The 57,671-nt window shown below is 54.6% G+C and carries 48 protein-coding genes, 1 tRNA gene and 1 pseudogene (1 of these 50 running past the window's edge); 23 read left to right on the top strand and 27 right to left on the bottom strand.

Features of this window, described 5'->3' with window-relative positions:
- Positions 1-220 carry the 3' end of a glutamate synthase-related protein gene (locus BOA8489_RS08765; RefSeq protein WP_093973651.1) on the top strand. 1,391 nt of this gene lie to the left of the window's left edge, so the window shows 220 of its 1,611 coding nt (coding positions 1,392-1,611); its start codon lies beyond the left edge, outside the window; it ends in the stop codon at positions 218-220.
- A 10-nt stretch (positions 221-230) separates the two neighbouring features.
- Here BOA8489_RS08765 and BOA8489_RS08760 read toward each other — a convergent pair whose 3' ends face one another.
- Positions 231-857 carry a TetR/AcrR family transcriptional regulator gene (locus BOA8489_RS08760; protein ID WP_093973650.1) on the bottom strand — a complete coding sequence of 209 codons (627 nt, stop codon included), beginning with the start codon at positions 855-857 and terminating at the stop codon, positions 231-233.
- Positions 858-957: 100 nt separating this feature from the next.
- Here BOA8489_RS08760 and BOA8489_RS08755 point away from each other — a divergent pair, with 100 nt between their 5' ends.
- Genes BOA8489_RS08755 through BOA8489_RS08745 form a run of 3 tightly spaced genes read left to right on the top strand, consistent with a single transcriptional unit; the run spans position 958 to position 5,931 of the window.
- Entirely contained in the window at positions 958-2,097 is a 1,140-nt protein-coding gene (locus BOA8489_RS08755) for an efflux RND transporter periplasmic adaptor subunit (RefSeq protein ID WP_245813745.1), read from the top strand.
- A 4-nt stretch (positions 2,098-2,101) separates the two neighbouring features.
- Complete coding sequence (locus tag BOA8489_RS08750) at positions 2,102-5,209, top strand: efflux RND transporter permease subunit (RefSeq protein ID WP_093973649.1); 3,108 nt, start codon at positions 2,102-2,104, stop codon at positions 5,207-5,209.
- A gap of 35 nt (positions 5,210-5,244) precedes the next feature.
- Complete coding sequence (locus tag BOA8489_RS08745) at positions 5,245-5,931, top strand: fumarylacetoacetate hydrolase family protein (protein ID WP_093973648.1); 687 nt, start codon at positions 5,245-5,247, stop codon at positions 5,929-5,931.
- Positions 5,932-5,952: 21 nt separating this feature from the next.
- On the opposite strand, the gene BOA8489_RS08740 is transcribed toward BOA8489_RS08745, so the two are convergent.
- Positions 5,953-6,987: an NAD-dependent epimerase/dehydratase family protein gene (locus tag BOA8489_RS08740; protein ID WP_093973799.1), complete on the bottom strand. Its 1,035-nt coding sequence runs from the start codon at positions 6,985-6,987 to the stop codon at positions 5,953-5,955.
- A gap of 172 nt (positions 6,988-7,159) precedes the next feature.
- On the bottom strand, positions 7,160-9,382 hold the full coding sequence (locus BOA8489_RS08735) for an NADP-dependent isocitrate dehydrogenase (protein WP_093973647.1): 2,223 nt from the start codon (positions 9,380-9,382) through the stop codon (positions 7,160-7,162).
- 497 nt (positions 9,383-9,879) lie between these two features.
- On the opposite strand from BOA8489_RS08735, the gene BOA8489_RS08730 reads away from it, so the two are divergent.
- From BOA8489_RS08730 to BOA8489_RS08715, 4 genes are all read left to right on the top strand, one after another.
- Positions 9,880-10,266 (top strand): diacylglycerol kinase, encoded by a 387-nt coding sequence (locus BOA8489_RS08730; RefSeq protein ID WP_093973646.1) that lies wholly within the window; start codon positions 9,880-9,882, stop codon positions 10,264-10,266.
- 232 nt (positions 10,267-10,498) lie between these two features.
- Entirely contained in the window at positions 10,499-11,257 is a 759-nt protein-coding gene (locus BOA8489_RS08725; RefSeq protein ID WP_093973645.1) for a sulfite exporter TauE/SafE family protein, read from the top strand.
- The gene (locus BOA8489_RS08720; protein ID WP_176440245.1) at positions 11,254-12,450 is read left to right on the top strand and encodes a mandelate racemase/muconate lactonizing enzyme family protein; all 1,197 of its coding nucleotides are present in this window, start codon (positions 11,254-11,256) and stop codon (positions 12,448-12,450) included. The genes BOA8489_RS08725 and BOA8489_RS08720 overlap by 4 nt, the downstream gene beginning before the upstream one ends.
- Positions 12,437-13,210 carry a nucleotidyltransferase family protein gene (locus BOA8489_RS08715; RefSeq protein ID WP_093973643.1) on the top strand — a complete coding sequence of 258 codons (774 nt, stop codon included), beginning with the start codon at positions 12,437-12,439 and terminating at the stop codon, positions 13,208-13,210. Before BOA8489_RS08720 ends, BOA8489_RS08715 begins: the two co-directional genes overlap by 14 nt.
- A gap of 20 nt (positions 13,211-13,230) precedes the next feature.
- Here BOA8489_RS08715 and BOA8489_RS08710 read toward each other — a convergent pair whose 3' ends face one another.
- The gene (locus BOA8489_RS08710) at positions 13,231-14,187 is read right to left on the bottom strand and encodes an alpha/beta hydrolase (protein ID WP_176440244.1); all 957 of its coding nucleotides are present in this window, start codon (positions 14,185-14,187) and stop codon (positions 13,231-13,233) included.
- A 640-nt stretch (positions 14,188-14,827) separates the two neighbouring features.
- Between BOA8489_RS08710 and BOA8489_RS08705 the strand changes: the two genes are divergently transcribed.
- The 4 genes from BOA8489_RS08705 (at position 14,828) to BOA8489_RS08680 (ending at position 19,587) form a co-directional block, all read left to right on the top strand.
- A complete protein-coding gene (locus tag BOA8489_RS08705) occupies positions 14,828-15,508 on the top strand; it encodes a PspA/IM30 family protein (RefSeq protein ID WP_176440243.1) in 681 nt (226 codons plus the stop codon).
- Positions 15,509-15,573: 65 nt separating this feature from the next.
- Positions 15,574-15,855, top strand: a complete 282-nt coding sequence (locus tag BOA8489_RS08700) for a YiaA/YiaB family inner membrane protein (RefSeq protein WP_093973640.1) — start codon at positions 15,574-15,576, stop codon at positions 15,853-15,855.
- Between the two features lie 265 nt (positions 15,856-16,120).
- A complete protein-coding gene (locus tag BOA8489_RS08690) occupies positions 16,121-16,720 on the top strand; it encodes a DUF2585 family protein (protein ID WP_176440242.1) in 600 nt (199 codons plus the stop codon).
- A gap of 1,160 nt (positions 16,721-17,880) precedes the next feature.
- The gene (locus BOA8489_RS08680; RefSeq protein ID WP_093973636.1) at positions 17,881-19,587 is read left to right on the top strand and encodes a DEAD/DEAH box helicase family protein; all 1,707 of its coding nucleotides are present in this window, start codon (positions 17,881-17,883) and stop codon (positions 19,585-19,587) included.
- Positions 19,588-20,137: 550 nt separating this feature from the next.
- Here BOA8489_RS08680 and BOA8489_RS08675 read toward each other — a convergent pair.
- Positions 20,138-20,869 (bottom strand): winged helix-turn-helix transcriptional regulator, encoded by a 732-nt coding sequence (locus tag BOA8489_RS08675; protein WP_093973635.1) that lies wholly within the window; start codon positions 20,867-20,869, stop codon positions 20,138-20,140.
- Positions 20,870-21,052: 183 nt separating this feature from the next.
- Between BOA8489_RS08675 and BOA8489_RS08670 the strand changes: the two genes are divergently transcribed.
- From BOA8489_RS08670 to BOA8489_RS08660, 3 genes are all read left to right on the top strand, one after another.
- Positions 21,053-21,853 carry a class I SAM-dependent methyltransferase gene (locus tag BOA8489_RS08670; RefSeq protein WP_093973634.1) on the top strand — a complete coding sequence of 267 codons (801 nt, stop codon included), beginning with the start codon at positions 21,053-21,055 and terminating at the stop codon, positions 21,851-21,853.
- 496 nt (positions 21,854-22,349) lie between these two features.
- Positions 22,350-22,904: a recombinase family protein gene (locus BOA8489_RS08665; RefSeq protein ID WP_093973633.1), complete on the top strand. Its 555-nt coding sequence runs from the start codon at positions 22,350-22,352 to the stop codon at positions 22,902-22,904.
- A gap of 372 nt (positions 22,905-23,276) precedes the next feature.
- On the top strand, positions 23,277-23,708 hold the full coding sequence (locus BOA8489_RS08660) for a helix-turn-helix domain-containing protein (RefSeq protein WP_093973632.1): 432 nt from the start codon (positions 23,277-23,279) through the stop codon (positions 23,706-23,708).
- Positions 23,709-23,993: 285 nt separating this feature from the next.
- Here BOA8489_RS08660 and BOA8489_RS08655 read toward each other — a convergent pair whose 3' ends face one another.
- The 4 genes from BOA8489_RS08655 to BOA8489_RS08640 all read right to left on the bottom strand — a co-directional run bounded on the left by BOA8489_RS08655 (position 23,994) and on the right by BOA8489_RS08640 (position 27,478).
- Entirely contained in the window at positions 23,994-24,575 is a 582-nt protein-coding gene (locus BOA8489_RS08655; RefSeq protein ID WP_093973631.1) for a rhodanese-like domain-containing protein, read from the bottom strand.
- A 443-nt stretch (positions 24,576-25,018) separates the two neighbouring features.
- Positions 25,019-26,269: a DUF6538 domain-containing protein gene (locus BOA8489_RS08650; protein WP_093973630.1), complete on the bottom strand. Its 1,251-nt coding sequence runs from the start codon at positions 26,267-26,269 to the stop codon at positions 25,019-25,021.
- A gap of 78 nt (positions 26,270-26,347) precedes the next feature.
- Positions 26,348-26,421: transfer RNA gene (locus tag BOA8489_RS08645), tRNA-Cys, on the bottom strand.
- Between the two features lie 76 nt (positions 26,422-26,497).
- On the bottom strand, positions 26,498-27,478 hold the full coding sequence (locus BOA8489_RS08640; RefSeq protein WP_245813743.1) for a site-specific integrase: 981 nt from the start codon (positions 27,476-27,478) through the stop codon (positions 26,498-26,500).
- 377 nt (positions 27,479-27,855) lie between these two features.
- On the opposite strand from BOA8489_RS08640, the gene BOA8489_RS08635 reads away from it, so the two are divergent.
- The gene (locus BOA8489_RS08635) at positions 27,856-28,092 is read left to right on the top strand and encodes a helix-turn-helix transcriptional regulator (RefSeq protein ID WP_093973628.1); all 237 of its coding nucleotides are present in this window, start codon (positions 27,856-27,858) and stop codon (positions 28,090-28,092) included.
- A gap of 267 nt (positions 28,093-28,359) precedes the next feature.
- Here BOA8489_RS08635 and BOA8489_RS08630 read toward each other — a convergent pair whose 3' ends face one another.
- Positions 28,360-28,680 carry a type II toxin-antitoxin system RelE/ParE family toxin gene (locus BOA8489_RS08630; protein WP_093973627.1) on the bottom strand — a complete coding sequence of 107 codons (321 nt, stop codon included), beginning with the start codon at positions 28,678-28,680 and terminating at the stop codon, positions 28,360-28,362.
- Positions 28,667-28,912, bottom strand: coding sequence for a type II toxin-antitoxin system ParD family antitoxin (locus BOA8489_RS08625; RefSeq protein ID WP_093973798.1), 246 nt, complete (start codon positions 28,910-28,912; stop codon positions 28,667-28,669). Before BOA8489_RS08625 ends, BOA8489_RS08630 begins: the two co-directional genes overlap by 14 nt.
- Before the next feature lie 436 nt (positions 28,913-29,348).
- Here BOA8489_RS08625 and BOA8489_RS08620 point away from each other — a divergent pair, with 436 nt between their 5' ends.
- Both BOA8489_RS08620 and BOA8489_RS20935 read left to right on the top strand, forming a co-directional pair.
- A complete protein-coding gene (locus BOA8489_RS08620; protein WP_093973626.1) occupies positions 29,349-29,747 on the top strand; it encodes a hypothetical protein in 399 nt (132 codons plus the stop codon).
- 2 nt (positions 29,748-29,749) lie between these two features.
- A pseudogene (locus BOA8489_RS20935) lies at positions 29,750-29,860 on the top strand (hypothetical protein); the annotation flags it as partial.
- A gap of 138 nt (positions 29,861-29,998) precedes the next feature.
- Here BOA8489_RS20935 and BOA8489_RS20400 read toward each other — a convergent pair.
- Positions 29,999-30,397, bottom strand: coding sequence for a VanZ family protein (locus tag BOA8489_RS20400; protein ID WP_176440241.1), 399 nt, complete (start codon positions 30,395-30,397; stop codon positions 29,999-30,001).
- Between the two features lie 31 nt (positions 30,398-30,428).
- A complete protein-coding gene (locus BOA8489_RS21075) occupies positions 30,429-30,677 on the bottom strand; it encodes a helix-turn-helix domain-containing protein (protein WP_093973625.1) in 249 nt (82 codons plus the stop codon).
- 34 nt (positions 30,678-30,711) lie between these two features.
- Between BOA8489_RS21075 and BOA8489_RS08605 the strand changes: the two genes are divergently transcribed.
- Entirely contained in the window at positions 30,712-31,623 is a 912-nt protein-coding gene (locus tag BOA8489_RS08605; protein WP_093973624.1) for a tyrosine-type recombinase/integrase, read from the top strand.
- Positions 31,624-31,741: 118 nt separating this feature from the next.
- Here BOA8489_RS08605 and BOA8489_RS08600 read toward each other — a convergent pair whose 3' ends face one another.
- The 12 genes from BOA8489_RS08600 to BOA8489_RS08530 all read right to left on the bottom strand — a co-directional run bounded on the left by BOA8489_RS08600 (position 31,742) and on the right by BOA8489_RS08530 (position 47,222).
- Positions 31,742-33,112, bottom strand: coding sequence for a phosphohexomutase domain-containing protein (locus BOA8489_RS08600; protein ID WP_093973623.1), 1,371 nt, complete (start codon positions 33,110-33,112; stop codon positions 31,742-31,744).
- Complete coding sequence (locus BOA8489_RS08595) at positions 33,109-34,554, bottom strand: mannose-1-phosphate guanylyltransferase/mannose-6-phosphate isomerase (protein ID WP_093973622.1); 1,446 nt, start codon at positions 34,552-34,554, stop codon at positions 33,109-33,111. Before BOA8489_RS08595 ends, BOA8489_RS08600 begins: the two co-directional genes overlap by 4 nt.
- Positions 34,555-34,566: 12 nt before the next feature.
- Positions 34,567-35,523 carry a GDP-L-fucose synthase gene (gene fcl / locus BOA8489_RS08590; RefSeq protein WP_093973621.1) on the bottom strand — a complete coding sequence of 319 codons (957 nt, stop codon included), beginning with the start codon at positions 35,521-35,523 and terminating at the stop codon, positions 34,567-34,569.
- Positions 35,524-35,528: 5 nt separating this feature from the next.
- The gene (gene gmd / locus BOA8489_RS08585; RefSeq protein ID WP_093973620.1) at positions 35,529-36,653 is read right to left on the bottom strand and encodes a GDP-mannose 4,6-dehydratase; all 1,125 of its coding nucleotides are present in this window, start codon (positions 36,651-36,653) and stop codon (positions 35,529-35,531) included.
- Between the two features lie 1,129 nt (positions 36,654-37,782).
- On the bottom strand, positions 37,783-38,664 hold the full coding sequence (locus tag BOA8489_RS08570; RefSeq protein ID WP_093973617.1) for a glycosyltransferase: 882 nt from the start codon (positions 38,662-38,664) through the stop codon (positions 37,783-37,785).
- Positions 38,616-39,077 carry an LbetaH domain-containing protein gene (locus BOA8489_RS21070; protein ID WP_370807164.1) on the bottom strand — a complete coding sequence of 154 codons (462 nt, stop codon included), beginning with the start codon at positions 39,075-39,077 and terminating at the stop codon, positions 38,616-38,618. Before BOA8489_RS21070 ends, BOA8489_RS08570 begins: the two co-directional genes overlap by 49 nt.
- Before the next feature lie 124 nt (positions 39,078-39,201).
- Positions 39,202-40,113 (bottom strand): hypothetical protein, encoded by a 912-nt coding sequence (locus BOA8489_RS08560; RefSeq protein ID WP_093973615.1) that lies wholly within the window; start codon positions 40,111-40,113, stop codon positions 39,202-39,204.
- A gap of 116 nt (positions 40,114-40,229) precedes the next feature.
- A complete protein-coding gene (locus tag BOA8489_RS08555; protein ID WP_093973614.1) occupies positions 40,230-40,856 on the bottom strand; it encodes a hypothetical protein in 627 nt (208 codons plus the stop codon).
- An 817-nt stretch (positions 40,857-41,673) separates the two neighbouring features.
- Entirely contained in the window at positions 41,674-43,239 is a 1,566-nt protein-coding gene (locus tag BOA8489_RS08545; protein WP_093973612.1) for a hypothetical protein, read from the bottom strand.
- Positions 43,240-43,508: 269 nt separating this feature from the next.
- Complete coding sequence (locus BOA8489_RS08540; RefSeq protein ID WP_093973611.1) at positions 43,509-45,692, bottom strand: polysaccharide biosynthesis tyrosine autokinase; 2,184 nt, start codon at positions 45,690-45,692, stop codon at positions 43,509-43,511.
- Complete coding sequence (locus BOA8489_RS08535) at positions 45,689-46,135, bottom strand: arsenate reductase/protein-tyrosine-phosphatase family protein (protein ID WP_093973610.1); 447 nt, start codon at positions 46,133-46,135, stop codon at positions 45,689-45,691. The genes BOA8489_RS08540 and BOA8489_RS08535 overlap by 4 nt, the downstream gene beginning before the upstream one ends.
- A gap of 7 nt (positions 46,136-46,142) precedes the next feature.
- Complete coding sequence (locus BOA8489_RS08530; protein ID WP_093973609.1) at positions 46,143-47,222, bottom strand: polysaccharide biosynthesis/export family protein; 1,080 nt, start codon at positions 47,220-47,222, stop codon at positions 46,143-46,145.
- A 431-nt stretch (positions 47,223-47,653) separates the two neighbouring features.
- Here BOA8489_RS08530 and BOA8489_RS08525 point away from each other — a divergent pair, with 431 nt between their 5' ends.
- The 3 genes from BOA8489_RS08525 (at position 47,654) to BOA8489_RS08515 (ending at position 50,175) form a co-directional block, all read left to right on the top strand.
- Complete coding sequence (locus tag BOA8489_RS08525; RefSeq protein ID WP_176440240.1) at positions 47,654-48,772, top strand: MraY family glycosyltransferase; 1,119 nt, start codon at positions 47,654-47,656, stop codon at positions 48,770-48,772.
- Between the two features lie 34 nt (positions 48,773-48,806).
- On the top strand, positions 48,807-49,331 hold the full coding sequence (nusG, locus tag BOA8489_RS20930) for a transcription termination/antitermination protein NusG (protein ID WP_093973607.1): 525 nt from the start codon (positions 48,807-48,809) through the stop codon (positions 49,329-49,331).
- A gap of 544 nt (positions 49,332-49,875) precedes the next feature.
- Positions 49,876-50,175, top strand: coding sequence for a hypothetical protein (locus BOA8489_RS08515; protein WP_093973606.1), 300 nt, complete (start codon positions 49,876-49,878; stop codon positions 50,173-50,175).
- 845 nt (positions 50,176-51,020) lie between these two features.
- On the opposite strand, the gene BOA8489_RS08510 is transcribed toward BOA8489_RS08515, so the two are convergent.
- Both BOA8489_RS08510 and BOA8489_RS20925 read right to left on the bottom strand, forming a co-directional pair.
- Complete coding sequence (locus BOA8489_RS08510) at positions 51,021-51,419, bottom strand: MAPEG family protein (protein WP_093973605.1); 399 nt, start codon at positions 51,417-51,419, stop codon at positions 51,021-51,023.
- A 488-nt stretch (positions 51,420-51,907) separates the two neighbouring features.
- The gene (locus tag BOA8489_RS20925) at positions 51,908-54,760 is read right to left on the bottom strand and encodes an Ig-like domain-containing protein (RefSeq protein WP_176440239.1); all 2,853 of its coding nucleotides are present in this window, start codon (positions 54,758-54,760) and stop codon (positions 51,908-51,910) included.
- A gap of 703 nt (positions 54,761-55,463) precedes the next feature.
- Here BOA8489_RS20925 and BOA8489_RS08500 point away from each other — a divergent pair.
- The coding region (locus BOA8489_RS08500) for a DUF5801 repeats-in-toxin domain-containing protein (protein WP_217897936.1) at positions 55,464-57,671 on the top strand (2,208 nt) is incomplete at its 3' end.

Below are 57,671 nucleotides of genomic sequence, written 5' to 3'. Positions count from 1 at the left end.
CGGGATCGCAACGCAAAAGCCGCATCTTGTGAACCGGCTGGTGGCGGAAAAATCAGCGCGGCAGTTGGCGAATTTCTTTGAGGCAAGTGTCGAGTTGATGCAGGTAATGGCGCGCGCCTGCGGACACGATCATCTGTCGAAATTCAACGCCGATGATCTGACGACTTGGAAAAAGGACATGGCCGAGATCTCCGGCGTGCGCTTTGGAGGCGTCGGTTAACGTGGGCGCGTCAGGGTGTTGGGACGTCGTCGGACAGCACACGCCGCGCAATTTCCGTCAGCGTGCTTTCGAAGTCGATAGACAGGTCGACTTTGCTGAGTTTTCCGTCGATCCTGAGAAACGACAGACCGTGGACGAAGCTCCATAACAGGAAGGCGCGCTGGATGTCCTGATCGTTGATCTCGTCACTTCCGCGGCACCATGCGACTTCCTGCTGAACCAGTTTGAAAGTGCCCTGACCGACTTCTTTCAGGGCTTCGTCTTCGTCATTCTCATTCGCAAAACCGAACATGAGGCGGAAAACGCCGGGTTCTTCCTGAGCAAACCGAACGTAAACACGGCCCAGTGCGACAATGCGATCAAGCGTACCTGGCGCATGGGGACTGACCTCTTCGACCATCTGGGCGCGCTGGCGGTGCATACCCAGGATGCAGACTTCCTGCAGCATTTCTTCTTTATTTTTGAAGTGCTTATAGGGCGCAGCAGTGGACACCCCGGCAATACGGCAGGCCTCTGACACCGAGAACTGTTCGGGGCCTTTTTCTTCGACCAGGACACGCGCCGCTTCAATAAGCTGTGTGCGCAAATCACCGTGGTGATAGCTATCGCGTTTGCCAGTTTTTGGGTCGGTTTTCATGATCCAATGTCTTTCAGAGTGCGTAAGACTTGTCAAAGTAAGAGTTTCTAACTTATGTAAGAGCCTCTAACTTGCCAAGTCCGATTCGAAAGGTTTCGTCATGTCAGGATCGCAAAAGGCCGGATTTACGGCGCGAATGGCCCGGTGGGCGCTGTCGAGCACGCTGACCCTTATTGTCCTTGCGGGCGCTGTGGTTGCGGTGATGTCTGGCGCGACGGCTCTGGCCAACCGGTCGGCGGATGTGCCCGAACCCGAAGCGGCGGCGATGACGCGGGTCGCGGTGGAGATGTTGAAACGGCAGGACAGCTACCGAGTTGCGCGCAAGTTCGTGGGGCAGGTCGAAGCGCGCACCACCGTGGGGTTGTCGTTTGAGTTGAGCGGCCGCCTTGTGTCGCTTAAGGTCGATGAGGGCGAGGAAGTTGCCGCGGGGCAAGTGTTGGCGTCGCTTGATACGGCGCTTTTGAAGGCGGAAGAGACCCGGCAAAAGGCTGCACGAGCGGCGACGCTGACCCAACTAGATCTGGCTGAAACACGGCTAGTACGGGCCGAGGCTTTGCGCTCGGAAGGCTTTGCCAGTGTCGAGACGCTGGATCAGGCCTTGGCGACCCGAAATGAGTTGCAAAGCCGGTTGGCCGAAATTGATGCAAGCCTCCAGTCGGTGGCGATCAACCTTGAAAAATCCGTGATGCGTGCACCCTTTCAGGGTCGCGTTGGTGCGCAATTTGTGGATGAGGGCACAGCCTTGACCGCTGGACAGACTGTGGCAAGCCTGATCGAGACGGGTGTGGTCGAGGTACGTGTGGGGCTGCCATTGGGACTTGATCGCGCCAGCCTCGATGGGGTCGAAGTCGATGTGGGAGGCGTTGCTTACCCGGCGACGCTAATCCAGTTTCGCCCTGATATCGACCCGCTGACACGCACGCAGACTGCGCTATTCGCGATCGAGACCGAAACGCCTCCGGTGTTCGGGCAGACCGCCACCTTGCGCGTCGTAACTGACGTCGATGCGTCGGGCGTCTGGATTGGACTGGATGCGTTGCAGGAAGGTGCGGGTGGCGTCTGGACCATGCTTGTTGTCGAAGACAGCGTCGTAAAACCTGCGACCGTCGAAGTGCTGCACGCCGAAGAAAGCCGGGTTTTCGTGCGCGGCTCGTTTAAGGACGGGGCGTTGATGATCCGTTCGGGCGCGCATCGTGTGGTGCCGGGGCAGGTCGTCGACACCATCAGCGCGGAAGGCTAACCACATGGAAACGCTAACGTTTCGTCAGCCAAGGTTGGTCGCACTGATCCTTTTGGTGCTGATTTCGGCGGGCTTGTCATCGTTTTTGTCGCTGGGACGGCAAGAAGATCCGACGATCACCAACATTTTCGCGGTTGTCACCACGTCGTTCCCGGGCGCTGATCCGGCGCGGGTCGAGGCTCTGGTGACCAGCGAGATCGAGGACGAACTGCGAGAGATTTCCGAGGTGAACATCATCACCTCGGTGTCGCGTACCGGCGTTTCGGTGGTGTCGGTCGAGTTGTTGGAAACGCTGGACGAGGCCACGATCGAACAGGTCTGGTCCGAGGCACGCGATGCGGTGGAGGACGCGCGGCGGGATTTCCCGGCGGGAGTTCAGCCTCCCGAGTTCAACGCGGAAGGGATAAGCGCCTATTCGGCCGTGATCTCGGTGACGGCAGACCACGACGACGTGCCGATCACACTGGCACACGCCCATGCCGAGGCTCTGGCGGATCGGTTGCGGTCTATTCCGTCGACACGCGCAGTGGATTTGTTCGGCGAACCGGAAGAGGAAGTTCTGGTCACGGTAGATCAGGTGAAAGCGGCGGCCTTGGGGCTGACGCCGGCTGAGATTTCTGCGCGGATTGCGGCGGCTGATGGCAAGGTTCAGGCAGGGCATTTGTTAGGCGGGCAATCGGATCTGACGATCAATATCTCGGGCGAGATTGATGCGTTGGACCGCTTGTCGCGTATCGTTTTGCGCGAAAGCGACACGGGCGCTGTGGTGACGGTGACGGACATTGCCGAGGTGACGCGGGGCGCGCGCGAACCGGCGGCCGAACTGGCTATAGCGAACGGGCGGCCTGCGGTTCTGATCGGCGTTCTGGCGCAGGACGGCGTGCAGATCGATCGCTGGATGGAGTTCGTGCGAAGCGAATTGTCCGAAGGACAGGCGGCGGTGCCTCAGGGCATTTCCGAGACGTTGCTGTTTGATCAGAGCACTTACACGGCGGACCGGCTGGCCGAAGTTGGCACAAACATGGCCATCGGTGTCAGCCTTGTGGTGGCGGTTTTGTTTATCACGCTGGGAGTGCGGGCGGCGGCGATTGTGGCGCTGGTCTTGCCGGTGGTGTCGCTTGCGACCCTGGCGACGATGAACTTCATCGGGTTGCCGATCCATCAGATGTCGGTAACCGGTCTGATTGTGGCTCTGGGCCTGTTGGTGGACGCGGCCATCGTGATGGTCGACGAGGTGCGGCAGCGCTTGGCGCGCGGCATGGACCGGCAGACGGCTGCTGGCGAGGCGACGCGGCGATTGGCGGCGCCTTTGCTGGCCTCGACCGTGACGACAGCGTTGAGTTTCACGCCGATGATCCTGTTGCCGGGACCGGCGGGTGACTTTGTCGGTGCGATTGCGATTGCGGTGGTGTTGATGTTGGTCTGGTCGCTGTTGATCGCCTTGACCGTGACGCCGGCTTTGGCCGGCTGGTTTCTGAAAGCGGATACATCGTCCGGTTTGTCGATCCCGCCTTTGGGACGCTTGTTTCACGCCTCGATCTATTGGTCGGTGCGCCATCCGATCAAATCCGTAGCTTTGTCGCTTATTCTGCCGGTGATGGGTTTCGCGGCCTTTCCAACGTTGACGGCGCAGTTTTTCCCGGGCGTTGAGCGGGACCAGTTTCACCTGGAAATTGACATGCCACCCGGCACCGCGATTTCGCAGACGGCAGAGGTCGCGGGTTCGGTCGATGAGATGTTGCGCGATGAGCCGGGGATTGACCGGGCGTATTGGTCTTTGGGAAAATCGGGGCCTGCGTTTTACTACAATATCACCGGTGGGCGCAGTCAGGAGCCGGGATATGCCCAGGCGATGGTGACGACGGAGACGAACGCAGATGCCGCGCGGCTGGTGCCGGAATTGCAGGATCGTCTGGACACGCTTTACCCAGAGGCACGGATCATTGTGCGCAATCTGGTTCAGGGCCCACCTGTTGCCGCGCCTGTAGAAGTACGCATTGTCGGGCCGGATCTGGGCACGTTACGTGCGCTCGGCGACGAGGCGCGCGCGTTGATGGCGGATCTGCCGCTGGTCACGCAGGTGCGTTCGGGTGTGACGGGGGGTGCGCCGCAGGTGCGCTTTGACATTGATGAAACCAATGCGCGGCTTTTGGGGTTTGATGTGACCTCGATTGCCAGTCAGTTGCAGGCGAGTCTTGTGGGGATGAGCGGCGGAAGTCTGGTGGAAGGCACGGATCAGTTGCCGGTGCGGGTGCGGTTCGATGAGACATTCCGCGCGGACCTTGGGGCGATTGCACAGATGCCGGTGGTGTTGCCGGGTGCGGCGGCGATCTCGGCCACCGGCGCGTTGCCGATTGTGCCACTTTCGGCGCTGGCGACTCCGGTTCTGGAACCTGCGCCCAGTGTCATCACGCGCCGCAATGGCGAACGGATGAACACGGTGCAGGCGTTTATCGTGCCGGATGTGCTGCCGGAAGAAGCGCTGCAGTCGATCTTTGCGGGGCTTGAGGAGCGTGGATTTGAGGTGCCTGCGGGCTATCGGCTGGAACTGGGCGGAGACAGCGATGCGCGCTCGAACACGGTCGGCAATTTGCTCGCCTCGGTAGGTCTGATTGTGACGTTGACGATTGCGACGATTGCGCTGACATTCAACTCGTTCCGGTTGTCGGCAGTGGCTTTGGTGGTCTGCGTGCTATCGGCGGGGCTGTCGATGCTGTCGCTGGCGATCATGCAATTTCCCTTTGGAATCAACTCGATCATCGGGGTCATTGGCTCGATCGGGGTGTCGATCAACGCGGCGATCATCATTTTGACCGGGCTTCAGGGGAATGCCGAAGCCAACGCTGGCGACCGGGCGGCGATGGCAGATGTGGTGACGGGATCGAGCCGTCACATCATCTCGACGACCATCACGACCTTCGGAGGTTTCCTGCCGCTGATCTTCGCAGGCGGGGGCTTCTGGCCGCCGTTTGCCGTAGCCATCGCGGGGGGCGTTCTGCTGTCGGCGGTGGTGTCGTTCTACTTCACGCCCGCGATGTTCGCGTTGATACAACGGCGGGTGAAAGTCGCAGATGTGTGTTCGAGCGATGTCGCGCCCATTGCGGCGGAGTAGGCGGTGGGCTAGTCCGGTGTGACTGGAGGTTTGCCATGACGAGATACGCCATTTCCGGGCCCGCGCGCGTGGGGCTGCCCGTTGTCGGGACGAGCGAGTTGTTCCCGGTCCGGCGCGTATACTGCATCGGGCGTAACTATGCGGCACATGCGATCGAAATGGGGCACGATCCCGACCGCGAACCGCCTTTCTTCTTCCAGAAGAACCCCGAAAACCTCGATCCCTCGGGGGAGTTTCCCTATCCGGCCAAGACGTCTGATGTGCATCACGAAGCGGAAATGCTGGTCGCTTTGGCGTCAGGCGGGCGCGATATTGCGGTGGCTGATGCGCTGGATCACGTGTTTGGTTATGGCTTGTCGCTGGATATGACGCGGCGCGATTTGCAGGGCGCCCAAAAGAAGATGGGGCGCCCTTGGGAGATCGGGAAAGCGTTTGAGCGCTCGGCACCTTGCGGCCCGCTGCACCGGGTTTCGGACGTGGGGCATCCGAATTCGGGTCGTATTTCTCTGAGTGTTAACAGTCAGTTGTGTCAGGAAGGTGATCTTAATCAGATGATCTGGAAAGTGCCGGAAATGATCGCTTATTTGTCGGAGTATTTCGATCTGGGCGCAGGGGATGTGATCCTGTCCGGCACACCGTCGGGCGTTGGGCCGGTGCAGCGTGGCGATGTGATGGAGATGACCATCGAGGGCCTTGGCGAACTTCAGGTGCGGGTCGTGTGATCTCGGCAAGGGCGGGGCGTGTTAACTACGTTTCACGTCATAATAGTCCAGATACCACTCGATAAAACGATCGATGCCTTCGGACACGGGCGTGTCTGGGCGATAGCCGGTCAGCCTTTCCAGCAGGTCGGAATTGGCCCACGTGCCGGGGACGTCGCCCATTTGCATGTCCATGAAGTTCTTCTCGATTTCCATGCTTAGGGACCGTTCGATCTCTGAAATGAAGTCCATCAGGGGCACATTTTGGCCGTTGCCGATATTGACGACGCGGTGCGGGCCGACGGGGCTCAGGGTGTCGCCTTCGATGGGTGTCGTGCGCGCGTCAACCGGTTCCGGAGCAGCGTCGATAAGCAGGCGCACGGCCTTCACAAGGTCGCTGACGTAGGTGAAATCGCGCGACATGTTGCCGTGGTTGTAGACGTCGATTGGACGGCCTTCGAGGGCGGCTTTGGCGAATTTGAACAGGGCCAGATCGGGGCGGCCGTAAGGGCCGTAGACGGTGAAGAACCGGAACATCGTGATAGGCAGACCCCAGAGGTGGGCATAGGCGTGCGCCATGTTTTCATTGGACTTTTTGGTTGCGGCGTAGAGGGTGAGCGGCGTATCCGTCATGTGAGTTTCGACGAAAGGCATGTCGGTGTTTGCTCCGTAAACCGACGATGTGGACGCCATGAGAAGGTGCTGCGGCGCTGCCTCTTTCGCGCACTCCAACAGATTGAACGTGCCGAGAATATTGGTTTCAACGTAGGAGCGTGGATTTTCGAGGCTGTAGCGGACACCGGCTTGCGCCGCGAGGTGAATGACGATGTCAGGGCGTGCGTCCTCAAAGGTTTCTCTCAGGGCGTCCAAGTCTTCCAGCCGGGCTTCGGTGGCACGAAACGCTGGGTTTTGAAGCAGGTTCTGATGGCGGCGACGTTTCAGATTTACGTCATAGTAATCGGTCATGCCATCGAAGCCGATCACTTCGAAACCCGCGTCCAGAAGCTCTTTGCAAAGGTGGTATCCGATGAAACCGGCACTGCCCGTCACCAATGCCCGTCGTGTTTCATGGCTCATTTTCATCGGTCCCTTTTTCACCCGTCGAACACATCCGGCCGCGGCGAGCGTTAACTTTTGCTGGCGCGACTAAGACACCGAAACGCGCTTCAAAACAAGCAAATGACCAGAGATTTCAACCAAAAGGGCCACCCCTGATGGGATGGCCCGGGTCTTTGGACGACTTGTCGGCTCAGCCGATGATCGCATTCAGCGTCGGCGAGGGCCGCATTACGGCGGTCGTTTTGGCCGCATCCGTGTGGAAATACCCGCCAAGATCGGCAGGCGCGCCCTGAACGGCGGCCAGTTCTGCGGTGATCTTGTCTTCGTTTTCCGCCAGCGTCTTGGCAATCGGGGCAAAGTGTGCGGCCAGATCGGCGTCATCGGACTGCGCCGCCAGTGCCTTGGCCCAATACAGCGCGAAATAGAAATGGCTGTCGCGGTTGTCGGTCTGGCCGACCTTGCGGCCGGGCGATTTGTTATTGTCAAGAATGCCTTGCGTGGCGGCATCGACGGCTTCACCTATGATGCGCGCGCGGGCGTTGTCTTTTGTTTCGCCGAGAAACTTCAGGCTTTCGCCAAGCGCGCAGAATTCCCCAAGCGAGTCCCAGCGCAGGTGGTTTTCTTCCACCAACTGCTGAACGTGCTTTGGAGCCGAGCCGCCTGCACCCGTTTCAAACAGCCCGCCACCATTCATAAGTTTCACGATCGAAAGCATCTTGGCAGATGTGCCAAGCTCCAGGATCGGGAAGAGGTCGGTCAAGTAGTCACGCAGCACGTTGCCCGTGATGGCGATAGAGTTTTCGCCCTTGCGGATCGTCTCAAGCGCCAGACGCGTGGCTTCCCGTGGGGCGAGGATCTGGAACTTGTCGGCGACGCCTGCAGCCTCGAGCATCGGCGTCACATAGGCGATCAATTCGGCGTCATGGGCGCGGTTGGCGTCCAGCCAGAACACGGCCTGACAGCCCTCGGCCTTCTGGCGCGAGATTGCGAGGTTCACCCAGTCACGGATCGGCGCTTCTTTGGTCGAAGCAGCCCGCCAGATGTCGCCGGCTTCGACGTTGTGGGTGTGGATGACGTCGCCGTTTGCGGCGGTCAACGTAACGGTACCGGCGGCGGGAATTTCAAACGTGGTCGGGTGCGAGCCATATTCCTCGGCTTTTTGTGCCATCAAACCAATGTTTTGCACGGTGCCAGAGGTCGACGGGTCAAGCGCGCCGGTTTCCTTGAAGTAGTTTACGGTTTCTTCGTAAACAGGCGCATAGGAGTTGTCCGGCACGACGCAATTCGTGTCGCCTTCGTTTCCGTCCGGCCCCCAGCCCTTACCACCGGCGCGGATCACAGCGGGAAGCGAGGCGTCGATGATGACGTCGGACGGGACGTGCAGGTTGGTGATGCCCTTGTCGGAATTCACCATATACATCGGCGGGCGCGTGGCCATAACGGCGGCAATGTCGGCTTCGATTTCGGCGCTGTTGTGCATCTCGGCGATGCGATCGAGAACGGCACCGAGGCCCGAGTTAGGGTTCACACCTGCGGCGTCGAGGGCGGGGCCGTGCTTTTCAAAGACGGGCGCAAGAAAGGCGCGCACCGCGTGGCCAAAGATGATCGGGTCCGAGACTTTCATCATCGTCGCTTTGAGGTGCAGCGAGAACAGCGTCCCGTCAGCCTTTGTCTCTTCGATCTGTTCGGCGAGGAATTTGCCGAGTGCTTTGACGGACATGAAGGTCGTGTCGACAACCGTGCCTTTCGGCAGTTGGAAGTCGCCTTTCAGAACGGTCGCCGCGCCAGTGGCATGGGTGAATTCAATTTTCGCGGCTCCGGCCTGGGAATCGGTGATTGTCGAGGATTTCTCGTTTGAAAAGAAGTCGTTACCCTTCATGGACGAGACTTTGGTCTTGCTGTCTTTCGACCAGGCCCCCATCCGGTGTGGGTTCGCCTTGGCGTAGTTCTTGACCGCAACAGCGGCGCGGCGGTCCGAGTTGCCTTCGCGCAAGACAGGGTTAACCGCCGAGCCTTTGATTGCATCGAAGCGTGCACGCACGGCTTTTTCGGCGTCGGTCTGAGGGTCTTCGGGATAGTCGGGCAGGGCGTATCCCTGCGACTGAAGCTCTTTCACGGCGGCAACAAGTTGCGGCACCGATGCCGAGATGTTCGGCAATTTGATGACGTTCGCATCGGGAGACTTCACCAGTTCACCAAGTTCCGCCAAGTCATCGGGCTGTCTTTGCGCCTCGCTCAGACCTTCTGGAAACGCCGCGATGATGCGACCGGCAAGCGAGATATCCTTGGTGCCAAAGCTGACGTCTGCAGCCCCCGCAAAGGCGCGAATAATTGGCAAAAGCGACGCCGACGCCAGTTCTGGCGCTTCGTCGACTTTGGTATAAATGATGTCGGAACCTGTTTGCTCGGTCATGGGTAACCTCCCCGCAAGATGTGATTGGGCGTTGCATAATAGGATTTTCCCCCGCCGTCGACCATTTTCAGCATACCGTGGTATACTGTGCGACGAATTGCCCGGAACGGATTTGGCCAGTCGAGGCAAATTGGCTGCAGGAGCGGCTGTTTGCGGTTTGATTTGGGAAACTTGGAGCCAAGTACCGGGACCTTCCAGATGAAAAATAATATAATAAAAACAAATAGATATAAGGGTCCGTAATGTCCGCCGTAATGTCCAAACCAATGCTCGGCTGGGCATCCATACTGTATTGTTGGCCAAGATTACCTGCTCATTGATTTATTCTACGAAACAAAGCTGGATGCCTACCGCGTGGTCGATCTCGTTTGTGTTGTGCGCGATCTGACCGCAGCGTTCGACACTGGGTGAAACTCGAAAATACATAGTTATTGGTATGTTGCGGTGTTACGACCTTACTACGGGCCAAGCCAAATAATTAGATAGGCAACAACACTATGAAAAAAGAGACGCCGTCGGGCATCAACCGATTGATTGCGGCCTATCGAAATTCAGTAGCCGGCTTTCAGGATATTTGGCAGCGGGAGGAAGCCTTTAGACAAGAAGTCATAGTCTTGGGTTTGTCATTTCCATTGGCCTTTTGGATAGGGAATTCGCTTGCTCATATGGGCCTACTTATTGGCTCAATTCTACTGCTGATAATTGTAGAAATCCTAAACTCTGCCATTGAAGCCACGATTGACCGGATCGGGACTGAAAGACACGAACTGTCAAGAATAGCAAAGGATCTTGGTTCTTTGGCGGTGATGATAACCAATCTGTTCCCTTTGACCATATGGGGAGCGAGCATTTTGTCTTGGCTTGGCTTGATCACGCTATCCTAGATCTTCCGGAAGAAACCTTTTGGTTTGGATGCCGGGTCAATCGGTTGAAGCAAATTGGCCTGGCGATTGACTATTTCGCCGCGATGTTTCGAAGGGCTCGGCCAGCCGCTTCTACGATTGGCTTTGGTGCATATCTGTTGCGCAAGGGTTTGACTTCCAAGCGGGACTTGCGCCCTTGTGGTGGCGTTTACAATTGGCCACGAACAGCGGCCAAAGATATGAGATTGGGTCCATGAAGGACCTGAGCGAAATACCTCTCCTTGTGCAGCTTGCGCTCGGAATTGCGACCGGCGGACTGACTGGCCTTACGGGTGCTTCCGGGATGTCCGTACTGATTTCAGTTTTGCTTGCATTGAAAACTCCTGCCCAACAGATCGTTGCCACGACATTCGCAATCGCAGGGGTAAACGCCACATTCGCCATTCTTCCATTCCTGCGAAAGAACAGGCCGGCTAAACATGATATTCTGGCGATAGCAGCCCCCGCGAGCCTTGGCGGGGTTGCGAGCTTTCTTTTTCTCGCAAGAAACCTTGGCGGAGACACTCTTGGATTAGCGCTTACAGGGTTCATGTTCCTGGCGGGTCTCTATTTGGTTACAAGTGTCGGGAAGCAGGACCATCAACTGGTGCGAACGCCTGCATATTTGTTGAGCACCCTGGCATTTTTGGCTGGCGGCATGATCGGTGTGTTTGGCGGTGGAGGGGCGATATTCATCACGATCGGCCTGGTCGTACTGTTTGGCTATTCTTACCATCAGGCGCTGATGCTATCTTTGTTGGTAACGGTCGTCACATGTGTTCCGCTGATCGGGCTCAGCTATGTTGAAGGCAACCTCTTCATTTGGCCGGTTCTTGTCATTCTCGCGAGTTCCGTGCCTTGCGCACTCGTCGCAGCGACATGGGCAAACAGAGTGCCGGAAAGGACCATCAAAAGGCTACTTGGTGTCTATCTGGTTTGCATCTCGCTGTTCTTATTCGGTGGCAGGCTATGATCGTCCAACGTATTGAAATTAACCTGATCCGGCTCCCCTTTCGTGTTTCCTATGGTCACAAGCGAAAGACGCATAGTGAAGTCTATTCGGTCATTTGTCGGATTGAGGATGGGGAAGGCCATTCAGGTTTGGGAGAGGCCGTTCCTCGAAATTACGTTACCGGGGAAACTGCTCAGAGTGCACTACGGGATGCAGAAAGACTTGGAAAGAAACTCCTGGGCAGGCACTTTTCATCCTTTCGGGACATTCAAGACTGTATGAACGGTCTCGCGGCCGAGTGGTCAGAGCCGTTTCCATCGTGCGCCTTTGCAACTTTGGACTTGGCGCTTCACGATTGCCTGGCGGTTTCAAATCAACAGGATATGGGTGCGTATTTTGGGGTGCAGAGCACACCTGTCAGTTATACGGCCTCGATCGGGCTGAGCAGCAAAGCCAAGCTGCTTGCCCTTCTGTCCGTCTATCGACTGAGCGGCATACGCGCATTCAAGCTCAAGGTCGGTGACGAGCATGATGCAAGTCGGTTGCGCACAATAAAGAGTTTCATGGGCAACGACGTGTCGGTCTATGCGGACGCGAATGGCGCGTGGAGCGCGGATCAAGCGCCCAGCAAGATCGAAGCTCTTGCCGCGCTTGGTGTTTGGGGGATTGAGGAACCGTTGCATATCCCTATGCCGACGGACGAAGCGGTTGATGAACAACAAGTAGATCGGGATGGGAGCATGCTGCGCGCCCACTTCGAGCGATATGCCAAGCTGAGAAACGAGATTTCCATACCGCTCATCCTTGATGAATCTCTCATCTCTCCCAAAAGCTACAAGCGGATTATCGAGACTGGCGCTGCTGACATTCTTAATATCCGGCTGTCCAAGTTAGGTGGTTATAGTTTGGCGTCCACTATGGTGGAGAACAAACCCGATGCGCTGAAGTTTGGCATTGGAGCGATGGTGGGCGAGTCTCCCATTCTGGCAGCTGCGGGGTACTTTTTCGGCTGCGCCAATCCTGACCGACTTTACATCCAGGGCTATTCCCACCGCTTGTTGCATGGTTCGTCCTTCACCGAAGGCGGTCCTGCTATGAAACGTGGCAGTGTCTCGGCCAGCGAGAAAACGCCAGGGCTAGGCGTAACTGTCGATCAATCCGCTTTAGAACGCCTGACCATCAACAAGAGAATACTGAAGTATGAAAAAGAATAACCTGATAATCCTAGCTGGCGGAGAAAGGGGGCCGCTTACGGACGCTTTTGGCTGTGAAAACAAGGCGTTGCTCCCCATTCACGGCAAGCCCATGCTGGAATGGGTTGTCGAAGCGTTTCGGGCATCGGACTGTATAGATAAAATCGTCGTGGTTGGGTCCAGTGAACTCGACGCGCTGCCTTGCATGCAATTTGTTGATCGGCGGATCGAAAGCTCAAGCAATCTTGGGCGCAACATATTGCGCGGCATCGCCTATATTCGCTGGAAGTTCTATCGTCACAATTCTGATCATGCAGGCTATGTGGTTTCATTCTGTGACGCCGTCTTTCTAACGCCGGATGCAATCAAAGACGCAATTTCCAACATTCAAAGTGGAAACCATGATGTGGTTCTTCATTACGTTGAAAGAGAAACCTACGAAAAGCATGCGATCTCGGCCAAACGCACCTACATACCCATTGACGGTAAGCACTATACTGGGACGACCATCTATTACGTCAAAAAATTCAGCAATCTTCTGAGTGGTTTACATCTCTTTGGAGATCTCAGAAAAAATCGCAAGGACCCGCAAGGTTTGCTGCGCGCTATGGGCATCGAGGACTGTTCTTTTGACCAAGTCGAGGAGCAGTTGTCAGAGCGCATAGGCAGAAATGTTGGGGTCTATGTTTCGGAGTTTCCCGGGATGGGAATGGACGTGGACAAGAAATCTGATTTTGAGCTGGCGGAAGCCATGTTGCCACTTCCGGAAGATAAGAGATGATTTCCAATAAATGACTACAACTAGTTCTCCAGTCCGGCTTCCCAGTCCAAGATAAGCGCAATGGTAGAGTCTGTCTGCGCTGGGCTTCTGATATCCCCTGTAATCATGTGCGAGCGTGGGTCATCTTCGGTCGTCATCTTTCGAGCCTCCCAGCGAGAAGGCCCACCCCAGTTCTCAAGAAAGGACTTGGTATAGGAGACATCAACTACCTGGTCGTCCGGCGAATAGAGAACCAGTAAGGGCAGGTTGGTTTTGGTCGGGTCCAGTGACTTCGTCGCGCGAAGCAACGTGGCGACATTGAATAGGGCAGAGATTGGATACGGATTTGTCCAATACTTCGCATGGTCTTCAGAGGTTGGTGTGCTGGCATACTCCGGTCCGGTCAGTAACGGAGCCCATATCGGGGCAAAGCCAAGGTCAAGAATTCGGGCATTCGTCGGTTTCATTCGAAAATTCGGCGAGATCAGAACAACCCCGCTGATATCTTTCGAAAGTGTGGAGTCTAATGCCGAGATCGTGGCAAGGGTTCCACCTGTTGAGGTCCCGATCACCAACACTTTTTCACCTATCCGGCGCCCAATCGCGAGCGCCTCCGCCGTATCTCGGACCCAGCTTTCTGGTGTGGCTGCACCCAGGGCAGGCCCGTCGAGACCGTGCCCACTCAGTCGGGAGTAATACAGATTTGCGCCAAGTTCTCGCGCGACCACATCATGAACGGGGCTGATATCGACAGAGGTTCCGGAAAAACCATGCAGGTAAACGACAGCCAAAGGCGTTTTGACCCCCTTGGGTCCAGCCCAAACAATTTGTTTTTCTGTGCCCTGTATTATGCCTGGAAAAGCTCGCTCTTGTTCCTCAAGCCAGGCATCAAGATTGTCACCGATAGTCTCGTCATTGAATTGCGGGGTTAGGTAAACTTGAGGGACAGGTCCCAACAACAAAACCGCCGCGGCCCCAATCAAGGTAAAGAGAGTCACGGCTCCGGACCACTTCAATATTCGTTTCACGAACCACCACTCCTAAAATTCCTGAACTCTGAACATATGTACGATCTGAACGATTAGCGAGAATTAAGCGGAGCAATTGCTTTTAGACGTGCTTTGGTCTGTTTCGCGGAGACTGTGCTCGTCGTCATGACCGTTTCGTTGCGGCTCACTTTTGTGCGGTGCAAGAAGGGTCGTTTTTCAGCAGTTCTGACCGACAAAGAGCCCAGATAGGCGTTTGAACCTACAGGGCTGACAATCCGAATCATTCCAAGCCCTGAGAGCAAAATAGAGTTATTCTGAGGTCAAAATGGTCGGGGCACGGTAGGAATTCGGCGTCCTTTCCATCGCAATCGGAAAATAGATTAGACTCGAGGCGTGCCGTCTCGAAAGGTATTCTGTGGCAGAAGAAAGATTGGGTCGTCTTTGAATATTTCCATTTAAAACAAGTATTTGATTTGGATTTCATGCATTTCGACTCCCGAATTCGGTTAAGTCAGCAGGCTCATTCGACAGGTTAAGTCTTCGCTAATCCGAAGAATAATGAACAATGTTCATAAAATAGCTTGAACAGCGTTCATAACTCTCTTAGGTGTATTGCATGAACAACGTTCACAAATGGAAAGGCGCTACAATGTTTAAACAATTTATGACCTTGGCTCGTGGCCACGTCACTGACAGCTCAACGTCGGTGCTTGATGCGAACGCCATGACGCTCCTGCGACAGCAAATGCGCGACGCAGCAAAAGGCGTCGCCAAATCCCGTAAATCTGTTGCGGTCGTTATGGCTTATGCCGAGCGCGAGAAGGCGGCTCTAACTCGGATTGAGGCACAGATCGCTGACCTTGAAACGCGGGCGTTGGACGCTTTGGCAAAAGAACGCGAAGATCTCGCAAGCGAAGCAGCTGATGCCATCGCACGGCTCGAAATTGAGCGTGATACGACAAGAAATGCAGTGACGACCTACGAAACGCAGATCGTTCGTTTGAAGGCGTGCCTTGCAGAAAGCGAAGGTTGCCTCCGCGAAATGAAACAAGGGCAGCACTTGGCGGAAGCCAAGGACAAAGCTCAGCGACTGAGCGGCTCAATGCCATCCGGCATTATGAACGATCTCAAGGATGCCGAATTTACCTTAAAGCGATTGCAGGAGCGGCAAGAGCACGCAGAGGCGACAGCTGATGCATTGGTCGAGCTTTCGGTGGCTGACAATGCGGACGATCTTGTCAAACGCCTAGCTGAAGATGGATGCGGCACCTCACTAAATCCAGACGGAACATCGGTGCTGGAGCGGTTGAAAAAGAAGGCCGCTGACTAGGGCGCCAAGACGTCCACCAATTCGAAGACCCAATTCACAAATCACTTCAGAGAAGGACCAAGATCATGAATGCATATATCAACAAACCATCGGTTGCCTGGAACTACTTCACCTACGGTCAGTTTTTGCTGGCAGGTTCGCTAATGGCCGGCGGTATCTACAATCTGGATGCAAGCTTTGCTGCCAAGGGTTTTTACGCCATGGCCGCAATCATGTTGGTCAGTTCAACCGTATCTATTTCGAAGTCGCTTCGCGACACCGAAGAGAGCGCGCGACTGCACAACAAGATTGAAGACGCGCAAACTGAACGACTGCTTGCTGAAGCAAGTTCGACAGAGATTTCTTAAAAGACACGGGTGCCGGGGCATGGCAGTATGTCCCGGCATTCTTCATCGAAGGGCGCAGCCTGCGCCAGAACGCGCAGGAAATTCTCCCAATCGGCTTTCATTGCCACCCGCGTGATGCCGAAAGATGACCCGAACCTAGCAATTTCGCGAATTTTACCGTCGGTGCGCGCCCAGAAAACCAAGCGTACCGAATTCCACCCCTTATGGCAGACGGATGTGCTCTTTTAGAAGCAGCCAGCAGCAAAAAAGAAAGCGACAGGATCAAATGACCGATTATCGAGTACTTGCCCTAGCTACATTCCTTGGTGGATTGCTCATCACTTCAACGCTCTGGTTTTGGGGACAACCGCTCATCTGCACTTGCGGTGAAATTGACCTCTGGGTCGGGTCCATCTGGTCGAGCGGCAACTCACAACACATCGCTGACTGGTATACTCTGAGCCACATAGTTCATGGTTTGATGATAGCGCCGTTGGCAAGGCTTGTTTTTCCGAAGATCTCATTCGGCGCACTATTTGCGATTGCCATATCAACCGGTACTGCTTGGGAACTCGTTGAGCACACGGATTTTGTCTTGGACCAATTTCGCGACACGACGATCAACCAAGGTTATATCGGTGACTCAGTTCTGAATGCGGTTTCGGACTATGTGTTCATGATGGCAGGATTCTTCGTGGGCAGACTGCTACCGTCAATCGTCACCTTGATCACAATTGTTGTTCTCGAGCTAACCGCGGCATTCATTGCGCGTGATAGCTTGCTGTTGGAGGCCATCATGCTGGTTCACCGTTTCGAAGTGATTGAAAACTGGCAGCAAGACGCAAACCCTCGAAGAGATACATTGACCCCTTTGGTCACGAACTGATGGGTGATTTCTCAGGAGACCTTAGGTCGCTACCTTGCATACAGAACTTTGTTGGCATTTCCGTTTTCGTTCTGCAGACCAGAACTTCAGATATCCTCTAGATTATTGATATACTGAGATTATCAAGGCGTGGGATTTAGTTTCGTGTAACACTCTGCACTGCACTCACATCCGAATAATAACTCTATGATTTGGAAAGAAATGGAGGCGAGTACCGGACTCCTCTCAGAAATCTAAAAGCAATTAAAAACAAATACTTATATTGACGCGTAATGTCGGATGTAATGTCCATTGCAATGTCAGATGTAACTTGGTGGGCACCAAAGGTCGCCTGCTAAGGAGATTTCTGCAATCCTTACCGCTTGATACATCCATTGAGGCTTCGAGGAAGTCCCATAAAAATAGTCCAAGCCTTGCGTACGCCGCCCCTTGCTAAGAGTCTGAAGTTGCTCCTTCCTGTATGTGCATTTGTGCACTATCAGTACTTTTTGCTTGACATATGTGCATTTATGTGATATACTAATTATATACGAAGTCATATTTCGACTTCCGAAACCGCGGCTCTCAAACCGGTCCTAGCCCCAGCCAGAAACCTCAAACCTATTAGCTCCCTCTCGGATGATGCCGGGGGAGTTCGAACTTTTTTTGAAAGGTATTCAAACCATGTCCAAGCAATGGACCCATAGAAACTGTATCCGCTGTAACGCTGGCAAGCCTCACATCAACAATCACGGTTTTCAGTACACCTACTGCAACCGCTGCCTGCAAGAAACTGAGTTAGGTCCGTATAGAATGCGCCTGCCTCTCGTCGGAGAGGAGTACTCGCAATGGTAATGACCATCCGCATGCATAGGCTTCTTAGTGCCTCTCCGGTACCTACTCCCTCGGGAGAGTCCAAAGGCCGCTCAGAAGGGCAAATACCCCGGTCTACGGAGTCCCTAACCCATGACCTTAACTCCACTGGTAGCCGTAGCTGCTGCGAAATCTGCCGTGGCTACATCTTTGAGGGCCAAGCGCCAAATACCTCGATCCATTTTGTGAGGGGTGAGACCAAGGTTTTCGTTAACGACCACACGTTAGAATGGTGGGCGTGCCGCGAAGTTGCTGAAAGCGACGGCGAGCATTCGATGCGGTTTAGGAAGAAAGTGAGGTAACGCACAATGAAGATTTACAGTGCACACGACTACTGGATCAACGAGGTCGAAGCGATCGAAATCCCTGCCGTTGGACTGCTCGAGGCGGTCCAAGAGGAAGTGTACCAGCGCATTCTTCAGCGTCTGGCTAACCCCGGTCGGCTGATGTTCTTTGCGGCTGACACTGGGTTGGGAAAGACGACGGGCTTTCAGAAGGCAATACCCCGGCTGCCGAAGGACACGACGGTTCTGATTATGGTGCCAACCAAGCTGGATGCTGACCAAATGTATCAAGCCATGGAAGACCTTTGTCCGGGCGAGGTTGGGGTTTGGACGCAAACCCATGACCCAGATAAGGCTGAGAAAGACCCTAGGTTTGATCCGTCAGTCTGGTTCACAAAGTCCGAGGCAGTAAAAAAGCGGGTCCTTATCGTAACCCACAACTGCGGCAAGGAAGCTGAAGGCTGGATTGGTGCTAGAGACTTGGTTCTGATTGATGAGGACCCTGGTCCAGTGAAGTCAGACTACGTCTATGGCAGTCATTTCAGACAGGCCTTCGAGCAAGAGGCGAAGGTCGGTGTCAATGGCGCAGTATTCAAGGAAGCTGACGCTTGGGCCTCATCGCAATCAGAAGACGGACTCACGCCGATTGGAATCCCTGAATGGGTAGATAAGGTGCGAGACTGCTCACCACGCACGGCGGCTGGCGAGAAGATCAAGCTTCTTGCAGAGATGATCCATCGAGGAACAGCGTTTCAATCCAATCGGCGGCATGTCGCATGGCATTGGTTCCAGTATTCCCTGCCGTACCAAGAGCATGCGATTATATTCAGCGCCACAGCTCCCTACGAGGGCTATCAATTTGCGCCACATGCCACTGGACCGATCAGCCGAGACGGACCTGAAGTTGATTACTCCCAAGTGACGGCGTACCTCGTTCCACGTCCCTCAGGCGTCTCAAAGTACAAGAAAGAAATCTTATCCGATCCAGATCAGGTCAGACTATTCTCAAATGCGGTACGTGACGTCTGCGGCACTGATGGCGAAAACACGCTACTGATAACAAATAAAGACCTCGTAAAGCACGCACAGAAGGCTGCGCCCGAAGTGAAAACCACCTACTGGGGGGTGGACGTCGGCTCAAATGAGTATCGGGATTGCACCAAGGTCGTCATTGCCGGGGAGCATCACCTTCCGAAGGATGCTTACCTTGCGGATTACTATGGTCACAGCGGCGTTGAAGAAATGACTGCGGAGGAGCTAGAGAGGGGACAAAATACTAGAGGTAGCCTAATGCGCCAATTGGAAGAACTGCACCATTCGCGTTTCTTCAAGCAGATGGTTGCTCGCGGGTCGTGTCGAAATGTGTCAGATGTCGGCGGTGTCGCTCTAGCTGACTCTATGGAGCTATACTGCATGATCGACGGTGAGATCTTCTACAATCTTCTGCCAATCCTATTACCCGGCATTCAGCTCAAGACTATCGACGGCAAGCCCTATGAGCCGAACAAGTATGTTCGTGGTCGCCTGGGGGCCATTCAAGCTCATCTTTCAGAAACTGAGGCTGATATCGTTACGGCTGAAGACCTTAAGGCGGTAGGCATAAATATTAGCGGAGCAAAACCGAAAAAGCAGATTGAAGACAACCTCTCTCGTTTCCCTGGATGGAAGTGGATAAGAGGCAAGCCAGGACGACCTGTTGCGCCAAGCAAGTTCGTTCGTGTCAAAGGCTGAATCGGTGCCCCGGTACTTGCCCTGTGGTTTGGAGAGAAGACATGCCACTAAGGAGGCAAGTTAAGCACTCCTAATCTTATAGTAACCTTCAGTATGAAGGATTGAATATATCCTTAAGGATTAAGTAAAATCTAAACCTGAAGGCACTATAGGAATTTATATAGAGGCTTAAGGTTTAAACTTTAGCGCCGATTCACGTTAAGGAGGCTTCCTAGAAAACCACTAACTTTGGTCTTCAAAAGAATGACGGCAGGAGGTTGACTTATAGGGTTAGTCTCGAAGTGATCAGCGTTAAGATTGTTAAATTCAATACTGAAGGCTTGGTTTATGAACACCCCTCGGCAAGCAGGTAGTGTCTTCAGTTTTTCCGATAGCGGACGTTCGTGCACGGCGCAGCGAATGACGACTTAGAGCCCATAGTGACCGGCCAAGGCGATGTTGTTTTGTACCTGGTTATTCCCGTTGTGATTGATTTACCGGGAACCGTTCACGCATATGCTTGGCACTATCCCAAACGAGTTTAGCGCAGGCTTCGGTCCCGCTACCCAGACTATGCCCTGACTTTTTCAATCATCACCAATACCTGCTCTTCGCTTGGGCGCTGCGAAATGCCGGCCACCGGGCTTTGCCCAATCCAACGTAGAGGGTCTTGAGTGAGGTCTGATGCACCGTAAATTGCAATGTCACCTGCGGACAGGGCATCCTTCAGTGGTCGCCACCCCATCCAGACTTCGACCATTGAGCGAAGATTTGTTTCGATCCAAGTATCCACTTCCAGGCCGGGATCAACATAGCAAATATCGATATCGTTCTCTTCGATGACGAGCCAATGTACCCGTTTCTTTTCTATCTCATCCTTGAATTCAAAACGGGCAACCATCCGTGGACCCATGTCCTCGATCCATGAGGCGGAGTTTCGAATACTCCACATAAGATAACCGCCGTCGATCTCATCCAAAACGACTGACTTGTTCACCCATTCTTGCCCCCACTTTCCAACAGAAGAGATGACTGGCAGCAAGGCCTGTCCTGCGTCGGACAAAATGTACTCAGCATGACCTGATCGTGCGGAGTGCGATCGCTCAATCAATTTTGCGGCTTCAAGGTCCTTCAAGCGTTCCGAAAGTAACGAGCGCGACATCAACGGGACGCCGCGATGAATGTCATTGAAACGCCTCGATCCGGAGAGCAATTCTCGGATGATCAGCATGGTCCAGCGCCCGCCTAGGATTTCAATAGAAAGGGCGATTGGGCAATACTGCCCATACATAGTTTTTTTCATTTATTGCTCCCTGCATCAGTATCATCGGCGACCTCAAGCTCCACAAGTGCAGTTTCTGTACCTATAGGTTCAGATCTCGGACTGGATCGCTGCCGAACTTGTCGTCTAAGCGTTTCTCATCAACGGCAAGGAGGATTTCTTGAGCAATATTCTCATAAGCACACAAACTGAAGGAGGTTGAATATGGACATCGAACGCAAACCAACAACGGCGAAAGTGAACGGGCAACTTTGGGGCGCTCGCGCACGCGACTGGGCAGAGATTCAAGAGCAGTCTTGCCTCCCCGTTTATCACGAAGTCCTTAAACGTGCAGAAGTCGGCAATACAACACGTTATTTGGATGTGGGCTGCGGTTCTGGAATGGCCGCCAGTTTGGCGGCAAACCTTGGTGCCGATGTGTCCGGCATTGATGCCTCAGAAGCCTTGTTGATGATAGCAAAGGAGCGGGTACCAAAGGCCGATTTTCAACTTGGCGATCTGGAAAAGATTTCGTTTGAAGATGACAGTTTCGACGTTGTAACCGGATTCAATTCATTTCAGTACGCTGGAAACCCTACGCTGGCGTTGGGGGAAGCCCGACGGGTGACTAAGCCTGGCGGAACCGTGGCTATAGTGACCTGGGGCAACCCCGAAGGCATGGACGCCGCTTCGTTGGTGGCAGTCCTAAAACCGCTTCTGCCATCGCCGCCACCTGGCGCACCCGGCCCTTTTGCCTTGTCTGATGAGAGCAAACTTAGGGAATTTGCCTCTAGTGCCGGATTGACGCCGACGGATGTTTTTGATGTCGATGGCGAATGGATCTACCCAGATCTGGACACTGCTGTCCGAGGCATGTGCTCGGCTGGAGTTGCGGTAAAGGCAATGGAGCATTCAGGCGAAGAAGCTGTGACGTCTGCCTATGCCGCTGCTTTCGCACCGTTTCTGCAGTCCGATGGCTCTGTTCGGCTCGGTGCAAGTTTCCGGTGTTTGGTTTCACAACCATAGGCGGTTTAATGTCTGGGTAGGAAAAACCGATAAATGGAAATCGAACGCTAAGCGAACGGCAAATTTGTCCGCATAGCAGTCCTTGACTGAACGCTCGACGAATGGCTGCTTTTGATCGGTCGCGTGTCTCGGAACACCATCTGAAGTGCCACCTCAAGAAGCGTCTTGGCCTTCCTGATTGAGGTTATGATCTACCTCGTAGCTCTCGGAATTTGTCGCAGAAATTTTCGAGGTGTCATTCAAGTAAAAGAAGCACCCCCCCTGTCCCCCCGGGTGGGGTACCCTAAGATCGATAATCATTCTCCTGGTGGCAGGTCTTTCCACCGTAGGATAGATTGTCTCTCAAGTTTCATCACCATTCCCGTCTCATTAGAGCAAGGTCTATCGATACGTCTCAAAAGTGGAATCAATGTGTTTCACAAAGTCCATCTTATCTTTTTGAGACAAGCATCTAGGATTGTCTGAGACTTCATTGAGACACTCAGAGGAATTCCAGATGATCATAGGTTATGCACGCACCTCCACACTGGATCAGAAGGCAGGACTGGAAGCCCAACAACAAGCGTTGGGGAAGGCTGGCTGCGAGAAGGTCTTCATAGAACAGGTGTCATCCGTAGACCTGAAAGCACGTGAGAAGCTCACAGAAGCATTGGACTACCTTCGGGAAGGGGACACTCTAGTAGTTACAAAGCTGGACCGACTGGCGCGTTCTGTTGCCCACCTGTTGTCCACAATACAGGAGCTGGAAGATAAAGGAGCAACCTTACGCATACTCGATATGTCCGTTGACACTGGCACACCCAATGGTCGGCTGATGTTGAACCTACTTGGAAGCATTGCTCAATTTGAACGAGAGATCATGCTCGAAAGGCAGCGAGAAGGTATTGCTCGGGCCAAAGCTGCCGGAAAGTACAAAGGAAGGAAGCCAACCGCAAAAGCCAAAGCTGAAGAAGTTTTTAAACTTAAGGAGGCGGGGGCTGGAGCAACTGAAATTGCCAGACAACTGGGGATTGGTAGGGCAAGTGTTTACCGAATACTTAACGCTTCTTGATCACTGATGACGGCCTGCCTCGGCCTTAAGCGGACATTCGAAGTCTGCGCGGCGAATGCCGGGTTTGAGCCCAAAGCGGTCGGAACGAAATCGTGTATTTCGCCTATGCAGCAAAAAAGGTCGCCCTGATCAATCCAAGGAGCGTGCCGCAAGGCGGCTACAAAAGCCTCCATTCATTGTTGCTGCAGTGAAGCCTAGAGGGTCTATGACCGAGTTGCTGAAAAAGCGGACTCTGCCTGCTTCGCTGATGCCGGTCGCTGGGACATCAAGAAAGCACAAGAGCACTCTGTCAAAAAAGTCTCGACGCGTGCTTAAGGGGTCGTCTGCATCTCAAGGCTTGCCTAGCCAATAAATTCAAGCAATCATATATATATGGAAGAGGAAGACATCTATCGGGCGAGAGCGGCGATCGGAAGCCGGTTACGTCAGTACCGAAATGAAGCGGGTCTCACGCAGATCAATCTTAGTGAGGCGCTTGGACACCGCAGCTCGCAAAGGGTGAACCAGATTGAGCTTGGACGTGCGCGGCTTTATGCTGATGAACTGGCGGCAATCTGCAGGGTGCTTCGATGCTCGGTTACGGACATCGTCTACGGTGGTCCGCTCGCGGAAGAAACTGATTTCCAGAAGCTAATTGACCGCCTCGAGCCGTCTACGCGAAAACTGCTGGTAAGGGCACTGCACTCCGTCATACAAGAAATGGACGCTCCTTGTGCTAACCTGCAGCGGAAACTTCACCAGCTGTCCGAAGAGCAGCTGGTCCAGATTGATTCAATCGTTTCGACTATGATCCCGCACCCTTGAAAGTACTCGGTTGACATTGTCCGCTTCGGACCCGAAGAGGCCTTGCTACGATGCCGCAGGTCAAGATTGAACCGCGTCCCGAAAGCCGCCTTTCCCGAAATGCAGAAGGTTCACCCAAGTCAGCGGCTTGGATTGATAATTGGACATTTGGCTTTTCGAAGCGGTTGTTAGACCAACGGCAAAGGAACGACTGCATAGAGCCCAAAGCGGAAAGAAGATCGAGTTTCGCCTCAAAATGTCCTCGGCCGATACCGATGCTCTTGTTAGCCCTGCAATCGATCCGCATTAACGGTCGTCAGGATAGACTTGATCAGGCGCCTCTTTGTATGACCACTGCAACCCGGCGTTTCTCCAGCCGTTCACCATGCGGAGGCCTTTGTGAGGGCCATCCTTCACCTTGTCGCCCTCATAACCGTCGACAAGCGAATACACCTGAGTATACCCAATATCCGCAAGTAGGTCGGCTGCTCTTGCGCTGCGGGAGCCTGACCGGCACATAAGAATGATTGGCGAATCCAACGACACTCCATTTTCAGCTGCATACGCCTTAAAAACTGAGAGAAAGTCGGGATTTATCTCCAGGTCATATGCCCCTTTATCCATGTTGAATGAGGCCATCATCGGCATCACCATATACGGCATGTGGATATCTACCGCTGTTGGAAGTCCCAAAAATGCGACCTCAGCGCGGCTGCGAATGTCTATAAAAAGAGCGTTTTTGCTCTCTTTCATTTTGGCTGCCTCCTCGGCGGTTACGTAAAGACCAAGCTTCGTTTGCTTGCTCTTTGGCAAATCCTCCGCATATGCAATTTGAGCTGAAAGAGCTGCAATCACTAAAAGCACGGAAACAGCAGATAGCTTACGCATCGCATTCCCCCCTGTAGTTATTTAGCTATTCGAGCGGGCAAGCGCTCGCCGCAAGCTTACGCAGCGTCAACTATTTCTGGCAATAAATTTCTAAGTGAATTCTAGCGTCGCCAACTGACTTCAAGCTGTAGATTATTCCCGCGATTGAGAAATCTGACAGCCTCGCGGCGAAAGGCCGGTTTGTGTCGTCGATAATTTCGCTGCCTATGCATCAGGCTGGTTCGTCCGCAAAGTGGACATTGAGTCGGAGCGCAGCGAATGTCCGCTTCCCGCCCAACAAGGCGTCTACTGTCCGGCTAGAAAGCATTGAGTGAGCAAGTCGAGAACCTGGCTGCTTGCCACGAACTTAGTCAGAAGCTCTCTTAGATGAGTTTATCAACTAACTTATTGATTAATTGTATTAAATATTCTCACGGTGTTAGACAGCCGTCTCCAGTGTTCTTCTATTTCACTGCCACATTAACTACACCATCCCAGTTTGGCTTATCCAATGCCGCCTTCCGAACCTTTAAACTAGGTCCAACGCCATATTTGCCCGACACATCTCCTGTACCGTGTCCCGTTATGAAGTCATTGGTCTCTTTCGAAACATCGGCATCCCTAAGTTTGTCTTTCAATGTACCTCTCAGACTGTGAAGTGTCTTTCTGCGGTCTTTCGTGACGCTACGAATATAAGGCATCAGCGCTCTGCTAGCCGGTCCTTGGGCCTTGCCGTCCGAATTCCGTTTGTGCTCCGGAAACATCTGGCCGGTCTTGCCGGTGGGAAGCTTGGCTTTGAGAGTTTCCGGAACTGGAACTTTTCTGCGGCTGCCAATCGTCTTGATGGGCTTATCGTGGTCAGTCAGGTCGAAGTAAACAACACCATCTTCCTCTTTGACGTCTTCCCAGTTCAGGAGTGCCGCTTCGTCCAATCTCATCCCAGTGGTCGCAAGAATTTCTAAAAGAAGACGGCGGTTGTCTGGCATGTCCTGAGCGAACAATTCTCTTAGTTCCTTCGAGGTCAGCGGTAGGTAGCTTTGTGTCTTCTTGCCGTAGAGTGAGAGCTTTAGCCCAAAGAACGGATTGGACTGAACCAGCCCTTTCCTTTCACCCCAAGAGAGCGCACCCGAGACGTATCCGATCTTCTTTCTGAGCGTCTTGTTGCCCTTGTCTTTGCCAAGTTCCTCAGCCCAGTCATAGCCTGTCTGCGCAGATAGTTTGCCTACAGTCAGGTTTCCGTTGTCCCGTATGAATTCTTCAATTGCGGTTTCGGCTTCCTTACGAGTCTTACGCGAGGGGTAGGGGTCGCTTTCCAGCCATCTGTCGGCAAGTTCTCGGACGGTTAGGACATAGGAGTTCCTTTCAGCTCTTAGTTCGGCAATCTCCTGTTCAAGGCACTCAACTTCTTTGCGCCGCCCGTCCATCTTTTCGTCCTGCCGTTCCCATTCATAGGCTTCCTCCTCATCCTCTGGTGCCCATACTGGTTTATTCAATTCCTCCACACGTTCCTCCAATTCGGCGATTGGGTCTGGAAGTTTGTTGTAAAGCTCTTGAGCCTTCTCATGCTTAAGTCGTTCAGCGATCTTTTTGTCTGTGGTTCCGGTCGAAACCCTGAGCTGTTTTTGATTTTTCACTGCCGCACGGTGCTCTTTGGGAACGGTAATCTGTACGTTCCATTTGCCTTTAACCATGACCAAAGATGCTGGGGGGTTCATGCCTGTAATGTCCTACGTAATGTCTATCGTAATGTCCGATAGCCTTACATATAAGGAAGATTAGGGCAAAAGTGTGTTTGGAGGCGAGTACCGGAATCGAACCGGTGTACACGGATTTGCAATCCGCTGCGTAACCACTCCGCCAACTCGCCGGAAGCCAGTGCTGCTTAGGATTCTCGAGCCTTCGCGTCAAGCTGTTATCAATCATGTTATCAGCACTCGTTCTGTTTATGTTCGAGCACGCTTCTTTGCCGCTGACCGCGCGAGCATTTCTTGACGGGCTTCTCCTGCGTATTTCCGGATCATTGCAATTGATGCATGCCCGCTGAATGCCGCTATTTCGTCGTCCGTACAATTGGCCCAGGCAAGTTCCATAACGCCACGGTAGCGGAGCGCATGTAGGTCAAATTCAAGCAGCCCGAGACGTTGGCGCTCATAGCGCATGATTTGTGCTAAATACCGGTAAGACATTGGCTTGCCATCGCGCCGCGTCAAAATCGTCAAGCCTATCTTCGGAGCACTGTCCAATGCATGTTTAAGTGTCTCCGTGCAGGGCAGCCGTAGCACCTTTCCTGTTTTGCCTTGCCTAACTTTGAGTGACTGTCCGTCGTAGTCAGACCAGCGAAATCGGACCCAGTCCCCGGGACGCTGAACGCTTCCGATGCCAATTTCAAGAATCAGTCGGGGAAGCGCGTGCGCTTCCTCTCGAAAATGCTCAACCGCGGCATCAGGCCAAGGAATGTGTGGGCGCTTTTTTGCCTCTGGGGTTCTCAGCTTTCGAACGCCCTTCGCAGGATTGGCTTCGAGCCATCCAATATCGAGAGCATGCTCAAACAGTACGCTCAGGACTTGCTGGATGTAATTGGCAAAGCGGACCCTATGGGCGTTTGATTGCATCATATCCAGAATCGCGTTGCGACGAAGGTCGGTCACTTCCACATGAGGTGATGCGTCTTTGAGGTATACGAGGACTTTTTCGTAATCCGAACGTGTCCTGGCTTTCAGAGACGTCCAGCGATCCGATTTACGGTAGCTTTGAATCAGTGATGTTAAGGTTCGCTCTTGGATATCAGAATGTCCGGAGAGGATGTCCCAATATTGGCGATCAAACTCCGAAGAACCTTTTGGTGCTGTTATTCGGCCCAGATATTTGCCACGCACTCGTACATACAAATAGCCTGACTTCGGGGAGTGCAGATACTTTTTCACCACTCCATCCTCCCGGTTTTAGCCATTTCGCTGTTGGCATTTTTGCTCAGCGCTTCAACTTCCCAACGTTCACTTCCGCCAATGAGCCTAGGTTTTGGAAGGTACTCCACATTCCTAAGCGCGAGGATTTCTGAGGTCATCATGTGAAGCAGCAGCGCAGCGATACACTTGTTGATAGGGAGCTGAGTGAAACGGGACGCTACTTCACCTTACTTCCTTAAATTTTGCTGCATGCACGGATGACGTCTTGACTATCTAAGCCGATTGAAAAAGAGATATAGTTTAGCCGTTCGCGCAAACGCGTTGTTCGTATTCTCCAAATCGATTATGTTCTATTAAGAACATATATATGTTCCAATTAGAACACAAGGGCGAATATGACATCATCGGACCAACTACGAGCAGCGAGGGCGCTAAAAGGCTTGTCTCAGAAAGACATGGCTGAAAAAGTTGGTGTCTCCACGATGACAATCAAGCGTGCCGAAGGCACTGGCAAACCGGGGGCATCGCACGATATTGTTGCCCGCATCCGCACCGCTCTCGAGTCGTTGGGTATCGAATTCATAGACGAAAACGGGGGCGGAGAAGGCGTGAGGCTGAAGAAGTCGCTGTAATCTGATCGCATAATCTTCGCGGATGGACCCACTATCGGTAGATGCAAACTCCGCCATAACCTGCTCTGGCCTAGAAAAGGGCGCAAAACTAAGACAGTGCATTCATTTGCGGATGAAGAGGTTAAGAAGTTCGCGACAGTCGTCGGGCTAGTCTTACGGACAGCGTTTTAACTTGCTCGGGATTGCCGTGATGCCAGGTGTGGAGGTCCGAGGGCATGCATTATCGGGCATTTGAAGGGGGGTATATAGGAATGTAGGGTCTATCGTTTATTGGTCCGCGGCCCTCAAGATCGCTTGCCAGTCTTGACCTGCGCCGAGGATACGCAAGATCGCAAGGTGACTGTCCACGGCCCGGTAGATGATCAAATGTTCAGCGCTCGGGTGTATTCGAACAGGCGGATCGAACTCACGACGTTCACGCGCCATTTCTGGCATAAACAGCAATCGCTCCAATGTATCTTCAAGGATATCGGTGTATCGGTCAGCCTGCGCCGCCGACCACCTCTCAGCCGTATAAAGCCAGATGTCTTCCAAATCGTTTTGCGCTGCAGGTGTCAGCCAATAGGAAGTCAGACTATTTGCGGGCATGTCGCTTCCGCATCTCCGCCTTGAATGCCTTGAAGTCAAATGGCGCGGCGTCACCGCTCTTCAGGCCTTCGTCAATCGCTTGCTGCAAAGCCTCGAGTGCTTGCGCCCGCTCCTGATCGCGTCGAATAAGGTGGCGCACATAATCGCTCGTATTGCTGTAACGACCGTCCTTGAGACGTGCTTCAACCCAGGTCTTCATTGGATCAGGAAGGGACACATTCATGGTTGCCATTTTCATCCTCCTTTTGTTGCCTAGTCTGCTGGAACTTGGCAAAGTTTGTCAAGAATATTGGCAAAGATCGACATTGCAATGTGCATTATCGGGCATTTGAAGGGGGAGGGGGCAATTACCTTTAAATTAGGAACAACCCTATACACAGTAAAAAACTCGGCCCGTTTGGCCCTGATAATTTCTGTGCCAATGTGCAATGCTCAGCATGACGCAGAACTGCCGAGGGGTTGAGATATGGCAAAAAAGCCCCCCGAAATTTGCGTGCCAAAGGGTAGGCAAGCCGCTCATGAAAACGTGCCAGCGGATAAGGTCCAAGAGGCGTTTGGGGTGAGCGACACGGCGCTGCTGCAGCAAAAAAATCAATGAAATCGCCAAGCTTCTGTGGGTTCACGCGGATGCAAGTGAAGAGACAACACGTGAGCGCGTCGTCCGGGCGTTGGAACTGTACGAGAGCCCTGAACCGGCCGATGGCGCCGAGGGTATGCTGGCGATGCAGATGGTTGGCACCAATGACGCGGCTCTGGAGTGTCTCAAGCGCGCTGCATTGCCAAATCAGACATTCGAAGGGCGTGATATGGCCTTGAAACACGCCCATAAGCTGATGACCCTTTATGCGCAGCAGCTCTCAACGCTCAACAAACACCGCGGCAAAGGCCAGCAGAAGGTGACGGTTGAGCACGTGAATGTCGAAGCTGGGGGCCAGGCGATTGTCGGACATGTCGCGCATGGCGCTGGCAAGACACATAAGCCGCCGCCAGAGGCGCTGGATCATCAGGATATGTCCATTCTCGACGCCGCGCCGGCTAAGGCTAAGGCGAAAAACCGGAAATCCTGACGATGGTCTATTCACACCAGCGCAATACCACCGCCATGCGCCAATCGGCCCGCTGTGGGGCGAAAACCCGTCAGGGAACGCCCTGTCAGGCCCCTGCGGTATCGGGAAAGGAACGCTGCCGGATGCATGGCGGCGCAAAGGGGTCTGGTGCGCCGAAGGGCAACCAGAATGCCTTGAAGCACGGGATGTATAGTCGCGATACGCTGACGTTCCAAAAGCACATGCGCAAGCTGCTGCGCGAGGGGGAGAGGCTATCGAGAAGCTTTGACAGGGGCGGCGCGTGGTTTGTGGCCGCGGCGGGGCTGAAACCACCATCTGCGCATCGTCAGTCCGAGTATCAGCCCGCAGGCTACACCGATAATATCCGCTGCGAAGTCTGCCATTTCGGCGGAGCGCCCCACGAGAGGTTGAACGAGCTCAATCGCTGCGCCGAATACCAGTGCTGCTGGGATCAACCAGATAAGACTTCTGAGGTAGAGGAGGGCGCCCGGAAAGATCAGGGCGGCAAATGCAATAACATGGTAGGCCTTGTCAGACAGCAGATCATAAGACGCCTCAAGACGTGGAGGCGTGAGGGTCAGATAGGCAATCACCGAGGCCAGGATTATCGTGGAAAGGAGTGCCAGAGCGTGTCGCTTGGATGCGGTCATGTTTTGATTGTGCTCGTGCTTGCTGTGCGGATCAGGGCTTTGGCGACGCGGTGTAGATGCGGACGCCAGGGCCGTCATCCGGGGTGCCGATGAACTCGATGCCTGCAGATTCGAGACAGGTCTTAACAGCTGAAATGTTTGCGCGTGTGCTTGATGGTTGGCCATCATAGGCTTCCATTCTCTTGATTGTCCGCGAACTTACGCCTGACATTTCAGCAAGGCTTTCAATGCTGAGCTTTATAGCCGCCCGGGCGCACCGAATTTGAAGGCCGGTAATCATTGACTCAGGTCTATATCGGCACTAAAAGTGACATATGGCACCAAAAGTAACATTAGTCTTTGACTGGCGCTCCGCATTCCAGCGCCTCGAAGGCGCATATTCGCCTGCAACCATGCGCAGTTACTACGCCGATGTCGAGGCCTTCGAGAATTGGTGTGTTGAAAACAGAATTCGGGAACCCTTTCCCTCGGAAGTCGCGACTGTCTGCGCCTTTCTTGAAGAACAGGGAAGGATCAGGGCACCTTCGACAGTCAGGCGCCGGCTCTATGCGATCCGCAAGGCGCATCGGCTTCTGCGGCTTCCTGATCCGACCTATGACGAGGAGATCAATCTTACTTTTCGGCGTGTCCGGCTGAGCAAGCCGGTGAGGCCAAAGCAGGCGAAGGGCCTGACGCGAGACTACCTAGATCGCTTTCTGGCGAGCGAACCTGACACGCCTTGGGGCTTGCGCAATTGCGCGATGCTATCCCTCGGCTATGAGTTGCTCACGCGCAGATCGGAACTCGTTGCACTGACCGATGCTGATTTGGAGGAGCGGGACGACGGCACTCTCCGCGTCCTCATTCGCCGCAGCAAGGCCGACCCCTTCGGTGAGGGGCGCATTGCCTTTACTTCACGAGAGACTGCAGACCGTGTGCGAGAGTGGATCAAATGGCGAGGTGCGCAAATCGATTGGCTCTTCTGCCCAATCTATCAGAGCAAGCCAATCGACCGCTCTCTCGAAACGACGGCAGTGAAGAGGGTCGTGAAGAACGCCGCTAAACGTCTCGACCTCGATCCCGACGACATCGATGCCTTCAGTGGTCATTCGATGCGGGTGGGGGCTGCCCAGGACTTACTGACGCGTGGCTTTGATACTGCGGCGATCATGAGAGCAGGGGGGTGGAAGTCGGTCAATGTGCTCGCGCGCTACCTGGAAAAGGCGGAGCACAATGTCTGGGCTTGAAGGTGTTGGCTGAGGATGCATGTGCAGATCGGCCCTGTCTTCTCAAAGGGAAGACGACCGATCCATCTTCGAGATCTAGGGGGTGATTGCGGCGCAATCGGTGAAGGGATGTGGCCCCCTATGAGCTGCTCAAGAGCTCCCTCACCCGCTCGACTCCCGCCGTGACCATCTCCGCATCCCCCCTCGCTTCCAAATTCAACCGGACCACGGGCTCTGTATTCGAGCTGCGCAGGTTGAACCGCCAGTCTCCCATATCAAAACTTACGCCATCCGTGCGGTCGATGGTTTTTGCGCTGTCCTCAAATGCCGCCTCGACTCGTGCAATCGCTGCTTTCTGATCTTCGAGCGTGAAGTTGATCTCGCCGGAGGATGGGAAGGCTGCGATCCGGTCGGCGACCAGATCGGCAAGCTTGCCGTGTCGGCTGACCAGTTCGGCCACGAGAAGCCAGGGGATCATGCCGCTGTCGCAGAAGACGAAATCGCGGAAATAGTGATGCGCTGACATCTCGCCGCCGTAGACGGCGTTCTCGTCGCGCATGGCCTGCTTGATAAACGCATGGCCCGTGCGGCTTTGCACGGCGCGGCCGCCGGCGCGGGCCACGATGTCTTGGGTGTTCCAGATGATGCGCGGGTCGTGGATGATGGTCGCACCGGGTTCCTTGGACAGAAACGCCTCGGCCAGTAGTCCCACGACATATTCTCCGTCGATGAAGTTCCCTTCGTGGTCAAAGAAGAAGCAGCGGTCAAAGTCCCCGTCCCATGCCACGCCGAAATCTGCGCCGGCCGCACGGACGGCCTCTGCCGTGGCGGGGCGGTTCTCGGGCAGGAGGGGATTGGGGATGCCTTGCGGGAAAGTGCCATCGGGGCTGTGATAGATCCTCTCGAAGGTGAGCGGCGAGCCGCGTCTGGCCAGTTCTGCGGCAATGGCGTCAAAAGTGGGGCCTGCGGCACCGTGGCCTGCGTTGACGAGGATCTTGAGGGGTTTGAGGGCTGTGACATCGACGAAATCACAGATGCAGGTGACATAGGCAGCGCGGGCCTCGTCCGAAATATCTTTGAGCGCGCCTTGGTTCCTTGCTGCCGGAAATACGTACTCTTCGGCCAGCGCCTTGATGCGGGCAAGCCCGCTGGCCGCATCCAGCGGCGCAGAGCCCGCCCGCACCATCTTCATCCCGTTGTAGTCCATCGGGTTGTGCGAGGCGGTTACACAGATGCCGCCATCCGCGCCGAAATGGGTGGTGGCAAAATACATCTCCTCAGTTCCCGACAGCCCGAGGTCGAGCACGGCGCAGCCTGCATCCATCAGCCCGCGTGCGACGCTGGCGGCGAGGCTCTCGGATGAGGCCCGCACATCGCGCCCCAGCACCACGGTCTTGGCATCCAGCGCCACGGCAAAGGCCCTTCCGATCCGGTAGGTGATGTCCTCGTCCAGATCGAGCCCAAGACGTCCGCGGATGTCATAGGCCTTGAAACAGGTGAGGGGGGTCATCCCTTGGCCCCTTGTCCGCGCGCATAGATGTCCTCGTAGCGGATGATGTCGTCCTCGTCGAGGTAGCTGCCGGTCTGCACCTCGATCAGGGTCAGCGGCACCTTGCCGGGGTTTTCCATGCGGTGGACAGCACCGAGGGGGATGTAGACAGAGGCATTCTCGCCAACCAGTTGGACCGTATCGTCGATGGTGACTTTGGCGGTTCCTTCGACGACGATCCAGTGCTCGGAGCGGTGATGGTGGCTTTGCAGCGACAGGGCCGCGCCGGGATGCACGGTAATGCGCTTCACCTGAAACCGCGGCCCGATGACGAGGCTTTCGAACCAGCCCCAAGGGCGATAGTCGCGGGGCAGGGTCTCGGCCTGCGGGACGGATTTGCGTTTGAGAGTGGCGACGGCCTCTTTGACCTCCTGCGCGCGGTCCTTGTGGGCCACGAGCACGGCGTCGGGCATGGCCACGGCGATGATGTCTTTGAGCCCGATCCCGACAAGCTCCTGTGCGTCATTCGTCGCTTGTAGCAGTGTCCCCTCACAATCGAGTGCGGTGGTAGGGCCCGCCGTGACTGTACCGGTCGCGTCAGCGTCCGCCTCACGCCAGACGGCCTGCCAGTCGCCAAGGTCAGACCAAGCACCGGCATAGGGCACGACGCTCAGGTTATCGGCGTGTTCCATGACGGCGTAGTCGATGGAAATATCCGGCAGTGTGTCCCAAGCCTCTGGTCCCAGCCGCGTGAAAGCAAGGTCGCGCTCAGAGGCGGCAAAAGCGGTTTGCGTAGCCTCGAGCACCTCGGGCGCGTGTTTGGCAAAGGCGTCAAGGATCGTCGTCGTCGTGAAGAGGAAGATACCGGCATTCCAGAGGTGCACCCCGTCAGACAAAAGGGCTTCGGCCTTGGCCGCATCCGGCTTCTCGACAAAGCTCTTGAGCGGCTGTGCCACAGGCGCGAAATCCTCTGTCGCTTCAGACAGCTCCAGCCAGCCATATCCTGTCTCGGCACGGTCGGGGCGAATACCAAAGGTGACCAGCTGGCCATCAAGGGCGGCAGGGGTTGCCGCCTGCACAGCGGCGCGGAATGCTGCGGCGTTCGGGATCACGTGATCAGATGGGGCGACCAACATCAGCGCGCCCGGCGCACGGGCTTCGAGCGCAAGGGCGGCTGCACAGATCGCGGCGGCTGTGTTCTTGGCCGCAGGCTCGATCAGGATATCTGCGGGGGCCATCTCCAGTGCCGCAAGTTGTTCGATCACGATGAAGCGGAAATCCGAGGCCGTGACGATCATCGGTGCGGCAAAACCTGCCCCTGAAAGGCGGCGGGCAGAGGCCTGATAGAGGCTCTCGTCACCGATCAGGTTGACGAACTGCTTGGGGTAGGACTTGCGCGAGAGCGGCCAGAGGCGTGTGCCAGAGCCGCCGCAGAGAAGGACCGGATGAATGTCTTGGGTCATGTCAGTGTCTCCTTAGCCGCGCAGGTCGTCTTGGTGGTCCAGAAACCATGCGTAAGTGCTGCGTAGCCCTTCATCGAGATCGATCTGGGCGGTCCAGCCCATCGCCGCGAGACGCGAGACATCCATGAGTTTGCGCGGTGTCCCGTCGGGTTTGTCGGGGTCAGTGGTGATGCGGCCTGTGAACCCTGTGATCGCGGCGACCTTTTGGGCCAGTTCAAGGATCGCGATATCCGTGCCGGAGCCCACGTTGATGTGGCTCAGCATCGGTTCGGTGTTGGCGTCATAGACGTCCTTGTGCAAGTCCAACACAAAGAGCGAGGCCGCAGCCATATCGTCCACGTGCAGAAACTCGCGCCGCGGCGTGCCTGTGCCCCAGATCACGACCTCCTCAAGACCGTCCTGTGTGGCCTCGTGGAAGCGGCGGATCAGGGCGGGCAGGACGTGGCTGTTCTGCGGATGGAAGTTGTCGCCAGGCCCATAGAGGTTCGTCGGCATCACACTACGGTAGTCGACGCCGTGCTGGCGGTTGTAACTCTCGCAGAGTTTGATGCCCGCAATCTTGGCGATGGCGTAGGGTTCGTTGGTCGGTTCCAGCACGCCCGTCAGCAAAGCATCCTCGCGCATCGGCTGTGGGACCGCGCGCGGGTAGATGCAGGAGGAGCCCAGTTGCAACAGGCGTGTCACACCGGCGTCAAAGGCCTGATGGATGACATTGGCCTCGATCATCAGGTTGTCGTAGATGAAATCAGCCGGAAAGGTGTTGTTGGCTAGAATGCCACCTACCCGTGCCGCCGCAAGGATCACCACATCGGGACGCTCGGCTTGCATGACATCTCGCACGGCGCCCTGGTCGGTCAGATCTAGGTCGGCGTGCGTGCGGGTGATGATGTCCACGCCCTCTCGCGCCTGCATCTGCCGCAGGATCGCCCCACCGACCATGCCCCGATGCCCTGCAATATAGACCTTCATCGCGCTTAACCGTTCTCGACCGCGAACGGCACGTTGTGGCCATGCGCCTTAAGGAGCGCATGGCGCTCTGCGACGCGCAGGTCTTCTGCAACCATCTCTGCGCACATCTCGCGTGCGGTGATCTCCGGTTCCCACCCCAAGCGCTCTTTGGCCTTGGTTGGATCGCCAAGTAGGGTCTCGACCTCGGCAGGGCGGAAGTAGCGCGGGTCGATGCGGACAATGACGTCGCCGACCTTCAGGGCAGGGGCCTTGTCGCCGGAGATCGCGGCGACGGTGGCGACTTCGTCCACGCTGCTGCCTGAAAATTCCAGCGTGATGCCTAGCTCGGTCGCAGACCATTCGATGAACTGCCGCACCGAAAGTTGCTGACCCGTCGCAATCACAAAATCCTCTGCCTGATCCTGCTGCAGCATCATCCACTGCATGCGCACATAGTCCTTCGCATGCCCCCAGTCGCGCAGCGCGTCGATGTTGCCCATGTAAAGGCACTGTTCCAGCCCTTGCGCGATATTGGCCAGACCACGGGTGATCTTGCGCGTTACGAAAGTCTCGCCGCGCCGCGGGCTTTCGTGATTAAAGAGGATCCCGTTGCAGGCATACATCCCATAAGCCTCGCGGTAGTTCACCGTGATCCAATAGGAATAGAGCTTGGCGACCGCGTAAGGCGAGCGCGGATAGAAGGGCGTCGTCTCGCGCTGCGGTGTTTCCTGCACCAGTCCGTAAAGTTCCGAGGTCGAGGCCTGATAGAAGCGGGTCGTCTTCTCTAGACCCAGAAAGCGGATCGCCTCAAGCAGCCGCAGCGTGCCCATGCCATCGACATCGGCCGTATATTCCGGGCTTTCAAAGCTGACGGCGACATGGCTCTGCGCACCGAGGTTATAGACCTCGTCCGGCTGCGTCTCCTGAATGATGCGGGTCAGGTTGGAGGTGTCCGTCAGGTCGCCATAATGGAGATGCAACTGCGGATTGGTCTCATGCGGGTCCTGGTAGATGTGGTCAATCCGCTGGGTGTTGAACGACGACGCACGGCGCTTGATGCCATGCACGACGTATCCCTTCTTGAGCAGAAACTCCGCCAGGTAAGAGCCGTCCTGGCCTGTAATGCCTGTAATCAATGCCGTCTTAGTCATTGTTCTTGTATCTTCCTTGGTATGAATTGGTCGATTTTGCTCAAATTCTTCAGGGCGAGGGCACCGATCCCACCTACACCGTTGCGGCGCAGGGCGTGGTAGTATTCCCAATTCTTGCGTATGATGCCCCGAGGGAACAGCTGGACCCGCCGCCACCGTGCATGTTCATGATCAAATGATGTAGATTGGTCGGATTGTAGCGGCGTCCCAAGCACCGAAGCATCTTGGCGCCTAAGTCGGCGGAATGTAAAAACTTTAAAATTTGTTCGGCAGGACTTGTAAGATACCGCCGGTCGGATCCGATGCAGAATAGAGGTATTGATTGAGCTCCTAAAAATGCTGCACACGCTTTGGATACTGCCAAGTATTGGGCTGTCCATTCGACAAGACTGCAGGTGCAAATATCCGTTCCGAATCCCCCAATACTGAAGCCCAGTAGCAATACGATGACGGGGAACACACGATTGTCTTGGCGGAGAGCAACGTAGCAAAGTCGTATTCAGGTGAACCGGAAATGAACTCAAATTTGAGCTTTGAATTCTCCAATACCTCGCTAATCTCATTCTGGGCGCTTAGGGAGTCATCCGAGACAATTGTCACAGATTCCGCTTCAGAGCATTCTTCTTCGATGAGCCTAATTTGCTGATCTAGCGATACGTTTCTCAAATTTGCAAAGTCTCCCCTTCGAGCATGAATAACCACAGTACTGGCTGGCATGCTCCGCGCCGGAAATGTTCTCCGAACAAGCAACTTGAGCTCCTCGAAGTTCTTGTCGTTCAAATGCTGTCCTTGCTGATAGTAGCCAAGATAACCGCACGCTAAGCATTCAGCTCCACTATTCCAAGTTCGCAAGAACTGAGGCGCGACCTTCCATGTCAATAGATAGAAGCACAATGAAAAAAATGCCCGCCAACAGAACCGATTTTCAATATGATCGGGGTTCAAGTTTGAAAGAAGTTTATTTGTCATCGAATAGTCGTGCCGCCTCCATCCCAGCAAGCGGGTGAGGTGGTTGTCGTCAATAAAGAACGTATTGATCTTTACTTTGTTGGACCCTCTGTGAAGTAGCTCAAAATATAATGCTAATTGAAAGAGATTATTGCCAAATCCACCAAGTAGAAAAACCAAGTCAGTGCCCCATTCTGATACGCGATACGCGATAAAGTCTTTTCAGGACCGGGTGTGGAAGGGTCCCAATCAAGAGACGTGCAAATGACAAAGCGTAGCCTGTTAAGTAGTATTGTCGCCGCTCAAGCAGGAATCTGATCTTGAACTTAAACTCCAACCATGATTTGCGATAACTACGCTTATTGAGGAAGTTCTGTTGGCGCCGGAAGCGAAGAAGTGGGACTGGAATATTGCCAATCTTGTATCCGTCAAGAACTAGGCGTATCCACAGCTCGTAGTCCTGTGACATCTTCAGATCAGATCGATATCGGTAGCCATTTTCAAAAACATGCCTGCGAAAAACTACCGTTGGGTGATTTAAAGGGCATCGCCAGAACAGCCACTGCTCTAGATTCTTGCTATTTGTAGCAAGCTTTTTTAGGTACTCTGTTTCCTCCAGCTCATCGAATTCGACCAGCCAGCTCCCCAAAACACTGATGCTCGGGTTCTCTTGGAGGTACGACACCTGCTTCTTGAACCTATCTGGCATCGAAATGTCGTCTGCGTCCATGCGGGCTACAAACTCCGCAGAGCTCTCATCGAGTATTCTATCGATTAGGCGATTTAGGCTGTGGGCGAGTCCTTGGTTCTTTTCGTTCACGAATACGCGAAATGTCTCACTGTCTAGAGATCTGAGGTATGCAAGCACTTCACCGTCTTCGTTTCCGTCAACACAGCAATAAACTCTGATTTTGCCCTCAAAACCATCTTGTGCCAGGCTTATCAGTGCCTGTTCTACATGCGCTTTTTTTTCATTTGGGCCAATCGCCACAATAACGTCGATGTCAGAGGCTATCATTTGTTCAACATTTTTGTTGCAGTGGCGGGTGCTAATTCCCACCATTTCGAGTTCTCAACCTGTTGGATTTCTTCTTGCGTCAGTCTGGTCTCTTTCTTCTTGGCCGGCACACCGACGTAGACCGAGTAGGGCTCGGTTGAACACAACACAACAGCTCCCATGCCGATGATTGAACCTCGGCCGAGTGAAACATCAGATCTAACGATGCAGCCATTCCCAAGCCAACAATCCTCTCCGATTATAGTGCTTTGTTTTGCGTTTCTCCTCTCGAATCTTGAGCCTGAAAGCTTCGAGCTCAGTACCGTTGACCCTTTTCCATGGTCTCCTCCACCCAAGATCACCTTATTTCCAACTGATGCATAGCGGCCAACCACTGTGCCAGGTGAGACCAAGCATCCGTAGCCGATGTAGCTGTATGCCTTGATTGTGACACGATGAAAGATGCGCGTTCCTGGCATAATCTTAATGCCCGGACCTACGATTGTTGCCCTGATATCAAAGTAGGTAGCCGCTATGATAGAGCGATGAAGTAGCCCCCTTAGAAAAACAAAAGGTTGCCGGGAGGCCGCAAATATTAGAACTTTATTGATCATTTTGTTGACGAACGGATAGCAAGAGAAAGACTAAATGAAGCGCAATGTTTGAAACAGGAAATGTTGACAGCAAGAGCAACATTGTACCTGGGAAGTGTAGTCTTGCATAGGTCCCTCCGCGCCACAGGAAATAAGTGAAAAGGAATACATAAGCTAGGTACAGGGCACCTAGCTCAGGCAACATTCCAACAAGCGAATGCCCACTGTGCGTAATTATGAACTCATCGATGGTGGATTTTGGGCCCAACCCCCAGAACCCTATCGAGATATCACTGATTAGAACTCTTGCGGAATATAGGAAGATTTCGACTTTGGTGGCGAGGCTGCTGTCGATATTTTCTCTTATCCATCCTGTATCTATATCTTGAAACATTGTTGACATGGGCAAAAGCGAAACGAACGCAAAGAACACAGCAAGAATTTTGCCGTTCGGCGTCACCGTCAGCTTCAAAACTATAGAGATCAAGAGCGCTGCCCAGTAAGATCTCGAAAAAGTTAAGAGGATAAGGAATGAAATAAAGCCGACACCCGTCCAATACTTGGCTAAACCGAAACTGAGGCGCGCGACTAATGCGCAGTAAAGCAAGAATGCTGTATAGTTTGTATTCTGGAAGACTAAGTTTTTATCCTTAAGGTTATAGATGTTGGAGATGTCTCTTTCAGTAATGATATGAAGAACTACACCGCTGAGATCGATGACTGAGATGACGACAATACCTACGGTCACATTGAGTATCCCCGCCTCATCAAGTCGGGCGACGTGTCCGTACACAAGAATGGCCAAAATGATAGGAAATATGAGCCGTCCAATGGTTTCAATCGTGCGGAATAAATCCATGGTGCCACTGAAAAAATGAATAAGAACGTATGCGGTCGCTAGGACAGACACCGTGATCAACACTGCACTTCTTCTAAACCGTCTTATAACAAATGGTAGAATAAGCGGACCAAGAGGGACACCTTGAGATCCCACAAAGGCAACTGTAGAGCCCGTGGCCCCGATTAAATGAGATAATTTCAAAGGTTTACCCAAAAGAAGCAGGCAGTCGTCAAGACCAAGATGCCGATCGAAACATTTCTCCTAATCCATCTGGTTACCTCTAAGAATTTCTCGAGATCCGCATGAGACTTCGATAAGCGCTGCATCGCAGGCTCTTGGACGAATGCTATGATGAACCCTGCGATACCATTGGCGAGGGTCACAGATGTCATGGCAGTGCTCTTTAAGCTGTCGTTTGCCAAGTTTACGAGAAGCGGCATCACCCAAGCGCCGCAGAAGAGCGCATAAGATAAATGGATTAATATTATCTCCCTGATTGTGAGGATCCTCCTCGCATTGTTCAAATGGAATAATCGCTTCGAGTCCCTAGAAGACATTAGGAGTATCCCGAAGGACGGTACAAAGAGCAACAAGAACAGCAAAGTGGTCGTATCGTTGTTCAAATCGATGTTGATCGCAATTGCGACCTGAAAACCAAAGACCAAGAGCCGGTTCATATAACCAAGCTGCATTACTCTGCTGAATGCATTGAAGCCTCTTTGCCTGAGTTCGCCGCGTATTCTGTGCGCAATCAAAAAGTAATCAATATAGAGCAAAACCAACAGTATGAGCGGGGCTACAATTTGGCTCGCAGTTTCGATCATGGCAATTTCTGTTCCATTAGCCCAAGTAAAGGCAGCAGATACGGTCCCCGACTTAACAAGAAACGGTGATTTTCGGCATTCATTGCAGAGCCACGTACAGCAAGACAGAGTTGTAATTTCGGTCGCATTAATGACGCAAAGGAAGTCCTTTGCGACCGCACTGTGCAATGACATCCAATCTGGAGTTGGAGACTACTATTATGGTTTACCCCGCCGAGATGGCCCAGGCCGAAAAAGCTTCCAGCGACATCTTACCAGCAGCTATATGGCGTTTTGTTCATGAAGATTAGGTGTGTTGCATCCTTCCGTCACGCCCATTTGGCCCGAGCGCGGACGATGATTGGATTTTTCGATTTCTCGTCACCCAAAGTTCTTTCTACCTTGACCAAATAAGGAATCTCTCTCTCAACGGTCCAGCTGAAACCATTATTGTTCGCGAACTCTACCAGAACATTAGGTGACGGATAACGGAAAGTAAGGTTCTAGCGAGTAGACTTTTTTGTAGTTGCGACCAAGAAAATTTGTGGTTTTTCCCAAATACGTTCCGGTTTCGACGCATACGCCGTCCGGAATAAAGAACTTCTTCAGCACCCGCCATTTCACCCAGTTTGGCGCTGGGTCTTGAAAGCCTTGACTAATGAACCGAGCGTTTTGAGCTAGCGGTCTAAAGTGACGCTTCAAAGAATTGCGCATTCTCATCTCCATCTTTTTTCAGAGCTGGTTCGTTAGCGAACTTAATCGATCAAATGCCCGATAACGCAAACTCTCGACCTCGATCGCGGGCCGGCCGCTTGTCTGCGCGGCCCCGTCCTGCGCCTCAAAACGACCTCTCAAGGCTCACTTGCAGCCTCGGCTCTTTGGCCGCAATCATCGTGCCGTGCCCCTGGAGCCCTATGGAGTTTGTGGCGAAAGCTGTGAACGACAGCGCGTTCTGTCTGTTCCACCGAATACCCGTCGCCCATGTGTCTTCTCTTGACCCGTTCAGACTGAACTCTCCAATCAGTTCGAGGGTGTCGCTGACGGGACGGCTTATCCCCAAACCAAGCCCCACGCGGCGCTGATCTCCCCAGGCGGCAATGTGTGGTTGCACGCGGACCGAATACCCGGATCGCAGTGTTTTGCTCGCCGTGAGCTCCCCATAAAAAGCGCCTGCACCGGGCGGCTCAGTCTCACGGCCCGCGAAGACCCCTGCCGCGATCCAGACCGGCAGAGCTGCTGTGGGCTCATGGAGCTGCAGGCGTCCGCCAAGCATATAGCGATTTGGTCCTGGCGCGACGCTAACCTGGTCTGCCGAAGCCTCGGCATGGCGCTCGAGAAATACGTCGAACTGCAAGCCGGTATCCGGCGATGTCGAGATGCCAAGTGTCGCCGCCCCACCTGTTCCGGCTGACGCGATTAGGCGCCGGGTCTCCAAAGGCAGGATGGCACCGCTTCGGAGCATGAGACCATCGGGAGGTCGGACTGCGTTTTGGTCAGTCTCCGGGCGTGGCTCGCGGTCCTGGCCGGGGCGATAAACGAGTTGGGCTCCGAACAATGTCTGATCGCCATTTGGAGGAAGGGTCAGGCCAGATGTGGCCATAGTTCCACCTGCTCGGTTTGTGACGTAAAGATCAAGATCGGCAGCCGGTGCGACTTGAATGCGAGCCCCAGCGCTCCAGGCAAGGTCTCTGACAATCGCGCCAGAGGCATCGAAAGTGTTGCCGCGTCCTGCGACTTGATAGGTTGCCTCAGCGTAGGCCGTTACCCTGTCGGTTGCCTCCCATGAGAGGGCCGTGCCGAGGAAGGCAGTCGTTCCAAATCCGTCACCACCATTCATGCGATCCGGCAGAAAAGCGACCGCCGGATCAATATGTGCACGAAGTTTGGGAGTGAGTGACAGGGACACGGGTGCGTGAAGCGATCCAACTACAGTATCGATCTCAATGTCGGATTTGGACAAACCGGAGGCGTATCGAAAGCCTTCGAAAGAGGCTGTGACCGCCCCGGAGAGCCGCTCCGTTTCGATGAAGGACCGCTTCGCCTCAACACCGATGCTGAGAATCGAGAGGTTTGCCAGGCTACCGCCAATCGCAGCGGGGGGTGGGTCATCATAGACCGAGACGCGCGCACCAAGTTGCCACTCGCCCGTTCCGCGATAGGCGATACCGCTCTCGTAGACCTGTTGTCCGGTGCCGCCGGTGGTTTCAGAATTCGATTGATGCCATCCAAAGCGCAGCTCGAGGGTCTCTTCGCGGAGCAGGTCGCCAGTCTCAACGCCGTGGAACCGGATATCTTGTGCCTGCGCCTGGATCGGGGCCAGGATGGCAAGAACAACCAGAGCGCCGCGAAGAGTGGATGCTTGGTTCGCACCCGAGTGACGGCGACGATTTTTCCGGTCAATCATGTGGTGATCCAGTTTAAAGTCTCTGAGGCGACCCGCAGGGTCGGTATTTCTTACGGCACGGCCGATCATCTCATCAAGAGAGGGTGCCCGGCAAACTATGCTGCACGGACCGCTGCAATGCAACACTCTGATATCTGTCAATAAAATAGCTACCGCATCGGCTCTCGCTTGGTCGCGGGCCGTCTTGATGATTGGAAGTCTTCGACTTTAAAGTCACGGATTGGACACTGTTTCATATGCGCTCGGGTTACAAGACCAGGCCCCTAATTTTAGTCAGTATTTGGCCGGTAGTCGTAGCGGTAAGCATAGACCTGAGCGCCTGCCTTTTTCGCACGCGCCGGATCGAATGCGTTGAGGACGGCCCCCGAGGGTTTAACCCCCGCGCCCTTGAGTTGACGGAGCACTGCCTCGACTTCGCCGAGCGGGGTCGTTTCGTAGCGAGTGATGATGATGCATGCGCCGGCCGTGCGACCGATCACAACAGGGTCGGTCACGGCCAGGACCGGCGGTGTGTCGATGATTGTCAGATCGAAGCGCTTATCGAGTTCAGCCACGAGTTTTCCGAAGGCCGGCCGCATCAGGAGTTCAGAAGGATTGGGCGGAAAGCGCCCTGTGGAAATGAAGCTCATGCCGTCGACCGGACCGTCCTGCAAGACATTGTCAAGATTTGCAGAGCCGGAGAGGAGTTCAGAAAGGCCTTCAGCCGATTTGGGCACTTGCAGGTACCGGCGAAGATGTCCCCGGCGGAGATCCGCGTCAACGAGGCAGACGCGCTGGCCGGCCTCGGCCGCAACAACGGCAAGGTTGACGGCCATAAAACTCTTGCCGGCGTTGGGTGCGGGGCTCGTCAGAGCGACGGATCGGGTCTTTGCGTCGAGCATCCCAAAATGCAGGCTCGTTCGAAGCGACCGGATGGCTTCGGTCGCTAGATCGCCGGGATCGCTAAGCGCGAGGATCGGATCGCTGCCGCGGCGCCGGCGGCCTTCCATTGCCGGGACACGGTTGACCGTTGCAAAGACCGGCAAGCCCAGGCGCTCGAGTTCATCCGGATCCTGTATGCCGCTGTGCAGCCACTGCCGCAGAAGGACGTTGGCAATGCTCAAGACCAGGCCAAGGACGAGTGACAGGGCAAGGATAACGGCTAGCCGTGGCGCGATGGGCTTTGGGGCCGTTCGGGAACTGTCGACGATGCGGACGTTTCCGATTGTGCTGGCTTTGAGTACCTGCAATTCCTGCGCCCGGTTCAAGAGTTGCAGATAAACCTCCTGGGCCAGTTCGAGATCGCGGGTCAGGTTGAACACCTCCCGCTGCGTTGTCGGAAGCGTATTTACCTCGTCTCGAAGCGTGGCGAGCTGCTCATTCAAGCGAGCGCGGGCACTCAGAAGCTGCTGGTAGACCGGGTGGTTCTGGGTGTAGCGCTCAGCAATCTCGTCTTCTTCGCCCGCGAGGCGCCGCAGCTCCGTTTCAATCGTTCCAATCTGGGTCAGAAGGCTCTGGCCCTCGAACCCGAGATCAATCGCCTGCTGTTCCTGGCGATAATCGTTGAGAGCGTCCTCGGCCTCGATCACGGCGCGCTCGGCTTCAGGAAGCTGTGTCTCAATGAAGTTGAGACTGCTTTCTGCCTCTGCGGCACTCCGGTTGACGTTTTGGCGGAGGTAGGACTCGGTAATCGCCGCGAGGGTCCGTTGGGTTTCGGCGCGATCAGACCCGGTCAGGCTCACCTCGAGAATCCCCGATTGCCGCCCGCGCTCCGAGACCGACATGCGCTCGCGAAGGTCGTTGATGGCGCCGGTTTCTTCGCGTTGGCGCAGGAGAAATTTCCGGCCCACAGGCGCCTCGAGTTCCCCGATGCGGAGACCAAATCCGCGTTCAGGACCCCCGATCAGGTTTCCAACACGCCCGTCTACCGTGCTGCCGTCTGGCAGGGTCAGGCTGAAGCTGTCATCGCCGCCAGACGTAAGCATGATCTCTGCATCGATCCAATTTGGCGGGACGTCGAGGAGATCGAGGCGGATGGTTGCATCGCCGCGGCTGTATTGCCGAAGGGCCTCGATTTCGGGAAGGGGTAGCCCGCGTGCAGAAACGGCATGTGATAGGAGAGGGATTTCCAACGGCTCGACCTGCCAGTCGAGATGAAGGTCGGCCACGGCCTTGCCAAGAACCAGGCGCGAGCGAAGGATTTCAATCTCGGTCGCGCTTCGAGGGTCGCTGTCGGCAAACTCACTCAGCGCAGTGGGGAGGGACATCAAGCCCGATTTCTCTTCGAGTTGAAGCAGTGCGTCGGCTCTGTAAGTCGGGGGCGTTGCCAAGGCGACTGCGAGACCGATTGCGCCGGCCAGGATCGTAAAGCCTGCAATCGTGAATTTGCGGCCCCAGAGTAAGGCAAAGAGTTGGCCGAGGTCGATTTCGTCATCCTCGATGTTCTGAGCGGATCCGGAATTTTCTGTGGTCATTGGTTGCCCCCCGGCGCGAGGCGAGCAGCCCAGGCATCGGCCGCCGCTGTCAGTTGGTCGAATGCGGTTTCGTGAGACTCGCGAGGATGGCGGTAGGGGTCTGCGATCCCTTTCGAACCTGTCCATTGGTCGAAGAGCATCATCCGACCCGTAAGTTCCGGCGCCATCCGAGCTATCTCGCGTTTGTGCCCCGGTTCCATAACGAGAATGAGTTCTGCGCCCGCGCCAATCTCTGCTGTGAATTGGCGTGCGAGATGTCCGTCGAGGGAGAGGCCGTGATCGGTCGCAACCTCTGTCATCGTGCCATCTGCCGGCTTGCCGACAAGGGCTGCGATGCCGGCGGACGTGACTTCGACACCGCTCAAGCGCTTGCTCAGGAGCCTTTCCCCCACGGGCGACCGGCAGACATTGCCCACGCAGACAACGAGAATCGAGCGGATCATGTCAGCCTCATTCTTTGCCAAGGTCGTCGATGCTTCCGACCACGTTGATCGACGGCAGAAGATCGCTGATGACATCGTTCCAGCGGCTCAGCGGCGCACGGGTCACATAGACGACGTCATTTGGCTGCAAGAGAAAGCGGGTCCCCAAGAGGAGCGCTGAAGGCGAACTGGCATCAAGCTGGAAGACCTTCATACCCGGCTTCGTAGCATTGGCGCGGAAGACGAACACACCTCGTGCATCGGCGCGGCGTTCCTGAAGACCACCTTGGCGCGCGAGCGCCTGTGTGAGCGTGATAGGCTCCAAGGAGAGATCGATCGGCGCGGGTTGATCGACTTGTCCGAGCAGAAAGGCCTCGCGGGTGAGGCGGCGTGGCACGGTCACGACATCGCCATCACGCAAGAGCGGATTGTTCTGCGACATGCCGGTTTCGAGAAAGCCTTCGAGGTTTACCGGGTAGTTTATGCCATTGCGCTTCACCGTGACGCCGGCGAGGTCACCCATCTCTTTGGCTCCCCCAGCAGCGGCCAAGGCATCGAGAAGTCGTAAAGGTACTGTCGTCAAAGGCAAGCGGTTTGGTGCCACGACCTCTCCCGCAACTGTAACCGCCTGCGAATTGAACGCGGCCACACGGACGTCGATTTGCGGATCGGGAATGTATTCGGCGAGCCGTACACGCAAGTCCTCCCGAATTTCCTCCGGTGCTCTGCCGCGCGCCGCGATCGCGCCGACGAAGGGATAATTGAATGTGCCGTCCGCCTGAACACGGAAGCCGCTCTCTTCGGCACTTCGTTGCGGACCGGCCGGCAGGGTAAGCTCTGGGTGGTCAAACACGATGATACTGAGCACGTCGCCGACCCCGACGCGATAATTCCAGGCCTCTAACGCGGGAAGGCGAGTTGGTCGGGGGACATCACTTCGCTTTGTGAAAGAGGCGATGTTTCCGGCGTTGAGCGCGACAACCTCGACTTCAGGCGGAAGGGAACTCTGTGCTTCGAGCGTTACCGGAAACTGAACGTGCCCATCGGTGCAGGCGGCGAGCGCAAGCGTTGCCAACACAGCGCCTAAAAAGCGGGTCCACGTCCCCATCGGTCATCCTCAATCCGCAAAAAATCTCTCGATCGATATGATCAGTCAGAAGGAAAGTCCACCTTCGTCAACGATCCGGCTGAAACCTGACTGCACCAGTTGTGGGATTACGGCACGCCAAAAAAGAAATTGGACCCAATTGAACACTTGTAACGCGGGCTCTCTGTTAGAGTTGCGGCCGAAAGAAGTGACGCGGTCGTTCTCCCATTCTCAGAGCCTTTGGAACGCGTTTCCTCGCCATGTAAGTCCAAAGCAACTGGCGGTCGCTGACGCCTTCGCTTCCCTTGTATTTGGCTCGGTTCAAAACATGAAATTTTTGCTATGAATTGGTTGCCGGCCGGATTAACTTTCGGTATGAACACGCTTCAAATTTGTCAATTTGACAGATTATGGACCCAAACAGTCAGACGTTGGGGAAACAGAGGTCACAATTGTCAAACGCGTTTGAATTATCATTCGTCTTCCTCATTTCGTTCATCGTTTGCGGGCTCATCCGTCTGACGCGGGGGTGGCATATCCCGTTGGCATTGAGCCGCGAGGATACAAAGGCCGTTCAGGCCGCACACAAGGTGCCTACGCCAAGGTTGGGCGGCGTTGCCTTTTTTGCGGGGCTTTTAGCCAGCTATTTTGTAATTTCAGCCGAAGCGCACATTCTTTTTCTGGCGATCTTGTCGATGTTGCCCCTCTTCCTTGCTGGCTTGGCCGAGGACTTTGGGGCCCGCATCAGCGCCTCTGGACGTATGCTGGCGGCCTTAATATCTGCCGCGCTTATGATCTGGAACCTCAACTTTTGGCTGCCGAGGCTTGACCTGCCCGTTATTGATACCTTGATGATGTGGGCGCCCTTCGCAATTGGCGTCACGCTCTTTTGCAGTGCGGGGGTGTCCAACGCTTTCAACTTGATTGACGGGGTCAACGGATTGTCCGGATACACCGGGGTGCTGGTCGCTCTTGCGTTGTCAACAATTGCCTTCGAGACCGGTCTCGTTGTGGCCGGGGAGTTTGCTCTTTATATTGTCGCGGCCCTCATGGGCTTCCTCGTTTTCAATTACCCATGGGGCAAGGTCTTCTTGGGAGATGCGGGCGCTTATGTGCTTGGACATATCCTTTGCTGGCTAGCAATTGCGATGGTTGTGCGCGTGGACGAGCTGACGCCCTGGGCGATCCTTCTCGTGTTCTTTTGGCCCGTTGCTGACACGCTCCTTGCGATTTCCCGACGCTGGGGGTCCGGGCGCTCAACAGGGCATCCCGACCGTCTTCACTTTCACCAGCTTGTGATGCGAGCCCTTGAGATTTGTCTATTTGGGCGGCGTGCGCGAGTCTATTCGAACCCACTCTCCACCCTTATTCTCATGCCGATGATCGCTGCACCTGTATTGACAGGAGTGTATTTTTGGGATGCTCCGTTTGCGGCGTTCCTCGCGACCGTCTTTTTTGGTACTCTTTTTGCAGGTACCTACCGGCTCGGTGTCTCCCTCGCGCGGCGCCGGAAGAAAATTTGGCAGGCCCAGAAAAGCAGAAATCTGAACGCGGAGGCGCTTCCCGAGTGAAGACGGACAGAGCCAGGAGCGCAAGGTGGTCGACATGACGTCGCATTCCCGGCGGCATGAACGCGAGGCCTGGTATTTGGTTCAGTTCAGGCCGAACTGTTTCTCTCTTGTGCATCGTAATCTGACGCGACAGGGTTTCGAGGTTTTTTGCCCTAGGATCGCTGAAACGCGAAAGTCCCGTGGGCAGTTTCGGTCGGTAAGACAGCCCCTTTTTCCCGGCTATCTATTTGTCCACTTCAATCCATCAGAGACCGGATGGCGGTCAATCAAGGGAACTCGCGGGGTGTCGCAGCTTGTGAGTTTCGCCGGCGTGCCCGAACCGGTGCCTTCGACCTTGATAGACGGCCTGCGACTTCGGTGCGACGACGAGAGTGTCCTTCTGCCTGAAGCCGACATTGGTCCGGGAGACAGAGTTCGTGTGACGGCCGGCCCTTTCGCGGAGTTCGTTTGCACGATCGATAGCACTCCCAAGGACCAACGTGTTTGGGTCCTGCTTGAGATCATGGGGCGGGAAGCGCGCGTGGCGCTCCCCGCGAGGATTATGCAAAGAACCGTCTGAAGGAACAGACGCTTTACGAGCAAAGTGTTCCAGGACACCTGCTGTAGGCTTAGCATAGTTCCTGTTTTGCCTTGCTTAACTCGGAGTGACTGTCCGTCTTGGTCAGACCAGCGAAATCGGACCCAGTCTTTCAACTGTTCTTGATTTTGAGCGAGAGCGTCGCCGCGTATCGTCCGAGTCCATCCAGAAAATGGCGCAAGCCCTGATGCTTGCTGGCATTAATTGCATTCCTAGGAACGACGGCGGTCTTGGCGTGGGCTTGAGGTCACCAAGCTAGATCGAGCGGTTCTCTCTGGCGCGCTTTGCACGTGCTGCAGCGAGGGTGGGATGCCACGTTATCAGGCATTTGCGCGGCAGAGGGGGGGGGCTGGTCAGGCTCGGAGTGATCGGCAAAGCCATCGCCTGCTCGGCCGGTTTGCGGTCTGCCTTGCCCGACAAAACGCATGATTAAGGCTGTGTGGCGGACGTCGGCGGTAGTTGTTGTCAGTCGGACAAAAAAGGATGACCTTTTGTGCTATGCTTGGGTTCAAGGGAGGGCGACCAGATGGGTTTTGTATCAATCACGACGTGGCGGATCACAGGTGAGACCGAGACACTGCGGCATGTCACGCAACTCATGAAGCAAAAATACTTCCCAGGGCTTTTGGCTTTGGGGGCCAATCATTCCATGCTTATGGATGCCGAATTGGATCGATTTGCCATCGTGACTGTCTATCCCAGCCGCCAGGTGCGCGATGATGCCATCTCGCACATTTCCGATCTGCGTAGTGAAGGGGCAGAGGAATTCGGTGCGGAGCTGATGGACGCCTATGCCGGAGAGGTCCTGGCCGCGTCCGACGAGTAGAGTGGTTAGCCGTGCGCCTCTGCCGCAACCTCGCCCACGGTTTCGACTTCCTGAGTTGCCATGTTTTTGCCGCATTGCCTTAGTCACTTAAGCAAGGGGGTCAAAGGGACGAATATTATGCTGCGAAAAATCCTCAGCCTTGGCAAAAGCATCCGTCAAAAAAAACGCTCAGCGCAAAAGAAAAAGCTGATAGGTCATCTTGAAGGACGGCCAGAAGCCTCGAGGCTGCGTAGTAAGAACCGGAGTGTCATAAGTTCGCGACAAAACTCAAGCGTAGGCCCATAAAGAAGACCCCACTACATCTGCACCGCGGTCAGTTCATTTTGGGGACGGGTAAGTGAAGCTTTCTTAGCACCTCTGGCTTTGGTGTGACTGGGCTCTATCAAGTCATGGCACATTGCGCATGCCGCACGCGCGTTTCATTCTAAGAGTTGCAAGTGACGTCGTCGGGCTGAGCACCAGAGTATCGGGTGCAAGAGCAAACCCCTGCTATGGAATCCAAAGCACAAGGTATTCGGCGACATTCACCGCCACTAAAGAAAAAGCGCGACGACATAGATTGATTTAACGCAATGACATGTATCCGAAGATGGATAGGCTTTGCATGTGTTGCCGCGATTTCTGTTCGCACAGTGGCCATTAGATGTTTCCGTCCCAGGTATCATCTAATGCGGCGGCAACACACTTTCACTCACTTCTCTTGTGTTTTTTTGAAAGCCGAGCGGGGTCGCGTTCACGACACCGGTTGGAGCAGGAGCCATCCACCCGATCAATCCTGATGCCAAAGTGCACGCTCAAAATCTTCGGATAGCTTGCGCTGGCTTCGAGGTCTTTTGCTATTGACCTTAGATCCAGCCCAGCACGCGCAGCCCCAACCCAAGAGTTGATAGCGCTGCCAGAGCGAAACTGAGCGTTCTCAGGACAGTGATCCCCAAGGTATAAATGACGTAGTGTGCGAAAATGCCGACAAAGAATGTCAACGCCAACAGCCCCGGGTATGTGTCGTCTGGAATACGCATCATTGCGAGGATCGCAAGCGGCGCAAATGCTGCGAAGGCTTCGACCGCCACTTTATGCGCGGCTTTAGCGCGCAGCGCCCAGGCCGACTGGGGAGCCAAACCCGGACCTGGATTATCAAGGGCTCCCATCAGCCCACGCACCATGATTCTGTCGATGATATAAGGCACCCAGGCCACAGCGATCCAAAGTGCAGAAAGGCCGGTGTAGAATTCTAATTGCGACATTTGAAGTTCTCCCTTTTCAGTTCGAAACAGCCCACTCGGAACACTGTGAAGTTTGTCTAGTCAATCAAGATGATGCCGCATGATAACGCTTCTGTAGTGATGTTTTCAAATTCAGAAATTTGGCCGTTGCGTACCTGCAAAGCGGCAATTCGGTACAACGCTTGTGTTTTTCACAGAACAAACGGGCCACGTTTTGTCTGGAAAGAACCGTTAGCTGCACACTTTGAGCCAAGAGCGGACCCTGAGACCCAGAAAAGCCGGTGAATACTCAAGAATTGTTCCGTTGAGAAGGTCTCAAGCAAGATCTTGGAGATCGTTCGCGTCCCGTCGGGTAAATTCTCCGCTCCAAGGGCTCTAACTGTTTCTGTGGGAAGATCGATAGGTGGAAATGTCAGCCTGGTCGCGTGAGGCGAACACGGAGAGGCGGTTAAAACCTTGCACTGATGGTGTGATGCGTATGGCGCATCGAGATGCGTCGCGCGGCGCGGTCAGAAGATAAGGAAGGTTTCATCGAGCTGCTTTTCCTCCCCGTCGATCCCTCTCAGCCGGAGGCTATTCTCGCCATAGCTGACGAGAGTGTCTCCATCCACCGCCGTGATAAGCAAGTCTTCAACGGTTAATCCTGTGCCCGAGAAATCAAGAGTGTCTTCACCAACGGTGTAATCTTCAATCGTATCCTGACCCCAATCCGTGTTGAAACCATATGTGTCAGCCCCGGCTCCTCCTGTCATGACATCATTCCCGCCACCTCCTTTGATGATATTGTCAAGCTCATTGCCTGTAAGGATATCATCGTATGCGCTACCGACGGCATTCTCGATGTCTGCACCATAAGCTATGGCAAGATTATTGTTACCTTCCGGCGCGATCGTGCTGAACGCACCGTCATTCAAGTCAATGTTCACTCCATAAGTTGCTGCCGACAGGTCCAGAGTATCGGATCCGCCGCCGTCCCAGATGGTGACCAGCTTGTTGTCGAGCATGTCAAATTCGTAAAGATCGTCGCCTGCAGCAAATGCCTGATTTGTTCCATAGAGATGCTGAAGAGCCGCGATGTCGTAAAGCTGGTATCCTGTAACCCCGTCCTCGAGCAGATGCCCATCAACGTGGTCGACGAGCTCCATAACGGTGTACTGATTGTTGTCCTCTTCGCCGGGCAGCGTCGGGTGTACGAGACCTGCTGTATGCCCAATCTCGTGCATGAGAATTGTAATCGCGTCGCTGCCCGGTGCGAAACTATCGCCTGCGAGATCGATGTCAAGCCACACGTCAGAGTAGAATGATCCCGTATCATCCCCGTTCGGATATGCGCCAGTGGCGCGGCTGTCTCCCCCGAGTTCCTTAATGCCAAAGGCGAGGGTCGACTCGTTCGGAGATTCGACTTCCGTGAAAGTGATGTTCGTATAGGACTCTATCTGAGAGAGTATTTCCCGCGTAAACTCGCGCTGCTGTTCACTGAAGGCCTGGAACGTATCCGCGTAGGAAACCCCGCTGGTATAGTACTCCGGTATCGCCTCCATAAACGCATATTTGATCGTGACGGCGGAGCCTATTTCGTCCGGATAGTTCAAGCGTTGCCACGCGCCGTTGGCGAGCATCGCCTCGACATAATAGGGAATGTCTTCGATGGGAGTTTCGCTGGGTGCCAGCACGTTGAGTGACACTTCGGCCGATGCGTCGTGGCCATGCCCATCAGTTACCGTATAGGAGAAATTGTCAGAGCCTGAATACCCCGAAGGTGGCGTGTAAATGAAGCTCCCATCTTCGAGCATTGAGACACTGCCACCCGCGGCCGTCTCATTCTGGAAAGACAACACTGTCAGCACGTCGCCATCCGGGTCGGTATCGTTTTCAATTACATTGCCTTCAATCACGGTGTCCGTTTCCACGCCGAAGCTGTCCGCCGTGGCTGTTGGCGCGCTGTTATCGGGTACGGGCGTCTCTAAAACGATTGACACCGTCGAAGTCGCTGAGCCGCCATTACCATCGCCTACTATGTAGGAAAAGCTGTCGGTCCCGACGGCACCAACCGCAGGGCTATAAGAAAAGGTTCCATCTTGGGCCATCGACACGGTGCCGCCAAGCGCAGTTTCCGCTTCATAAGACAGGATTGTGAGCGCGTCGCCGTCGGGGTCGGCGTCATTGTCGAGAACTGAGGCGAAGAAAGTCTCTTGATCGCCCTGAAGAGAGTATATGTCTGAAACGGCATCGGGGCTCGAGTTTGAGGCAAGAATGGCTATCGATACTGTTGTGGTCGCCTCTGCGCCGAAGCCGTCGTCCACAGTGTATGTAAAGGTATCTTCTCCGGTTGTGCTCGCTGGCGGTTGGTAATGAAATGACCCGTCTGCATTCATGGTTACGGTCCCGCCAAGGAAAGTGGTCGAATCGTATCGGACAACGCTTAAAACGTCTCCATCAACGTCCACGTCGTTTTGAAGCACGCTTTCGAGTGCGAAATCACCTGCACCTTCGACGGAGTAGACATCGGTAACAGCGACGGGCACATCATTGATAGGCGAAATATCAACCACAACTTCCGCAGTTGAAGTTTTACCGGCACCATCAACGATCGTGTAGGAAAATCGATCTTCTCCAAAAGCGTTTTCGTTGGGTATGTAAGTAATAGTGCCATCTTCGTTGACAATCGCTGCCCCCTTCAATCCGCTTGCGACGGCGGTGAGTGAGATCGCTTCGCCAAGATCGTTTTGCAGCACGTCGATTGTTACCGAAGAGTCTTCAATACTTTGCGAAAAATCGGACACTGCGACGGTCACGGTTAATGGTGCTTCATTGACCGGGATATCTGCCACGTCGAGCAATCCATCCGCAAATTGCAGCACTTCGACGCCACGCAGCACATCAGAAATGCCATCAGCATCCGTGAGAAGCAGGTCATTTTTTTCCCATGTAATGGCATAATCGGACTGGGTTCCATCGAAGGCCGCAGTATCAATTCCTTCGCCCCCGTCGATGAAATCAGCGCCAGACCCGCCCGACAATAAATCGTCCCCATCCCCTCCGACCAAGGTGTCGTCGCCCGCAAGACCGAACAACTCGTTGGTCCCCGAATTTCCCGTCAGAATGTTGCCGTCTTCATTACCTGTGCCGGAAATGTCGTCAGTGCCAGCTAGGGTTAGATTCTCCACATTCTTATCGAGAATCCAGCCGATCAGAGATATGATCGTGTCGATACCGCCTTCGTTGTTTTCATTAACGACGTCGTCTAGGTCATCGACGTAGTAAGTGTCGTTGCCCTTGCCGCCCTGCATTGTGGCAACAATACCTCTCGCATCAAATACATCGTCAGAGTTACTGCCTTGGATCCGTGTGTTCTTGGGCATTTCAACCTCGCTCCTCTGATTCTGAGAACCAAAACACGTCTGCATGACGTGCACACCAAGCAACACTTGTCGAAACTCTCACCTCGATACTCAGGAATGCAGCAATAAGGAATGTACTCAAGATCGACCAACACACATTCGCATAGGCAATGAGTGTGTCAAAAATTGGGCTGGTCGCCGGAGTTCTGCCACATTCATGTAAGTGGTTAGGATTTCTGGGTTAGGCAAGCAATATCGGCCGCGAATGTGTTTACTTGAAGCGCGGATTTCTGCCGAGTTCGGCCCGGAAGGTTACGCTCACTTGAGGTTCCTTACGCGTGTCTATCTTGCCCTCTCTTGGGGGGGGCGTGTCAGCTTGAGAGCAGCGAGGCTGCTGAACGAGTTGACTTTTTAGGCTAATTTTGAGATGATGAAAGGGCGAGCAGTTTAGGTTCGGTTACTGTCCATAATAAAACTGTTAATTTTTATCCTACCTGTGTGATTGGCGAATTTCCGCCGTAATTGTCCTGGGGGAGTTCTCGGCCACTTTTAAATTCGCAGACGTCCTGACGTTTGTTTTTGGTCGCGAAGCTAACGATTATAACGTTTTGCCTTGGCCGCGTTCTTTTGATTGCGGATTTCAAGTCGCTCTCGCTGTGACGTTCGTGCGTAGACGAGCCAGTCCCCGGTTTCAACTATCACTTGCTTCCTGGGAGGGCGCGATATGGCGATCACTTTTTCATTCACAGATCCTGTCAATAACGACCAAACGTCTGGCGAGCAAAGTGGCTTGAGCCCGGACGCATTCGATACAGACGATACAGATGTTGCGCTGTCGTCGCTTGACGGTGGTCTGACTCAGTCCTTTTACGACCGGCTGGTCGCACTGGGGTTGATTGTTGAGCCTTTGGGCGTTCCCCCCCTTGCATTTGCGGAGGACACCTATGCCGCCAGTCAGATTGATGCGGGAACCATAACACCGTCTGGCAATGGTGTTATCACGTCCATCGGATTCACCGGCGAGCTGGATGACAATGGCACGCCCGGAGATCCGACGGATGATTCAGCGCCGGCGCTGGATCCTTTTGAGATTGGCGTCACCGATGCGACTACAGGCGACCCGTCTGGTCTGACCACCGTTGACGGGCAAGTCATTTACTTGTTCCAGGATGAGGCCCCCGCGGACGGCGGCCTTGGGAATCAGATGGTGCTTGGCGTGGCAGCGGATGGGACGGTCATTTTCACGGTCTTTTTGGTCTACGATTCCACCGATGGAACGGTTGACTTCCACCAGGTCACTTACGGCGCGATCTTTCATGGAGATCCTGGCAATCCGGATGAAGAGGTTGACCTGAACGATTTCCTGACGATTTCGGCGTCTGAAGAGCGGACCTTCGACTTCAATGACCTGCCGTCTGGTCAGAACCTTTTCGGGATTGTTGGTGACCTGGGCGAACAATTGATCATTATGCCCGAGGACCCAGACCTTGACGGGAACGGTGAATTCACCAACCAAAGTGAGACAACCAACACCTCGAAAGGTGGCGGCCCGGTCACGATTGGTAACTCAAACCAAATGATCGACCCCGGCGAAGGGTTTTTCTTCTACTATGTCACGGGCACCAATCCCGATTACATCGCGGGACAGCCTGGCGGTTTGACCCAGAATGAGGCCGATGACGCCGACAATGTCGATTTGTTGCCGGGTGCAGACACGATTGACGTGGATGCCGCCTTTTTTGATGTCGTCCAGACGCAGGGCAACGACACGGCGTCGGTGACGGTTACGGCCTATCTTTTGCCTGATACAGGCGGCACTCCACAGGAAGGTCAGGAATTTACCAATAATGTTGACCAGGAGGCCGGACTTGCCGGCACCGAAGTCGATATTGTCAAAGTTCAGGTCTTTGGTTCGGGTGATCTGACGACGCCGATTGAAGAAGCGGTGTGGAACGGAACAACGACTATCACCACCATTGGTGGCGCAGACCCGGCGATTACCATCACGATTTCCAGCACTGGAGAGGCACTTGTTACCGGGCTCGACGCAGGTATGCGCGTCAAATGGTTCACCGACGGGCTGCACAACCTGTCGCTGGTTCATGGTGAATCTGGTAAGTTCGATATTGGACAATTCGGCATCAACCAACCGGATGGACAAGCCGCGAGTGTTGGCGACTATGTCGTCTGGGATGACGACGCACCGGACATCGCGCGCAATCTGACAGCTGTGCCGACGCTGACGACGGACGATACGGATATCACCGACAGCGCCGGCCCGGTGGACTTCTCGGTCCTGTTTGACGAGGACTTTGGCACCGACGGTTTCAAGGACGACGAGCCGGATGGGCTCGAAGACGAGGATGCGGTGACCTATGCGCTCGGCGTGAGCGCGCCCAATGTCGACAGCGGACTTGTTGACACGTTGACGGCCGATGCGGTTCTTCTGCGTGTTGACGGCGCCGGCAATGTCGAGGGCTACGTCGCGGCGGGCGATCTGCTTGTCTTCGAGATCAGCGTTGACGAGAACTCTGGCGATGTCTCGATTACGCAGTACCGTTCGGTTGTTCACAACGACGCCGGCGACCCGGTGGAGAACGGTGCGTCTGCAGCAGAGATGACTGCGGCAAACCTGATCACGCTGACGGCGACCATCGAGGATGGCGACGGGGACACGGACAGTGCCGTGGCCCATATCGCCCAGGCCTTCCAGTTCGAGGACGATGGGCCGGATATCTCGCGCAATCTGACACTTGTGCCGACGCTGACGACGGACGATACGGATATCACCGACAGCGCCGGCCCGGTGGACTTCTCGGTCCTGTTTGACGAGGACTTCGGCAAAGACGGTCCGAAAGACGATCTGGATGCCGACGATACAGGTCTGGTTCCGGCCGAGGATGCGGTGACCTATGCGCTCGGCGTGAGCGCG

Origin of the sequence: Boseongicola aestuarii (genome assembly GCF_900184815.1) — a bacterium.
Lineage (GTDB): Bacteria > Pseudomonadota > Alphaproteobacteria > Rhodobacterales > Rhodobacteraceae > Boseongicola > Boseongicola aestuarii.
This window is presented reverse-complemented; position numbering and strand designations above follow the sequence as displayed.

What these genes read in the sequence shown, in the direction of transcription:
- BOA8489_RS08570 (WP_093973617.1), bottom strand. Translation starts at nt 38,664, where the DNA reads ATGGTGGGAATTAGCACCCGCCACTGCAACAAAAATGTTGAACAAATG.
- BOA8489_RS08750 (WP_093973649.1), top strand. Translation starts at nt 2,102, where the DNA reads ATGGAAACGCTAACGTTTCGTCAGCCAAGGTTGGTCGCACTGATCCTT.
- BOA8489_RS08715 (WP_093973643.1), top strand. Translation starts at nt 12,437, where the DNA reads ATGAAAAAGAATAACCTGATAATCCTAGCTGGCGGAGAAAGGGGGCCG.
- BOA8489_RS08700 (WP_093973640.1), top strand. Translation starts at nt 15,574, where the DNA reads ATGAATGCATATATCAACAAACCATCGGTTGCCTGGAACTACTTCACC.
- BOA8489_RS21070 (WP_370807164.1), bottom strand. Translation starts at nt 39,077, where the DNA reads ATGCCAGGAACGCGCATCTTTCATCGTGTCACAATCAAGGCATACAGC.
- BOA8489_RS08535 (WP_093973610.1), bottom strand. Translation starts at nt 46,135, where the DNA reads ATGATCCGCTCGATTCTCGTTGTCTGCGTGGGCAATGTCTGCCGGTCG.
- BOA8489_RS21075 (WP_093973625.1), bottom strand. Translation starts at nt 30,677, where the DNA reads ATGATTACCGGCCTTCAAATTCGGTGCGCCCGGGCGGCTATAAAGCTC.
- BOA8489_RS08545 (WP_093973612.1), bottom strand. Translation starts at nt 43,239, where the DNA reads ATGATTGACCGGAAAAATCGTCGCCGTCACTCGGGTGCGAACCAAGCA.
- BOA8489_RS08530 (WP_093973609.1), bottom strand. Translation starts at nt 47,222, where the DNA reads ATGGGGACGTGGACCCGCTTTTTAGGCGCTGTGTTGGCAACGCTTGCG.
- BOA8489_RS20400 (WP_176440241.1), bottom strand. Translation starts at nt 30,397, where the DNA reads ATGACCGCATCCAAGCGACACGCTCTGGCACTCCTTTCCACGATAATC.
- BOA8489_RS08655 (WP_093973631.1), bottom strand. Translation starts at nt 24,575, where the DNA reads ATGCGTAAGCTATCTGCTGTTTCCGTGCTTTTAGTGATTGCAGCTCTT.
- BOA8489_RS08625 (WP_093973798.1), bottom strand. Translation starts at nt 28,912, where the DNA reads ATGGCAACCATGAATGTGTCCCTTCCTGATCCAATGAAGACCTGGGTT.
- fcl (WP_093973621.1), bottom strand. Translation starts at nt 35,523, where the DNA reads ATGAAGGTCTATATTGCAGGGCATCGGGGCATGGTCGGTGGGGCGATC.
- BOA8489_RS08665 (WP_093973633.1), top strand. Translation starts at nt 22,350, where the DNA reads ATGATCATAGGTTATGCACGCACCTCCACACTGGATCAGAAGGCAGGA.
- BOA8489_RS08540 (WP_093973611.1), bottom strand. Translation starts at nt 45,692, where the DNA reads ATGACCACAGAAAATTCCGGATCCGCTCAGAACATCGAGGATGACGAA.
- BOA8489_RS08660 (WP_093973632.1), top strand. Translation starts at nt 23,277, where the DNA reads ATGGAAGAGGAAGACATCTATCGGGCGAGAGCGGCGATCGGAAGCCGG.
- nusG (WP_093973607.1), top strand. Translation starts at nt 48,807, where the DNA reads ATGACGTCGCATTCCCGGCGGCATGAACGCGAGGCCTGGTATTTGGTT.
- BOA8489_RS08605 (WP_093973624.1), top strand. Translation starts at nt 30,712, where the DNA reads ATGGCACCAAAAGTAACATTAGTCTTTGACTGGCGCTCCGCATTCCAG.
- BOA8489_RS08730 (WP_093973646.1), top strand. Translation starts at nt 9,880, where the DNA reads ATGAAAAAAGAGACGCCGTCGGGCATCAACCGATTGATTGCGGCCTAT.
- BOA8489_RS08630 (WP_093973627.1), bottom strand. Translation starts at nt 28,680, where the DNA reads ATGCCCGCAAATAGTCTGACTTCCTATTGGCTGACACCTGCAGCGCAA.
- BOA8489_RS08755 (WP_245813745.1), top strand. Translation starts at nt 958, where the DNA reads ATGTCAGGATCGCAAAAGGCCGGATTTACGGCGCGAATGGCCCGGTGG.
- BOA8489_RS08740 (WP_093973799.1), bottom strand. Translation starts at nt 6,987, where the DNA reads ATGAGCCATGAAACACGACGGGCATTGGTGACGGGCAGTGCCGGTTTC.
- BOA8489_RS08720 (WP_176440245.1), top strand. Translation starts at nt 11,254, where the DNA reads ATGATCGTCCAACGTATTGAAATTAACCTGATCCGGCTCCCCTTTCGT.
- BOA8489_RS08745 (WP_093973648.1), top strand. Translation starts at nt 5,245, where the DNA reads ATGACGAGATACGCCATTTCCGGGCCCGCGCGCGTGGGGCTGCCCGTT.
- BOA8489_RS08515 (WP_093973606.1), top strand. Translation starts at nt 49,876, where the DNA reads ATGGGTTTTGTATCAATCACGACGTGGCGGATCACAGGTGAGACCGAG.
- gmd (WP_093973620.1), bottom strand. Translation starts at nt 36,653, where the DNA reads ATGACTAAGACGGCATTGATTACAGGCATTACAGGCCAGGACGGCTCT.
- BOA8489_RS08725 (WP_093973645.1), top strand. Translation starts at nt 10,499, where the DNA reads ATGAAGGACCTGAGCGAAATACCTCTCCTTGTGCAGCTTGCGCTCGGA.
- BOA8489_RS08670 (WP_093973634.1), top strand. Translation starts at nt 21,053, where the DNA reads ATGGACATCGAACGCAAACCAACAACGGCGAAAGTGAACGGGCAACTT.
- BOA8489_RS08510 (WP_093973605.1), bottom strand. Translation starts at nt 51,419, where the DNA reads ATGTCGCAATTAGAATTCTACACCGGCCTTTCTGCACTTTGGATCGCT.
- BOA8489_RS08555 (WP_093973614.1), bottom strand. Translation starts at nt 40,856, where the DNA reads ATGATCGAAACTGCGAGCCAAATTGTAGCCCCGCTCATACTGTTGGTT.
- BOA8489_RS20925 (WP_176440239.1), bottom strand. Translation starts at nt 54,760, where the DNA reads ATGCCCAAGAACACACGGATCCAAGGCAGTAACTCTGACGATGTATTT.
- BOA8489_RS08650 (WP_093973630.1), bottom strand. Translation starts at nt 26,269, where the DNA reads ATGAACCCCCCAGCATCTTTGGTCATGGTTAAAGGCAAATGGAACGTA.
- BOA8489_RS08635 (WP_093973628.1), top strand. Translation starts at nt 27,856, where the DNA reads ATGACATCATCGGACCAACTACGAGCAGCGAGGGCGCTAAAAGGCTTG.
- BOA8489_RS08675 (WP_093973635.1), bottom strand. Translation starts at nt 20,869, where the DNA reads ATGAAAAAAACTATGTATGGGCAGTATTGCCCAATCGCCCTTTCTATT.
- BOA8489_RS08595 (WP_093973622.1), bottom strand. Translation starts at nt 34,554, where the DNA reads ATGACCCAAGACATTCATCCGGTCCTTCTCTGCGGCGGCTCTGGCACA.
- BOA8489_RS08690 (WP_176440242.1), top strand. Translation starts at nt 16,121, where the DNA reads ATGACCGATTATCGAGTACTTGCCCTAGCTACATTCCTTGGTGGATTG.
- BOA8489_RS08760 (WP_093973650.1), bottom strand. Translation starts at nt 857, where the DNA reads ATGAAAACCGACCCAAAAACTGGCAAACGCGATAGCTATCACCACGGT.
- BOA8489_RS08600 (WP_093973623.1), bottom strand. Translation starts at nt 33,112, where the DNA reads ATGACCCCCCTCACCTGTTTCAAGGCCTATGACATCCGCGGACGTCTT.
- BOA8489_RS08735 (WP_093973647.1), bottom strand. Translation starts at nt 9,382, where the DNA reads ATGACCGAGCAAACAGGTTCCGACATCATTTATACCAAAGTCGACGAA.
- BOA8489_RS08680 (WP_093973636.1), top strand. Translation starts at nt 17,881, where the DNA reads ATGAAGATTTACAGTGCACACGACTACTGGATCAACGAGGTCGAAGCG.
- BOA8489_RS08705 (WP_176440243.1), top strand. Translation starts at nt 14,828, where the DNA reads ATGTTTAAACAATTTATGACCTTGGCTCGTGGCCACGTCACTGACAGC.